The 56,104-nt window shown below is 68.3% G+C and carries 54 protein-coding genes (1 of these 54 only partly in view); 25 read left to right on the top strand and 29 right to left on the bottom strand.

The window, feature by feature from the left end; translation table 11 throughout:
* Nucleotides 1-147: 147 nt before the first annotated feature.
* Together CFB39_RS24920 and CFB39_RS24915 are read right to left on the bottom strand one after the other, a co-directional pair.
* Nucleotides 148-654, bottom strand: coding sequence for a cupin domain-containing protein (locus tag CFB39_RS24920; protein ID WP_089474834.1), 507 nt, complete (start codon nt 652-654; stop codon nt 148-150).
* Nucleotides 655-1,019: 365 nt separating this feature from the next.
* Complete coding sequence (locus tag CFB39_RS24915) at nt 1,020-1,490, bottom strand: universal stress protein (RefSeq protein ID WP_089427519.1); 471 nt, start codon at nt 1,488-1,490, stop codon at nt 1,020-1,022.
* A 323-nt stretch (nt 1,491-1,813) separates the two neighbouring features.
* Between CFB39_RS24915 and CFB39_RS24910 the strand changes: the two genes are divergently transcribed.
* Together CFB39_RS24910 and CFB39_RS24905 are read left to right on the top strand one after the other, a co-directional pair.
* The gene (locus CFB39_RS24910; RefSeq protein WP_089474833.1) at nt 1,814-3,922 is read left to right on the top strand and encodes a PAS domain-containing sensor histidine kinase; all 2,109 of its coding nucleotides are present in this window, start codon (nt 1,814-1,816) and stop codon (nt 3,920-3,922) included.
* On the top strand, nt 3,919-4,566 hold the full coding sequence (locus CFB39_RS24905; protein WP_006483707.1) for a response regulator transcription factor: 648 nt from the start codon (nt 3,919-3,921) through the stop codon (nt 4,564-4,566). Before CFB39_RS24910 ends, CFB39_RS24905 begins: the two co-directional genes overlap by 4 nt.
* 81 nt (nt 4,567-4,647) lie before the next feature.
* On the opposite strand, the gene CFB39_RS24900 is transcribed toward CFB39_RS24905, so the two are convergent.
* Nucleotides 4,648-5,052 (bottom strand): lysozyme inhibitor LprI family protein, encoded by a 405-nt coding sequence (locus CFB39_RS24900; protein WP_089432663.1) that lies wholly within the window; start codon nt 5,050-5,052, stop codon nt 4,648-4,650.
* Between the two features lie 348 nt (nt 5,053-5,400).
* On the opposite strand from CFB39_RS24900, the gene CFB39_RS24895 reads away from it, so the two are divergent.
* From CFB39_RS24895 to CFB39_RS24885, 3 genes are read left to right on the top strand one after another with little or no spacing between them, the layout of a single operon-like run.
* Complete coding sequence (locus tag CFB39_RS24895) at nt 5,401-6,003, top strand: DUF1326 domain-containing protein (protein WP_089474832.1); 603 nt, start codon at nt 5,401-5,403, stop codon at nt 6,001-6,003.
* Nucleotides 6,004-6,026: 23 nt separating this feature from the next.
* Entirely contained in the window at nt 6,027-6,815 is a 789-nt protein-coding gene (locus CFB39_RS24890) for a DUF2182 domain-containing protein (protein WP_089474831.1), read from the top strand.
* A gap of 8 nt (nt 6,816-6,823) precedes the next feature.
* A complete protein-coding gene (locus CFB39_RS24885) occupies nt 6,824-7,717 on the top strand; it encodes a DMT family transporter (RefSeq protein ID WP_089474830.1) in 894 nt (297 codons plus the stop codon).
* A 121-nt stretch (nt 7,718-7,838) separates the two neighbouring features.
* Here CFB39_RS24885 and CFB39_RS24880 read toward each other — a convergent pair whose 3' ends face one another.
* The 6 genes from CFB39_RS24880 to CFB39_RS24855 form a co-directional block, all read right to left on the bottom strand.
* Nucleotides 7,839-8,168 carry a DUF4148 domain-containing protein gene (locus CFB39_RS24880; RefSeq protein ID WP_069251539.1) on the bottom strand — a complete coding sequence of 110 codons (330 nt, stop codon included), beginning with the start codon at nt 8,166-8,168 and terminating at the stop codon, nt 7,839-7,841.
* Between the two features lie 223 nt (nt 8,169-8,391).
* Entirely contained in the window at nt 8,392-9,273 is an 882-nt protein-coding gene (locus tag CFB39_RS24875) for a PilZ domain-containing protein (RefSeq protein WP_089474829.1), read from the bottom strand.
* Between the two features lie 79 nt (nt 9,274-9,352).
* On the bottom strand, nt 9,353-11,959 hold the full coding sequence (locus CFB39_RS24870) for a penicillin-binding protein 1A (protein WP_089474828.1): 2,607 nt from the start codon (nt 11,957-11,959) through the stop codon (nt 9,353-9,355).
* Between the two features lie 175 nt (nt 11,960-12,134).
* Nucleotides 12,135-13,142, bottom strand: a complete 1,008-nt coding sequence (gene lhpH / locus CFB39_RS24865) for a trans-3-hydroxy-L-proline dehydratase (protein WP_089474827.1) — start codon at nt 13,140-13,142, stop codon at nt 12,135-12,137.
* A 65-nt stretch (nt 13,143-13,207) separates the two neighbouring features.
* Nucleotides 13,208-14,329 carry a branched-chain amino acid ABC transporter substrate-binding protein gene (locus tag CFB39_RS24860; protein WP_089427529.1) on the bottom strand — a complete coding sequence of 374 codons (1,122 nt, stop codon included), beginning with the start codon at nt 14,327-14,329 and terminating at the stop codon, nt 13,208-13,210.
* A gap of 121 nt (nt 14,330-14,450) precedes the next feature.
* Nucleotides 14,451-15,188, bottom strand: coding sequence for a FadR/GntR family transcriptional regulator (locus CFB39_RS24855; protein WP_089474826.1), 738 nt, complete (start codon nt 15,186-15,188; stop codon nt 14,451-14,453).
* A gap of 262 nt (nt 15,189-15,450) precedes the next feature.
* Here CFB39_RS24855 and lhpI point away from each other — a divergent pair, with 262 nt between their 5' ends.
* The 3 genes from lhpI to CFB39_RS24840 all read left to right on the top strand — a co-directional run bounded on the left by lhpI (nt 15,451) and on the right by CFB39_RS24840 (nt 17,755).
* Nucleotides 15,451-16,386 (top strand): bifunctional Delta(1)-pyrroline-2-carboxylate/Delta(1)-piperideine-2-carboxylate reductase, encoded by a 936-nt coding sequence (gene lhpI, locus CFB39_RS24850; protein WP_089474825.1) that lies wholly within the window; start codon nt 15,451-15,453, stop codon nt 16,384-16,386.
* 168 nt (nt 16,387-16,554) lie between these two features.
* The gene (locus CFB39_RS24845; RefSeq protein ID WP_089474824.1) at nt 16,555-16,959 is read left to right on the top strand and encodes a response regulator transcription factor; all 405 of its coding nucleotides are present in this window, start codon (nt 16,555-16,557) and stop codon (nt 16,957-16,959) included.
* Nucleotides 16,960-16,975: 16 nt separating this feature from the next.
* Nucleotides 16,976-17,755, top strand: coding sequence for a helix-turn-helix domain-containing protein (locus CFB39_RS24840; RefSeq protein ID WP_089427533.1), 780 nt, complete (start codon nt 16,976-16,978; stop codon nt 17,753-17,755).
* 45 nt (nt 17,756-17,800) lie between these two features.
* On the opposite strand, the gene CFB39_RS24835 is transcribed toward CFB39_RS24840, so the two are convergent.
* The 6 genes from CFB39_RS24835 to CFB39_RS24810 form a co-directional block, all read right to left on the bottom strand.
* Nucleotides 17,801-18,151, bottom strand: a complete 351-nt coding sequence (locus tag CFB39_RS24835; protein WP_089474823.1) for a metal ABC transporter ATPase — start codon at nt 18,149-18,151, stop codon at nt 17,801-17,803.
* Between the two features lie 155 nt (nt 18,152-18,306).
* A complete protein-coding gene (locus CFB39_RS24830; protein ID WP_039367346.1) occupies nt 18,307-18,546 on the bottom strand; it encodes a hypothetical protein in 240 nt (79 codons plus the stop codon).
* A 16-nt stretch (nt 18,547-18,562) separates the two neighbouring features.
* A complete protein-coding gene (locus tag CFB39_RS24825) occupies nt 18,563-18,853 on the bottom strand; it encodes a DUF1488 domain-containing protein (RefSeq protein WP_089427535.1) in 291 nt (96 codons plus the stop codon).
* A 138-nt stretch (nt 18,854-18,991) separates the two neighbouring features.
* Complete coding sequence (locus CFB39_RS24820) at nt 18,992-19,390, bottom strand: DUF488 domain-containing protein (RefSeq protein ID WP_089474822.1); 399 nt, start codon at nt 19,388-19,390, stop codon at nt 18,992-18,994.
* 162 nt (nt 19,391-19,552) lie between these two features.
* Nucleotides 19,553-20,755 (bottom strand): amino acid aminotransferase, encoded by a 1,203-nt coding sequence (locus CFB39_RS24815; RefSeq protein ID WP_089474821.1) that lies wholly within the window; start codon nt 20,753-20,755, stop codon nt 19,553-19,555.
* A gap of 46 nt (nt 20,756-20,801) precedes the next feature.
* Nucleotides 20,802-22,187, bottom strand: a complete 1,386-nt coding sequence (locus tag CFB39_RS24810) for an amino acid permease (RefSeq protein ID WP_069251526.1) — start codon at nt 22,185-22,187, stop codon at nt 20,802-20,804.
* 319 nt (nt 22,188-22,506) lie between these two features.
* Here CFB39_RS24810 and CFB39_RS24805 point away from each other — a divergent pair, with 319 nt between their 5' ends.
* On the top strand, nt 22,507-22,980 hold the full coding sequence (locus tag CFB39_RS24805) for an Lrp/AsnC family transcriptional regulator (RefSeq protein WP_039367332.1): 474 nt from the start codon (nt 22,507-22,509) through the stop codon (nt 22,978-22,980).
* A gap of 30 nt (nt 22,981-23,010) precedes the next feature.
* On the opposite strand, the gene CFB39_RS24800 is transcribed toward CFB39_RS24805, so the two are convergent.
* Nucleotides 23,011-23,922, bottom strand: coding sequence for an EamA family transporter (locus CFB39_RS24800; RefSeq protein ID WP_089474820.1), 912 nt, complete (start codon nt 23,920-23,922; stop codon nt 23,011-23,013).
* A 349-nt stretch (nt 23,923-24,271) separates the two neighbouring features.
* On the opposite strand from CFB39_RS24800, the gene CFB39_RS24795 reads away from it, so the two are divergent.
* Both CFB39_RS24795 and CFB39_RS24790 read left to right on the top strand, forming a co-directional pair.
* Complete coding sequence (locus CFB39_RS24795; protein ID WP_089474819.1) at nt 24,272-25,945, top strand: phospholipase C; 1,674 nt, start codon at nt 24,272-24,274, stop codon at nt 25,943-25,945.
* Between the two features lie 94 nt (nt 25,946-26,039).
* Nucleotides 26,040-27,461: a cytochrome-c peroxidase gene (locus CFB39_RS24790; RefSeq protein ID WP_089474818.1), complete on the top strand. Its 1,422-nt coding sequence runs from the start codon at nt 26,040-26,042 to the stop codon at nt 27,459-27,461.
* Between the two features lie 29 nt (nt 27,462-27,490).
* Here the strand turns inward: CFB39_RS24790 and CFB39_RS24785 are convergent, their stop codons facing one another.
* The 5 genes from CFB39_RS24785 to CFB39_RS24765 form a co-directional block, all read right to left on the bottom strand.
* Nucleotides 27,491-28,222, bottom strand: coding sequence for a class I SAM-dependent methyltransferase (locus CFB39_RS24785; protein WP_089474817.1), 732 nt, complete (start codon nt 28,220-28,222; stop codon nt 27,491-27,493).
* A gap of 79 nt (nt 28,223-28,301) precedes the next feature.
* Complete coding sequence (locus CFB39_RS24780) at nt 28,302-29,612, bottom strand: FAD-binding oxidoreductase (RefSeq protein ID WP_089474816.1); 1,311 nt, start codon at nt 29,610-29,612, stop codon at nt 28,302-28,304.
* Nucleotides 29,609-30,364 carry an amino acid ABC transporter ATP-binding protein gene (locus CFB39_RS24775; protein WP_089432649.1) on the bottom strand — a complete coding sequence of 252 codons (756 nt, stop codon included), beginning with the start codon at nt 30,362-30,364 and terminating at the stop codon, nt 29,609-29,611. The genes CFB39_RS24780 and CFB39_RS24775 overlap by 4 nt, the downstream gene beginning before the upstream one ends.
* Nucleotides 30,361-31,017 carry an amino acid ABC transporter permease gene (locus CFB39_RS24770; protein ID WP_046547751.1) on the bottom strand — a complete coding sequence of 219 codons (657 nt, stop codon included), beginning with the start codon at nt 31,015-31,017 and terminating at the stop codon, nt 30,361-30,363. Before CFB39_RS24770 ends, CFB39_RS24775 begins: the two co-directional genes overlap by 4 nt.
* Nucleotides 31,018-31,105: 88 nt before the next feature.
* On the bottom strand, nt 31,106-31,882 hold the full coding sequence (locus tag CFB39_RS24765) for an ABC transporter substrate-binding protein (RefSeq protein ID WP_089474815.1): 777 nt from the start codon (nt 31,880-31,882) through the stop codon (nt 31,106-31,108).
* 161 nt (nt 31,883-32,043) lie between these two features.
* Between CFB39_RS24765 and CFB39_RS24760 the strand changes: the two genes are divergently transcribed.
* The 5 genes from CFB39_RS24760 (at nt 32,044) to CFB39_RS24740 (ending at nt 37,217) form a co-directional block, all read left to right on the top strand.
* Nucleotides 32,044-32,835, top strand: a complete 792-nt coding sequence (locus CFB39_RS24760) for an IclR family transcriptional regulator (protein WP_089474814.1) — start codon at nt 32,044-32,046, stop codon at nt 32,833-32,835.
* Nucleotides 32,836-33,108: 273 nt separating this feature from the next.
* Entirely contained in the window at nt 33,109-33,819 is a 711-nt protein-coding gene (locus tag CFB39_RS24755; RefSeq protein ID WP_089474813.1) for a GntR family transcriptional regulator, read from the top strand.
* Nucleotides 33,820-33,891: 72 nt separating this feature from the next.
* On the top strand, nt 33,892-34,698 hold the full coding sequence (locus tag CFB39_RS24750; protein ID WP_089474812.1) for an SDR family oxidoreductase: 807 nt from the start codon (nt 33,892-33,894) through the stop codon (nt 34,696-34,698).
* 35 nt (nt 34,699-34,733) lie between these two features.
* Nucleotides 34,734-35,666, top strand: a complete 933-nt coding sequence (locus CFB39_RS24745; protein WP_089474811.1) for a 3-keto-5-aminohexanoate cleavage protein — start codon at nt 34,734-34,736, stop codon at nt 35,664-35,666.
* 222 nt (nt 35,667-35,888) lie between these two features.
* Nucleotides 35,889-37,217, top strand: coding sequence for an MFS transporter (locus tag CFB39_RS24740; protein ID WP_089474810.1), 1,329 nt, complete (start codon nt 35,889-35,891; stop codon nt 37,215-37,217).
* Nucleotides 37,218-37,282: 65 nt separating this feature from the next.
* On the opposite strand, the gene CFB39_RS24735 is transcribed toward CFB39_RS24740, so the two are convergent.
* Both CFB39_RS24735 and CFB39_RS24730 read right to left on the bottom strand, forming a co-directional pair.
* A complete protein-coding gene (locus tag CFB39_RS24735) occupies nt 37,283-38,605 on the bottom strand; it encodes a TIGR00366 family protein (protein WP_046547743.1) in 1,323 nt (440 codons plus the stop codon).
* A gap of 208 nt (nt 38,606-38,813) precedes the next feature.
* The gene (locus tag CFB39_RS24730) at nt 38,814-40,148 is read right to left on the bottom strand and encodes a chloride channel protein (protein WP_089475658.1); all 1,335 of its coding nucleotides are present in this window, start codon (nt 40,146-40,148) and stop codon (nt 38,814-38,816) included.
* 508 nt (nt 40,149-40,656) lie between these two features.
* Between CFB39_RS24730 and CFB39_RS24725 the strand changes: the two genes are divergently transcribed.
* Both CFB39_RS24725 and CFB39_RS24720 read left to right on the top strand, forming a co-directional pair.
* Entirely contained in the window at nt 40,657-41,799 is a 1,143-nt protein-coding gene (locus CFB39_RS24725; RefSeq protein WP_089474809.1) for a porin, read from the top strand.
* Nucleotides 41,800-42,015: 216 nt separating this feature from the next.
* The gene (locus CFB39_RS24720; protein WP_089432642.1) at nt 42,016-42,318 is read left to right on the top strand and encodes a DUF4148 domain-containing protein; all 303 of its coding nucleotides are present in this window, start codon (nt 42,016-42,018) and stop codon (nt 42,316-42,318) included.
* Between the two features lie 124 nt (nt 42,319-42,442).
* Here the strand turns inward: CFB39_RS24720 and CFB39_RS24715 are convergent, their stop codons facing one another.
* Entirely contained in the window at nt 42,443-43,390 is a 948-nt protein-coding gene (locus CFB39_RS24715) for a LysR family transcriptional regulator (protein ID WP_089427555.1), read from the bottom strand.
* A 200-nt stretch (nt 43,391-43,590) separates the two neighbouring features.
* Here CFB39_RS24715 and CFB39_RS24710 point away from each other — a divergent pair, with 200 nt between their 5' ends.
* Nucleotides 43,591-45,774, top strand: a complete 2,184-nt coding sequence (locus tag CFB39_RS24710) for an FUSC family protein (protein WP_089474808.1) — start codon at nt 43,591-43,593, stop codon at nt 45,772-45,774.
* 137 nt (nt 45,775-45,911) lie between these two features.
* A complete protein-coding gene (locus CFB39_RS24705) occupies nt 45,912-46,124 on the top strand; it encodes a hypothetical protein (protein WP_034191451.1) in 213 nt (70 codons plus the stop codon).
* A gap of 129 nt (nt 46,125-46,253) precedes the next feature.
* On the opposite strand, the gene CFB39_RS24700 is transcribed toward CFB39_RS24705, so the two are convergent.
* The gene (locus tag CFB39_RS24700; protein ID WP_089474807.1) at nt 46,254-47,363 is read right to left on the bottom strand and encodes a P1 family peptidase; all 1,110 of its coding nucleotides are present in this window, start codon (nt 47,361-47,363) and stop codon (nt 46,254-46,256) included.
* A gap of 72 nt (nt 47,364-47,435) precedes the next feature.
* Nucleotides 47,436-48,842: an APC family permease gene (locus CFB39_RS24695; RefSeq protein WP_089433307.1), complete on the bottom strand. Its 1,407-nt coding sequence runs from the start codon at nt 48,840-48,842 to the stop codon at nt 47,436-47,438.
* A 141-nt stretch (nt 48,843-48,983) separates the two neighbouring features.
* On the opposite strand from CFB39_RS24695, the gene CFB39_RS24690 reads away from it, so the two are divergent.
* Nucleotides 48,984-49,784, top strand: a complete 801-nt coding sequence (locus CFB39_RS24690) for a helix-turn-helix transcriptional regulator (protein ID WP_089432638.1) — start codon at nt 48,984-48,986, stop codon at nt 49,782-49,784.
* A 138-nt stretch (nt 49,785-49,922) separates the two neighbouring features.
* Nucleotides 49,923-50,306, top strand: a complete 384-nt coding sequence (locus CFB39_RS24685; protein WP_089474806.1) for a hypothetical protein — start codon at nt 49,923-49,925, stop codon at nt 50,304-50,306.
* Nucleotides 50,307-50,387: 81 nt separating this feature from the next.
* Here CFB39_RS24685 and CFB39_RS24680 read toward each other — a convergent pair whose 3' ends face one another.
* Nucleotides 50,388-50,699: a panthothenate synthetase gene (locus CFB39_RS24680; protein WP_089474805.1), complete on the bottom strand. Its 312-nt coding sequence runs from the start codon at nt 50,697-50,699 to the stop codon at nt 50,388-50,390.
* Nucleotides 50,700-50,907: 208 nt separating this feature from the next.
* Nucleotides 50,908-52,338, bottom strand: coding sequence for a cytochrome P450 (locus CFB39_RS24675; RefSeq protein WP_089475657.1), 1,431 nt, complete (start codon nt 52,336-52,338; stop codon nt 50,908-50,910).
* Nucleotides 52,339-52,425: 87 nt separating this feature from the next.
* Here CFB39_RS24675 and CFB39_RS24670 point away from each other — a divergent pair, with 87 nt between their 5' ends.
* Both CFB39_RS24670 and CFB39_RS24665 read left to right on the top strand, forming a co-directional pair.
* A complete protein-coding gene (locus tag CFB39_RS24670; protein WP_089474804.1) occupies nt 52,426-53,361 on the top strand; it encodes a helix-turn-helix domain-containing protein in 936 nt (311 codons plus the stop codon).
* A gap of 137 nt (nt 53,362-53,498) precedes the next feature.
* The gene (locus CFB39_RS24665; protein ID WP_089474803.1) at nt 53,499-54,332 is read left to right on the top strand and encodes a GntR family transcriptional regulator; all 834 of its coding nucleotides are present in this window, start codon (nt 53,499-53,501) and stop codon (nt 54,330-54,332) included.
* A 13-nt stretch (nt 54,333-54,345) separates the two neighbouring features.
* On the opposite strand, the gene CFB39_RS24660 is transcribed toward CFB39_RS24665, so the two are convergent.
* Nucleotides 54,346-55,590, bottom strand: a complete 1,245-nt coding sequence (locus CFB39_RS24660; protein ID WP_089474802.1) for a serine hydrolase — start codon at nt 55,588-55,590, stop codon at nt 54,346-54,348.
* Between the two features lie 295 nt (nt 55,591-55,885).
* Here CFB39_RS24660 and CFB39_RS24655 point away from each other — a divergent pair, with 295 nt between their 5' ends.
* Nucleotides 55,886-56,104, top strand: partial view of a LysR substrate-binding domain-containing protein gene (locus CFB39_RS24655; protein ID WP_089474801.1) — the start only. 666 nt of this gene lie beyond the right edge of the window; 219 of the gene's 885 nt are visible here — the first part of the coding sequence; the start codon lies at nt 55,886-55,888; its stop codon lies beyond the right edge, outside the window.

The raw sequence follows: 56,104 nt of genomic DNA, 5'->3' as shown, positions 1-56,104 counted from the left end.
TGCGACGAGGGCCGTCGGCACCGCTGGGCAACGGCCGCCGCGGCACGCCCGCGGCCGACCCGATGCATCACGGCATTCTAAACGGGTTTGGCCGCGACCGCGCGGAACACGCACCATCGGCACGGGCTTCGCGCCCTTCCGTGACAGTCACATGTCGGTGCGCTGGGCAAGCTGCCCGACGTGTTCCGCGTAGTCGGGAAACGCGGCGGCCAGCGCGGCCGCGTCGGCCAGTTCGAATTCCGCGAACTCGAAGCCCGGCGCCACCGTGCAGCCGACGAGCGCGACATGCTCCGGCAACGCGCAGCGCGCGCCGAACCAGCTCCCGGCCCGCACGACCGCCTGGAACACGGTGCCCGGATGCGTGAGCGGGTTGCCGAGGCGGTGGATCGTCAGCCCGTCGCGCTCGTCGAGCACCCACACTTCGATCGGGTCGCCCGCGTAGAAATGCCAGACTTCGTCGGAGCGGATCCGGTGCCACGACGAATACGCGCCGTCGCACAACAGGTAGTAGATCGCGGTCGACGCGGCGCGTGGCGCGCCGTCGGCCGGACGCACGACCGAATCGGCCGCACGGTAGGTTTCGCGGAAATAGCCGCCTTCGGGATGCGGCTGCAGGTCGAACTGGCGAATCAGGTCGGTAGCGGAGATCGGCATGGCGGATGACGTCGGTGAAGTAAGGAACCGGGCCCCCGGCGCACGGCCTCGCTTCGCTCATCGCGAACGCGGTCGCATAGCGCCGGATGCTGCTGCGTCGATCGCCGCGGCCATGCGCGCGGCGAACAAGCGGACACCGGTCGATGCTGCCAGAACTGCGTGTCGGGATGCAACCGCCGGCACGCGATTGCGCGCGTGGGGGACATCGGGCGTGCCGCCCTCGCGCGCCCGATGAGCAGCGACAGCCGCGCTCACACGCCGTGCGCCGGGCGTTTCCGTTTCATCACGCCGTCATCCGACGAATGCGCGAGACGGCCGCCCCCCGCGACCGCCCGTGCGTCGACGTCGGTGCATCGCCGCGTGTGTCACGCAGCCGCCGACGTGCCGGGCTCGCTGTGCCGCACCAGCAGCACGGGCCGGTCGGCCGCGCGCAGCAGCGATTCGGCGACGCTGCCGAGCAGCAGCCGGCGCAGGCCATGCCGCCCGCTCGTGCCCATCACGATCAGGTCGGCATCGGCTTCGGCCGCCGTGCGCATCAGCACGGTGGCGACATCCTCGCCGTACGCGTCGAGCGCGCGCACGGTGCCCGATACATGCTGCTGCGCGAGCACCGCCTTCGCATCGTCGAGCACCGGCGTCACGGCATCGGTCGCGGCCGCATCGCCGTCGCGCGCGGCAGCGAAGCCCGCATCGACGTCGACGAGCTGCGGCCGGTGCTCGACGACATACGCGCAGGTCACTTCGCCGCCGGACGCCGCCGCGATCCGGATCGCCTCGTTCAGCGCGAGACGCGCGCTCGGGCTGCCGTCGAGCCCGACGAAAATCCGCTTGTACATGGTCCGTCCCTCCGACCGGGCACGCAGCGCGCGTCGCGCGACGGCGGCCCGTTATCGCCACCCGGCCCGGTGCCGGGTGGTCTGCCGAACAGTCTGCCCCACGTGCCGACGCGCCCGTTGATGCGCGTCAAGCGCGGCCGGCGCGCCCGCTGCTTCACGCCGGTTGCCGCAATTTCTAGTGCCCCCATTACATAAAACGTGTAAATCGCGCACAATTTCATCTTGAAAATAGACGTTGCGTGCAGCCGGTGCGAGTTTTGCCCGGTTTTGCTGTGCCGCTCCCGGTGCCAGGGCGCGGCCCCTGACAACAGAATGCCAATCGAATGACCGCAAGTGGAACCCCGACGCGTGACGCCCGAGGGCCCACGCGCCTCCAGATCATGTTACGCCAGCCGCTCGCGGCTGGCGTCGTTGCACTGTGCGCCGGTGCCGTGCTGTCGCTCGGCGTCGCGCTGCTCGTGCGCGAGCAGTGGCAAGGTGCCGTCCATACGCGTTTCGAACGCCGCACGACGCATGTGACGGCCATGCTCCGCCACGAGCTGCAATCCGGCGCGGCCGTGCTCGAAGGCGCGCGCGGCGCGTTCAGCCTCGTCCCGGGCATGACGCCCGAACAATGGCGTCGGTATGCGGAGATGATCGACCTCGACAGCGGCCGCTCGCCGGTGCGCCAGATCGGCTATGCGCCGCTGCCGCCCGCGACGCGCACCGCCCTCGCCGGCGCGAAGCCGATGCCGGCCGGCACGCTCGCGACCGCCGCGCTCAGCGCACCGGCGTCGAATTCACCGGTCGTGCGCTTCGGCGCGTCCGATGCGGCGCCGCTCACGCGCGCGCTGCAGACCGGCGACGTCGCGCTCGGCGTCCACCCGGCCGACGACGACACGTCGCGCGACGCCCGCACCTTCACGCTGTTCCTGCCGGTTGCCGCGTCGCCGCGTGCGGCCGGCGCACCGCCCGGCCTGCGCGAAACCGGCGCCGACGGCGTGCTGTTCGCGGCGTTGAGCCCGCGGCGCCTGGTCGAGCGTGCGCTCGACGCGGAACGCGGGATCGACGTGTGGATCACCGCCGGCGGCGATCGGCGCGCGATCGTCAGCGTCGAGACGACGACCGACGAGGCGTCGGCATCGCCCGACCTGATGCGGCGCACCGACGAGCTGAATTTCGGCGGCACCGTGCTGACGCTCGCCTATTCCGCGGACGGCCGCCCGAGCGCCACCGGCGCGCAACGCGCGGCCGGCACCGTGCTCGCCGCGGGGCTGATCGCGTCGATCGCGTTCGCGGTGCTGATCCATGCGCTGCTGCGCGGCCGCACCGCCGCCGATCCGGGCGCGAGCAGCCGCGGCATCCTCAACGAGGCGCGGATGATGGGCATCATCCGTTCGTCGATGGAAGCGATCATCACGATCGACGAAAAACAGACGGTCGTGATCTTCAATCCGATGGCCGAGCAGGTGTTCGGCGTATCCGCGATGGAGGCGATCGGTGCGCCGCTGTCGCGCTTCATCCCCGAGCGGTTCCGCGCCGCGCACGCCAAGCACGTCGACCAGTTCGGCGTGACGGGCGTGTCCGAGCGGCAGATGGGCCGCCAGCGGGTGCTGTTCGGGCTACGCGCGAACGGCGAGGAATTCCCGATCGAGGCGTCGATCTCGCAGATCCGCGACGCGTCCGGCAAGCTCTACACGGTGATGCTGCGCGACATCACCGAGCGGCAGCGCGCCGAGAACGCGCTGAAGCAGTCGCGCGAGGAATTGCGCGAACTGTCCGCGAACCTGCAGAACGTGCGCGAGGAGGAAAAGACCCGCATCGCGCGCGAACTGCACGACGACCTCGGCCAGCAGCTCACCGCGCTGAAGATGGATCTGTCGGTGGTCGAACAGCAGCTGCGCGTGCCGGGTCGCACACACCCCGACGAAGACGTGCAGACGCACCTTCAGGGCATGCGGCGGCTGATCGACGCGACGGTCGCGTCGGTGCGGCGCATCGCGGCCGACCTGCGGCCCGTGATGCTCGACGATCTCGGCCTCGTGCCGGCGATCGAATGGCTCGCGAACGATTTCACGAACCGCTACGGAATCGATGTCGAACGGCACATCGAAACCGGCGGGCTCACGTTCACCAGCGCGGGCGCGACCACGTTGTTCCGGATCGTCCAGGAAGCGCTGACGAACGTCGCGCGCCACGCGGATGCGACGCGCGTCGCGCTGCGGCTCGACGTCGAGGAAGGCTTCTGCGTGTTGCGTGTCGCGGACAACGGCCGCGGCTCGGCGCCCGGCGGCCCGGCCCATGAAGACAAATCGTTCGGCCTGATCGGCATTCGCGAACGCGCCCACATGCTGGGCGGCAGCGTGACGATCGACACCGCGCTCGCGCGCGGTTTCTCGATCACCGTCGCGCTCCCGCTCAGTACCGTCCAACAGGAAACGCTCATCTCATGATCAAGGTGCTCATCGCCGACGACCATACGCTCGTACGCGACGGTCTGCGGCACATCCTCCAGAACGCCACCGGATTCGAGGTGGCCGGCGAAGCCTGCGACGGCCCGTCGACGATCGCGCTCGTGCGCGCCACGCCCGCGCAGGTGCTCGTGCTCGACCTGTCGATGCCGGGCCGCAACGGCGTCGAACTGATCAAGCAGATCAAGGACGAGAAGCCCGCGCTGCGCGTCCTCGTGCTGACCATGCATGCGGAGCAGCAATACGCGGTGCGCGCGTTCCGCGCCGGCGCGTCCGGGTATCTGACGAAGGAAAGCGCGAGCGCCGAGCTGGTCGGCGCAGTCACGAAGGTGGCGTCAGGCGGCGTCTACGTGAGCCTCGCGATGGCCGAGCAGTTCGCGCAGAGCCTGAACGAGCCGGCCGAGACGCTGCCGCACCAGCGGCTGTCCGACCGCGAATTCGACGTGTTCCGGCGGATCGCCGCCGGCCAGACGCTGACCGAGATCGCCAACGCGCTGTGCGTGAGCGCGAAGACGGTCAGCACGTACAAGACGCGGATCCTGGAAAAGATGCAGATGCCGCACGAAGCGGCGCTGGTGCGGTACGCGATGCGGCACAAGCTGCTCGACGAGACGGACGACGTGTAACGGACGACGTGTAACGGACGACGTCCGGCAGCGGCGGGATGGCAGGTGCCGCCGGCCGGGCGGCGCGCCCTGCTTACCCGCTTACTTCGCCGGCACGGGGCACGCGAGATCGCCTTCCTCGCACGACAGATAGCCCTTCAGCGTTTCGGTGCGCAATTTCGTCAGATCGTCGAGGCAGGTCGACACGACCATCGGATACACGCTGCCGCCCTCGGCGTTCGCGCTGGAGAAGTTGCATTCGGCATCGCGGTACGCGATCCACGCACGCTGCGCATTCACGAGTTTGTCGGCAAGCGGCCGCGCGTCGCGCAGGCGTGCGGTGACGGCCTGGTACGTCCGGTTCAGCTCCCCGTCGGTTTTCTTGTACGCGCGGTCGGCGCACGCCGTCATCGCCGCCTGATCCGTCGCGTCGGCACAATTCGCCTGCGCGTGGGCGAGGTTCGCCGCCAGCGCGAGCGAGCACAGCAGACCGGTCAAGACACGCATGGATGCTCCTTGTTGTTCGTTGAAGTCGTGGAACCCGGTGCCGGGCTTGACGCGCTGACGCGCATCGGCCCCCGTCTCTCGTGGCGACACCGATCGCGATGCTAGCGTACGCGCGCCGGCTTGTCAGCCGGTGTCGCGGCCTGCGACGGCTTGCATATCGCCCCTGCGCACCTACACTTGAAAATCGATACGCCGCTTCAGGCCCGCGCTATCGCATCCATCCCGTCTCCGCTTCCGCGCATTCCTCAGCGCATTTCGCGTTCGCATCGCCGAGCGGGGTGACGATTCGTCTGCCAGCCTCCTCCCCCCAGCCCAACGTGCCTTCGCCGTCGCCCCCTGGAGGGAATCATGAGTTATCACCTTGAAGGCCGTCTGCTCGAGGTCTGCAACTGTCGCGTACTCTGCCCGTGCTGGATCGGCGAGGACCCCGATTTCGGCGTCTGCGACACGATCGTCGCGTGGCACGTCGACAAGGGCACCGTCGACGGCGTCGACGTGGGCGGCAACACGATCGCCGCCGTGTGCCGCGTGCCCGGCAACATCCTGGAAGGTAACTGGACGGCTGCGATCTACGTCAGCGACACGGCGTCCGAAGCGCAGGAGCAGGCGCTCCTCAAGGTCTACACGGGCGAAGCCGGCGGCCCGATCGCCGAACTCGCGAAACTGATCGGCACGGTCGTGTCGATCGAACGCGCGCCCATCACGTTCAATGTCGAGGGGGCTCGCGGCACGCTGTCGATCGGCACCGACTACCACGCGGAACTCGAGCCCTACCTCGGCCCGAGCGGCGCGCAGACGACGCTGACCGACACCGTGTTCTCGACGGTGCCCGGCGCGCCGGTGTTCGTCGGCAAGGCGCCCGTCTACCGGTCGAAGAATGCGGCGATCGGCATCGACGTCGACCTGAAGAACCACAACGCGCTGCAGAGCACGTTCCGGTTCGACGCGTGACGCGCGATCGCACGCCAACGGTCATGGCTGCGTCGCTGCACCGGCGCCTGTTTCCGCTCGTGCTCGCGAGTCTCGTCGCGTTCGCCTGGCTCACCCTGTGGGCGTGGACGCGCAGTCCTTACGGGCGGTACCTCGACCACGGCGACGGTGCGTTGGCCGAACCGTTCAGCGCGCTTTGCCGTGCGCTGCCCGGTGGCGCACTGTGGCTGCCGGCCGCGTTCACCGCGGCCGGCTGGACGCTGATGATCCTCGCGATGATGCTGCCGACGACGCTGTCGCTGTTCGACGCGTTCGCCCGCGTCGTCGCGAGCCGACCCGACCAGACGCGCCTGCTCGCGCTCGTCGGCCTCGGCTACGTCGCCACGTGGAGCGGCTTCGGCCTCGTCGCGCATGGGCTGCACGGGCTGCTGCTGGCCGGTGTCGCGCGGGTGCCGGCGCTCGCGTGGCGCGGCTGGCTGATCGGCGCGGCCGTCTTCGCGCTCGCCGGCGCGTTCCAGTTCAGCGGACTGAAGACGCACTGCCTCGACCGGTGCCGCACGCCGTTCAGTTTCGTGATCAGCCGCTGGCGCGGCCGCACGCCGATGCGTCACGCGTTTGCATTGGGCGTCAGCCATGGGCTCTTCTGCGTCGGCTGCTGCTGGGCGCTGATGCTGCTGATGTTCGTCGTCGGCGCCGGCAGTCTCGGCTGGATGCTGGCGCTCGCCGCGTTGATGGCCCTCGAGAAGAACGCGTCGTGGGGGCAGGCGCTCACCGCGCCGCTCGGCGCCGCGTTGTTCGGCGCGGCCGTGCTGATCGTCGCTGGCCACGCGTGAGGCCCGCGATGCGACCGCCCGCCTCCGCCGTCGTGCCGCATGTCCGGCCGGGCGTGCGCGTCGTCGCGCTGACGGCGATCGCGATGCTCGCGTTCGCGTCGAATTCGCTGCTGTGCCGGCTCGCGCTGCAGGCCGGGCGGATCGACGCGGCCAGCTTCGGCAGCCTGCGCCTCGTATCGGGCGCGCTGATGCTCGCGATCGTCGCGCGTGCGTGGGCACGACGGCCCGCCCCGCCCGCCGACTGGCCGGCTGCGGTGATGCTGTTCGCATACGTCACGTGCTTCTCGTTTGCGTATCTGACCGTCAGCGCGGCCACCGGCGCGCTGATCCTGTTCGGCGCGGTGCAACTGACGATGTTCGCGGCGGGATGGCACGCCGGCGAACGGTTTGCCGCGACCGGCTGGGCCGGGTTCGGCGCGGCGCTCGGCGGGCTGGTCTATCTCGTGTCGCCCGGGCTCGCCGCGCCGACGCCGCACGGTGCCGCGCTGATGACGGCAGCCGGCATCGCATGGGGTGTCTATTCGATCCGTGGCCGCCGGCCCGTCGATCCGGTCGCGGCCACCGCGGGCAACTTCCTGCGCGCCGCGCCGCTGGCACTCGCGCTGAGCGTCGCGCTCGCCGCCCGCCTGCACGTCACGCCGGCCGGCCTCGCGCTCGCCGCGCTTTCCGGTGCGCTGACGTCGGGCCTCGGCTACGTGGTCTGGTATGCCGCGCTGCGGCACCTCACGGCGATGCGCGCCGCGGCGGTTCAGTTGTCCGTCCCGCCCATCGCCGCGTGCGGCGCCGTGCTGCTCCTGTCCGAACAGCCAACCTGGCGGCTCGCGCTCGCATCGGTCGCGATCCTCGGCGGCGTCGCGACCGTGCTCGCGACGCGGGCGCGGCGGGCGGGCAGCACGCGGTGATGCCCGTCAGGCGCGGCACCCCACTCATTCAAGCGGCCAAAATGCAAAACCCGCACACGGATACCGTGCACGGGTTTTGGATGAAACGGCAAACCGGGCGCCCCTGCGGGCGCTGCCTGGCTTAGTGGCCGAAGAACACCGACGAACGGTCGGTGGCGGCCGGCACGACCACGCGCTGGCCCGATTGCGACGCAGCGGCAGGGTTCGAACCGTAGCCCGTTGCATCAGCTTGCGCGCCGGTGTTCTGCGCGGCGGCGATCTTTGCCTGTGCGGCCTGGATGTTTTCCGGGTAGTTCATCCAGTCGTTCGGGTTGTAGCCGGCCTTTTCGAGCTGGACCAGCTCGGCGCGCACTTGCGCGCGCGTCAGCGGCTGCTGGTTCGATTGGGCGAAGGAGACGACCGGTGCGGCCACCAGGGCGGCCAGTGCAACTGCCTTGATCAGCGATTTCATGATGCGTTACCTCCAGAATTGTTTTGTCAGGCGCTTCGGACTCGGGGTCGTTGCGCGTGAGTAGAAGTCTAGGAGGCCACGCTATCAGGGTAAATACTTAAATCGCGAATTCACTGTTGACGGAAACCATACAATCGCCACGGAATACGCGGAATCATCAGATGATTATCGGCATTCACGCACTGAATACCGTGGCACGGCGCCCGGTGCGTCCAGCCCCGCATCAGCGCCGCCGGTCGGTATCCGACGACGCCATCAGCCGGTCGAACAGCAGCGCCTTGAGGCGGATCAGGTCGTCGGCACCGGTCTCGCCGAACGCCGCGTGATGCAGCGTCAGCGCGGGCGCGGCCGGGTCGGCATGGACGGCCCGCACCGTGCCGTCGAGCGCCAGCAGCTCGACCCGGTCGCCCGCCGCGTACGGAAGCTGCACGCGCAAGGGCTCGCCGGTTGCGGCGATCGGCCGGTCGACTGCTATCGACAGGCCGCTCAAGCTGATGTCGTGCACCATCCCGATGCCTTCCACCCCCTCCGACCCGCCCGTGCAACAGGCGGCGATCCGCACCGGCACGCGCGGCTCCGCGCGCGTGCGCAGCCGGTCGACGAAGCCGGGCGGCGACAGCACCAGGAACCGCGCGGCACCCGCCGCCTGCACCGACTCGACCGTCGCGCCGAACCGCGACACCGCGGCACGGCCGATCGCCACGGCCTCGATGTCGTCACCCCGCGCGAAGTCGAGCGCGGCCGCCGGCTGCGGCTCGACGAACAGCGCGCCCGACGCGGCGATGCCGATCAACCGGCAGCGCTGCAGCCCGCGGGTCGTGCCGACCCGGCGGCGGATGCCGATCGAAGCCCCCGCCGACAACCCCATCCGCGGTGCGTGAGGCACCGCGTCAGGCACGCGCGGCTCGGCCGCGGCTTCGGCGTCGTCGCGCCGTCGTACCGGCCGGAAATGGTCGAACAGGAAGGCATGCTGCGCGGCATCGCGCAGCGTCGTGCCGGCCGGCAGCAGCGCGGCGCCGTCGGCATCGTAGAGATCGAAGCCGAGCGGGACGCCGGCGGCGAGATCGTCGCGCGTGAGCGGGACGTAGTCGGTAGATAGCCTCATCGGGGAGGCGCGGAGCGACCGCGCGAGCTGTCATGACAACATGATTACGGCAGCATCGCGCGAGTTCTGAACGGCTCCGTTACTGCGACTGCGACTGCGACTGCGATGCGCCGGTCGCGTCGGGCGCGGCCGGTACCGGCGCCTGGGACGGTGCGGTCGAAGGGGCGGCCGCCGGTGCGGCGCCGAGGCCCGCACTGCCTCCGCCAGTCGCGCTCGCCCCCGCGGGCGGCTGCGCGGGTGGCGGCTGCGACGCGCCCGCCGACAGCGCGGCGGCCGACGCGGCCACTTCGGACGCCGGCACCCATTCCTCGACGATGCCCCCGGATGCCGCTTCGGGCGCCGAGGCAGCCGAGGCGGCCGAAGCCTCGTCGGTATCCGCCTCGGGCGCCGGCTCCACCCGCTGCGTCCTGACCGGTGCGGGCGCCTTCTTCGCGTCGGGCGGGAACCACGTATCGAACAGGTCCGTCGCGCGTTCGCGCAGCGACGCGAACCAGCCCGGCGACGGCTCGGTGTCGAATTTCGCCTTCGTATCGACGAGCCGGGCGCGCTGCGCACGCTGGAAGAAATCGCCGACGATCGGCAGCGCACTGTGCGCGCCCTGCCCCCAGTAGTCGCTGCGCAGCGTCACGCGGCCGTCGTCGAAACCGACCCACGCACCGGCGACGAGGCCGGGCTGCATCAGGATGAACCAGCCGTCCGCGTTGTCCTGCGTCGTGCCGGTCTTGCCGGCCACGTCGCCGCGGATCCCGAAGCGCGTGCGGATGCTGCCGCCCGTGCCGCGCGTCACGACGTCGCGCATCACGCTGAGCAGCGTCTTGTCGGTTTCGGCGTCGAGCGCGCGCTCGGGCGGCGCCGGCGCGTATTCGGCGAGCACGTCGCCCTGGCGGTTCTCGATGCGCGTCACCATCTGCGGCTCGACGTACAGCCCGCCGTTCGCGATCGTCGCGTACGACGCGACCATCTCCTTCAGCGTGACCGGGCTCGTGCCGAGCGCCAGCGACGGCACGCGTTCGAGCGGGCTTTCGCGCACGCCCATGTCGCGTGCGAGTCGGGCCACGGACGCCGGCCCGACCTTCTCCATCACCTGCGCGGTGATCCGGTTGCGCGACAGCGCGACCGCGTCGCGCAGCGTCATCGGCTTGCCGGTGGGCGGCACGTCGTCGTTCGGGCGCCAGATCTCGCCACCCTTCAACGGAATCTCGACCGGCTGGTCGATGAAGGTATCGTCCGGCTTCATCCCGTTCGCGAACGCGACGCCATAGACGAACGGCTTGAACGTCGAGCCCGGCTGGCGCCGCGCCTGCGCGACGTGGTCGAACGGCTCGCGGGTGAAGTCGCGGCTGCCGACCCACGCGCGGATCTGCCCGTCGCGCGGATCGATCGCGAGGAAGCCGGCCTGCACGTCGGTCTTCGCCTTGCACAGCGCGCGCATGAAAGCCCGGTCGGCCGCGAGCAGCTTCATCGCGGCCGCGTCGTCCTTGCCGGCGTCCTGCGCGGCCTTGTACTCGGGCGACTCGCGCATGAAGGTGCGGAACACCTCGTTGTCGGTGCCGCAGCCGTCGCGGCCGCTCCACGCGTTGTTCGCGATCCCCTGCAGCTGGTTGCCCTGCAGCGTGAGCGCCTGCGTCGCCATCTGCTGCAGCCGCGCGTCGATCGTCGTGCGCACGATCAGCCCGTCCGAGTAGATGTTGTAGTCGTTGCGGTCGGCCCACGCGATCAGCCATTTGCGCAGCTGCTGCGCGAAGTGCGGTGCCGGCCCCGGCGGCTCCTTCTGGCGCTCGAAGTCGATCCGCAGCGGCCGGCGCTGCAGCTGCGCGAACTGTGCGGGCGACAGCTTGCCGTACTTCACCATCTGGCCGAGCACCGTGTTGCGCCGCTGCAGCGCGCGCTCGGGGTTCAGCACCGGGTTGTAGTAACTGTTGCCCTTCAGCATCCCGACCAGCGTTGCGCTGTCGAGCACGTCGAGCTCGTTGGCCGACTTGTCGAAATAGGTGCGCGCGGCCATCTCGACGCCGTACGCGTTGTACAGGAACGGCACCGTGTTCAGGTAGGTCTCGAGGATCTGGTCCTTGCTGTAGACCGCCTCGATCTTCAGCGCGGTGATCGCCTCCTTCACCTTGCGCGTGAGCGTCGGCGCACGCCCGATCTCGTCCGGATACAGGTTGCGCGCGAGCTGCTGCGTGATCGTCGAGCCGCCCTGGCGGCTGCCCGAGAACGTGTGGAGCGCGGCCGACGCCGTGCGCTTCCAGTCGAGGCCGTGATGCTCGTAGAAGCGGTGATCCTCGGTCGCGATCAGCGCGTCGACCATGTGCGGCGAGATCTGCTTGAGCGGCACCCACTCGCGGTTCGACGGCTTGAATTCGGCCAGCAGCTTGCCGTCGGCGGATAGCACCTGCGCGGGCTGGTCGACGCGGGCCTTGCGGATGTCGCCGATGCCCGGCGTGAACGGGATGAGCACGACCACGTACACGACGAACAGCGCCGGCACGGCGGCGCCGGCGAGCAACACGCCGCGGCGCGTCGGGTGACGGACATGGTGCCACGCGGTGGCGGCGAGAGGCTTGACCCGCGCGACGGCGGCAGCCGCGACGGGTTGGGCGCGCGCGACCCATCTGGCACAGAAGGCACGCACTGACGACACGTTTCGGCGATTCACTCGGGTGGAGCTCGGCTGAAAAGGGTGCATCGTACCAAACTCGCGCGGGCCGCCGGACGGCGATGGCCTGGCGGCGACCTACCCGGCGCGCCTGCACGAGCCGTCCCCACGCAAAAAAGGCGCGCGCCCCGCAACGGGAACGACGCGCCAAGCCTGGTACGACAAACGGGTGGCCGCGCCGGGCGCGGTCGATCGGCGCGGCGACTCAGCGCACGAGAAAACCGTAGGTCAGCGGATCGCGCTCGTCGACGATCCAGTTCGCGAATCCGCAGACATGCGCGCTGCCTTCCACTTCCGGAATCACGGCCGGGATGTCGCCGACCGTCGTTTCGCGCAGCACGCGCCCCTTGAAGACCGTGCCGACGATCGATTCGTTGACGAGTGTGTCGCCGGCCGCGAGCAGCCCGCGCTGGTAGAGCTGCGCGACCCGGCCGCCGGTGCCGGAACCCGTCGGCGAACGGTCGACCTCGCGATCCGCGAACACGCAGCAGTTCGCCTGCGTCGAGCCCGGGTGGCGCGGCGCATTCGCGATGATCGTGCCGTAGATGTGGTTGATTTCCGGGATCTCCGGATGCACGACCGGGTACTTCGCGTTCGCGGCGGCCTTCACTTCCGCGCCGAAGCGGATCAGCCGTTCCACCGCCGCTTCGCGCACCGGCAGGTCGAACGGCGCGCCGTCGACGTAGAAATAGAACGCGCCGCCGTACGCGATGTCGCCGGTCACGGTGCCGAACGACGGCGTCTCGACCGACACGTCGCGCTGCCAGATGAACGACGGCACGTTGACGAAGCGCACCGGCCCCGCGTGCTCGCCGTCCCATTTGACGAACGCCTCGATGAAGCCGCACGGCGCGTCGATGCCGACCCGCGTTTCCGGCACCGTGCGCTGCACCCAGCCGAGTTCGACCGCCGCGGTCGACAGCGCGATCACGCCGTGCCCGCAATGGTCGCTGTAGCCCTCGTTGTGCACGAAGATCACGCCGAAATCCGCGTTCGGCGACACAGGCTCGGTCAGGTAGCCGCCGTACATGTCGGCGTGGCCGCGCGGTTCGAACATCAGCGCGCGACGGATCTCATCGGCGTTGTCCTTGAGCCACGCGCGGCGCTGGACGATCGTGTCGCCGGGCGCGCGCGGCAGCCCGCTCGTGACGATGCGGAACGCTTCGCCGCCGGTATGGACTTCGACGGTGGAAAGGGATCGGGAAATTTTCATGGGGGAATCGAAAGCGTTGAAACGAAGAACGGCGGCCGCGCCGCCGTCCGATGGCAGGCTGGCCGTTACTTCGCGTACGGTTCCGGCAGGCCGTTGCGGATCACGTAGACGGTGGTCGGCGCGCCCTTCAGGTCGCCGTTCGCGTCGAACGAATAGGTGCCCGCGACGCCCGTGTAGTTCGACTTCGCGAGCTGCGCGATCAGCTTCGCCTTGTCGGTGGTCGTGCCGGCCTTGACCATCGCGTCGGCAAGCAGCTTCATCCCGTCGTAGTAGTTCACGCCATAGACCTGCGTATCGGTGTGATACGTGTCGTGGTACTTCTTCAGGAATTCGCGCCCGGCCGCCGTCTTCTCGAGCGCGACGCCACCCTGCGCGCAGTAGACGATCGACGCCGCCTCGCCCGCGACCTTGCCCATGTCGGCCGAGCAGATGCCGTCGCCGCCGAGCAGCTTCGCGCGCAGGCCGCGCTGCTTCATCTGCTTGGCCATCGGCGCGCCCTGTGCCGCATAGCCGCCGAGGAAGATCACGTCGGGGTTGCTGGCCTTGATCTTGGTGAGAATGCCGAGGAAATCGGTGGCCGACGAACTCGTGAATTCCTGGTCGACGATCTTGATGCCGTTCGCCTTCGCGACATTCATGAACTGCTCGGCCACGCCCTGCCCGTATGCGGTGCGATCGTCGATCACGGCGGCGGTCTTCGCATTCAGCGTCTTCGCGGCGAAGGTCGCCATCGTGCCGCCGAGCTGCTCGTCGCTCGCGCCAATCCGGAAGATGTTCTTGAAGCCCTGCTTCGTCAGTGCCGGGTTCGACGCGACCGGCAGCATCGGCACGCCGGCGCTCGAGTACACGCGCGAGGCGGGAATCGCGACGCCCGAGTTGTACGGCCCGAGCACCGCGACGACGCCCTTGTCGACGAGGTTCTGCGCAACCTGCACGCCGGCCTTCGGGTCGGCCTGGTCGTCGTCGGAGACCAGTTTGAAGGTGACGGTCTTGCCGGCGACCTTGATGCCGGCCTTGTTGAGTTCGTCGACGGCCAGGCGCGCGCCGTTTTCATTGTCCTTGCCGTTCGCGGCCTGCGGGCCGGTCAGCGGCGCCGAATGGCCGATCGTGACGACTTCCTGCGCCTGCGCGGAAGTCAGCGCGCCGGCGGCGATGGCCACCGAGAGCGCGGTAACGAGGTGTCGCATGATGTCTCCTGATTGGTTTTGTGTGAAACCAATGTAGGATACGCGTGGTCACCATGCAAGCAATTTCAAAATAAGAACTGCGATTCTGGTCATTTTTCAGACCAGAACGAACCCGGCGCGGTCACTTCGGTGCGATGTCGCGCCGCACGCGGCGGATGTGCTGCTCGACATAGAACGCCGCCGCATCCGCGTCGCCGGACACGATCGCCTCGTAGATCAGCCGGTGTTCGGACACGTAGAGCCGGATCCGGCCCGCATCGTAGATGCCGTCGTCCTTCAGCCGCTTCCACAGCGGCTGGTCCATCGTCTTCGCGACTTCGTCCGCGATCTTCACCATCAGCGCGTCGCCGGTCATCAGCGCGAGTTGCCGGTGGAACAGCCGGTCGCTCTCGTTCCACAGCGCGCGCTGATGCGGATCGTCGACGTCGGTAATGGTTTCCATCTGGGCCAGATAGCGTTCGGCGCCCGGGTCGGCTCGGCCGTGCGCAGCCGCGACGCGCGCGATCGCGGGCTCCAGGATCAGCCGCACGTCGAGCGTCGACGTCGGGCTGAAATCGGGCTCGGACGCCCGGTGGCTGTCGCCGCGCTGCGCGAGCACGTCGAGCGGCGACGCGACGACGTAGGTGCCCGAATTGCGCTTCGTGAACACGAGCCCTTCGTTCTGCAGTGCGCCGAGCGCCTCGCGCACGGCCGGCCGGCCGACCTGGAACAGCCCCGCGAGCTCGCGCTCGGACGGCAGCCGCGACTCGGCGGCATAGCGCCCCGCGCGGATTTCGTCGCGGATCTTCTCGGCCACCTGCTCGTAGATCTGCAGCGGCCTGAAACCGCCTTCGAGTGTGTCGGGACGCGCGGACATCATCGTATGGCTCCTGCCCGCTCGCGGGCGTGAATCGGGAATGGGTTCGCACTATACCGGAGCGCGCCGGCATCGAGGCCATGGCGGCCCTTCTGGACAGATATTAGAACCAAAACCGGCGATGCGCTTTATTTTCTGGGTTGCGGGTGGGCCAGCAAGTGGTATAGATTCGATCCACACTGCCCTGTGTCACGGTATCCGGCAGCTCTTGGCGGGCGCGGCATGCGCCCGTCGTCCACGCTCACCGACGCATGCGACGTACACGATGACCGCTCTTTCCCCGATTCCCGTTTTCGACGCGGCCGACACGGCCGCGCTGCTCGACTACCCGGCGCTGCTCGCCACGCTCAGGCAGGCTGTCGCAGACTATGCGGCGGGCGAGATCGTCAGCCCCGAACGCCTGGTCGTGCCGCTGCAGGCGGGCGGCGTGATGCTGTCGATGCCGTCGAGCGCGCGCGACCTCGCGACCCACAAGCTCGTGAACGTGTGCCCGGGCAACGGCGCGCGCGGGCTGCCGACGATCCTCGGCCAGGTCACCGCCTACGACGCGACCACCGGCGAGATGCGCTTCGCGCTCGACGGCCCGACGGTCACCGGGCGCCGCACGGCGGCCATCACCGCGCTCGGCATCCAGGCGCTGCAGGGCGCCGCGCCGCGCGACATCCTGCTGATCGGCACCGGGAAACAGGCGGCCAATCACGCGGAAGCGCTCGCCGCGATCTTTCCCGAAGCGCGCCTTCACGTGCGCGGCACAAGCGCCGACAGCACAGCGGCATTCTGTGCCGCGCACCGCGCGCAGGCGCCGCGCCTCGTGCCGCTCGACGGCGACGCGATCCCCGATGCAATCGACGTGGTCGTCACGCTGACGACGAGCCGCACGCCCGTCTATCGCGAAGCCGCGCGCGAAGGCCGGCTCGTGGTCGGCGTCGGCGCGTTCACCGCGGACGCGGCCGAGATCGACGCGAACACGGTGCGCGCCAGCCGGCTGGTCGTCGACGATCCGGCCGGCGCGCGCCACGAAGCCGGCGACCTGATCGTCGCGCAGGTCGACTGGCAGCACGTCGCATCGCTCGCCGACGTGCTGGGCGGCGCATTCGACCGCAGCGGGCCGCTGCTGTTCAAGAGCGTCGGCTGTGCGGCGTGGGATCTCGCCGCGTGCCGCACGGCGCGCGATGCGCTGGCCGCGCGCCAGGCCGGCTGACCCGCCAACCTCCCCCTTCAGCCGCGCTCGCGGCATCGCCACCGCGGGGCCGCTCCGGCGATTTCCCGTACGCGTTGTAGGAATCGCCCTACAACGCGTCGCAGCGGCCTACATCAACTTCCAATTCGGCCGATTTCATTTTCGGCGGCGCAACACGATACTGCCGGCATGAATGCCAGCCAGTTACCCGCCGCGCTCCGGGTGTTTCTCGTCGATCACGCCGTCGCCGTCCGGCAGCGGATCGCGCTGCTCGTCGGCGCGATCCGCGGTGTCGCCGTCGTCGGCGAAGCGGAAGACGGCCAGGACGCGTGGACGCATATCCGCAGCAGCCAGGCGGACGTGGTGATCGTCGACCTGCGGCTGGCGGACGGCAGCGGCCTCGAGCTGATCGGGACGCTGTCGAAGGCCGCGCCGCGCGTCGTCACGATCGTGCTGACGAATCACTCGGCACCGGCATTCAGAGAGGCATGCGCGTTGGCCGGAGCCGACTACTTCTTCGACAAGACCGTCGAATTCGACGCCGCATGCCAGGTCATCGAATCCCTGGCGCACGCTCGCGTGCACCACCCCTGACGAGCCGGAGTGACTCATGTCCACAGCCACCCCCTGCGCCGCCGACGTATCCATCGCGCCTCGGCCGACGATTCCGCTTCGCGCGGTCACGCGCGCCGACGCCGCCAAGCATCCCGCCGCGCGCTGCTCGGTGTGCGCGATGCGCACGATGTGCCTGCCGCCGCACCTGACCGCAGCCGAATACGGCCGCCTCGACTCGATCATCTGCACGACCCGGCAGGTGCGCCAGGGCGACGCGCTGTTCCGCACCGACGATCCGTTCCAGAGCATCTATGCGGTGCGCGCGGGTTCGTTCAAGACGGTGATGATGCATCGCGACGGCCGCGAACACGTGACGGGCTTCCAGATTGCCGGTGAAACGCTCGGGATGGACGGCATCGGCGGCGGCCAGCATTGCTGCGACGCGATCGCGCTCGAGGACAGCGTCGTGTGCATCATCCCGTTCGGTGCGCTCGAAGCGGCGTGCCGCGAGATCAAGCCGATGCAGCACTTCCTCTACCAGATGCTGAGCAGCGAGATCGTCCGCGAATCGAGCCAGATGCTGCTGCTCGGCACGATGTCGGCCGAGCAACGCGTTGCGCATTTCCTGCTGAACCTGTCGTCGCGCTTCGAGGCGCGCGGCTATTCGGCGACGGAATTCAACCTGCGGATGACGCGCGAGGAAATCGGCTGCTATCTCGGGATGAAGCTCGAAACCGTGAGCCGGATGTTCTCGCGGTTCCATCGCGAAGCGCTGGTCGAAACGCGCGGCAAGCGCGTGCGCATCATCGACTCGCAAGCGCTCGCACGGGTCTGACAACCCGGAACCCAGGCTGCGCCTGACGGCACCGCGCGCGATGCATCATCGCACCGCGCCATCGGCCGCCGCGTTGCGCAGCCCCACCCTTGCACCGGCCGCCTGGCACGCGATCAGCGCCTGTTCGGCCTGCATGAACGCGCGGCGCAGCGCGTCGTCCAGGTTGCCGCCGACGCACGGCGGCAGCGGCCAGCGCGCCGTGTCGTGCATCACGAGGTCGAGTCGTACGTCGTACACGCGTGCGCCATCGGCGTCGGCGCTCGCTTCAATCGCGAGGTGACAACCGCCGATCAGCGTGCGAAACCGTTCGAGCCGCACCAGCTGCGCGCCGGCTTCGGCTTCTACCGCGGCGCTCCCCGTGAATCCCAGGCAGGCGATCTGCATGCCCACGCCCATGTCGTGTCTCCTGACGGGGCCGCCCGCTCGTCGACCGCCTTGCATGTGCCGCCCGCACCGAAAGGCGGCGGCACGTGTTGCCCGTGGCACGGCGCGATTTCTGCGATCGCTGCCCGGCCGATAGTCTGCCCGCGCCGTTGCCGGCGCGGGTCCGTTCATACGTTGAAGGTCTGCGACGTCTTCATCTCGATCCACGTCATGCCGGCCCGCAGCCCTTCGATCATCGCCTCGCGCTCGGTCGGATACGCATGGCTGTGCTCGAACGTATGATGAAAACGCGCGGCGCCGGTGCCGTGCTCGACCGACACGCGGCAGCGGAATTCGCCCGATTCGCACGGGCGCGTCTCGACTTCGACGGACCAGTCGCGTTCGTGAATGTTGCCCTGCAGTGTCATGCGTCCTCCTGCGGTATCAGTCTCCGAGCCGGAAGTGGCCGCTGTGCAGCAGCACCGGCCGGCCGCCGATTTCCTCGAGCATGCGTCGTGCCATCGCCTCGATCGCCGACCGATGCGCGTCGAATGCGGCCAGCAGGTCGCGTTCGAGCAGCGACGGCGCGCCGAAATGATCCTCCAGCGCCTCGGCCGTGACCGCGCACTGCACGCACCGTCCGTCGACCAGCGCCGAAAACGCCACGACCAGGTCGCGTGCGCAATATTCGGGTGGTTCCGGCGGGAAAACAATCTGCATCTGTCGGCCTGTCATCGTCGTGATGGCTCCATGACAAGAGCATAGTGGCGCGCGCGCCCGCACGCTTGACCCACGTCAACCGGTTCGCTGCACCGCACGATGACGGCGCGGCGGCGTGCCGGCGCGGCTGCGCGATGCCGCTACAAACGGCTGTCAGCCCGCGTCGGGCTCGATCGCCGCGCCGCGCTCCGCGAGCAGCTCGCGCAGCACGCTGCGGTGGCAATGGCGCTCGTCGTCGCAATAGCAGCCGATCGAAAACGCGGTGGTCGCCGACAGCGCCGCCAGCAGGTCGAGCACCTTCGGCGCATCGCCGTGCGCCATCTCCGCACGGAAGTGACGCCGGAACGCGTTCCATTCGGCCTCGGTTGCGGCGGCCTGCGCCTGGGCGACGAGTTCCGCGCTCGGCGACAGCGTCGGCAGCCATACATCATAGTAGTTGCGCGACGCGAATTCCGCCTTCGGCACGCCGCGCGGCGGCCGCCGCACCGTGCCGATCCGCAGGCCCTCGCCGGCCGCGCGCGGCGTGCCGAGCTGGATGATCCGGATGCCCATGTGCTTCCTTCCGAGTTGCGTGGGATGCCGTGATCGTACCGCCGTGCCTGCCCCCGCGTCAGCCGGGTGGCACACATTGCGGCCGCACAATGAAAAACCGGCTGCCCCCTTGCGGAGACAGCCGGTTCGGCCAGCCGCGTGGCGCGCCGGAGCGCGCCGCGCTCAGACGCCGCTCTTCAGCACCTTGCCGATGGCATCCGCGACGATGGCGACGTTCGAGTCGTTCAGGCCCGCGACGCACATCCGGCCCGAACGCAGGACGTACACGCCGTGCACTTCGCGCAGCGCGTCGACCTGCGATTCGGTCAGGCCCGTGTACGTGAACATCCCGCGCTGCTTCACGTAGCGCGTCAGTGCCTCGCCGCTGACGTGGTCGCGCAGGCCGTCATGGATCGACTGGCGCATCCGCGCGATGCGGCGGCACATCGCCGCCAGTTCCTCTTCCCACTGCTTGCGCAGCGCGGGCGTGCCGAGCACGGTTGCCACGACCTTCGCGCCGTAGGTTTGCGGGTTGCTGTAGTTCGAGCGCACCGCGCCGGCCAGCTGGCCGAGCACGCGGTCGGCCGCGGCGGCATCCTCGCAGACGACGCTCAGGCCGCCCACGCGCTCGCCGTACAGCGAGAAGTTCTTCGAGAACGAGTTCGCGACCAGCGCCGGCACGCCGCGGCGGGCCAGCTCGCGCACCGCGAACGCGTCCGCGTCGAGGCCCGCGCCGAAGCCCTGGTACGCCATGTCGACGAACGGCAGCAGCCCGCGCGCCTCGATCACGTCGATCAGCTTCTCCCACTGGCCTTCGTCGAGGTCGACACCGGTCGGGTTGTGGCAGCACGCGTGCAGCAGCACGATGCTGCGCGCCGGCAGCGCGTCGATCGCCGCGAGCATCGCGTCGAACTTCAGGCCGCCCGTCGCCTCGTCATAGTACGGATACGTGTTCACCGTGAAGCCGGCGCGCTCGAAGATGAAACGGTGGTTTTCCCAGCTCGGATCGCTGAGCCACACCTGCGATTCCGGGAAGTAGCGCTTCAGGAAATCGGCGCCGACCTTCAGTGCGCCGGAGCCGCCGAGCGTCTGCAGCGTCGCGATGCGGCCGGCCGCGCGGGCCGGGTGATCGGCGCCGAACACGAGCGCCTGCACGGCGTCGCGATACGCGGCCAGGCCGACCATCGGCAGGTACGGCTTCGCGCCGCTGTCGCGCTGCAGCGCGGTTTCGGCTTCGCGCACGGCGCCCATCACCGGAATCCGGCCTTCGGCGTCGAAGTAGATGCCGATGCTCAGGTTGACCTTCTGGTCGCGCGGATCTTTCTGGAAGTTCTCGTTGAGCGTGAGGATCGGGTCGCCCGGGTACGCGTCGATGTGTTCGAACATGGCTTGAGTCGGTCTCGTTTGGAAGAATGATCGGTCGTGGCCTGCGTCAGCGTGCGGATGCGCCGTCGTGCACCGCATAGCCTGCATTCTTCTGACGGAAGCGATACCCGACCGCGAGCACCGCGAGCCATACCGGGATCAGGTACACCGACAGGCGGAGATCCGGCGTCAGGTACATCACGACGAGAATGCCGGCCATGAAAGCCAGGCACAGGTAATTCGTGAAAGGATAGCCCAGACTGCGGAAGGAAGTCTCCTCCCCGGCTGCACGCTTGGCCTGGCGGAACTTCAGGTGGATCAGCGTGATCATCGCCCAGTTGATGATCAGCGCCGACACGACGAGGCCCATCAGCACCTCGAACGCCTTGCCCGGCATGAAGTAGTTGACCAGCACGCACACGCCGGTCGCGAGCGCCGACGCGCCGAGCGCGGCGAGCGGAATGCCGCGCTTGTTCACCGAGCACAGCACCTTCGGCGCGTTGCCCTGCTTCGCGAGGCCGAACAGCATCCGGCTGTTGCTGTACACGCCGCTGTTGTAGACCGACAGCGCGGCCGTCAGCACGACCACGTTCAGCACGTTGGCCACCAGGTTGCTGCTCAGCGCGTGGAAGATCAGCACGAACGGGCTGCCGCCGGTGACGACCTTTTCCCACGGGTACAGCGACAGCAGCACGGCGAGCGCGCCGATGTAGAAGATCAGGATGCGATAGATCACCTGGTTCGTCGCGCGCGGAATGCTGCGCTTCGGATCGTCGGCCTCGGCCGCGGTGATGCCGATCAGCTCCAGCCCGCCGAACGAGAACATGATCGCGGCCATCGACATCACGAGCCCCGACACGCCGTTCGGGAAGAAGCCGCCGTGCTGCCACAGGTTCCGGACACTCGCCTCCGGCCCCGCATGGCCGCTCGCGAGCAGCCAGCCGCCGAAGCCGATCATGCCGACGATCGCGGCCACCTTGATGATCGAGAACCAGAATTCCGTCTCGCCGTACGACTTCACGCTGGCCAGGTTGAGCAGGTTGATCGCGACGAAGAAGACCAGCGCCGACACCCAGGTCGGCACGCCCGGCCACCAGTACTGCACGTAGATCCCGACGGCCGACAGCTCGGCCATGCTGACGAGGATGTACAGCACCCAGTAGTTCCAGCCCGACAGGAAGCCGGTGAAGTGGCCGACGTACTTGTTGGCGAAGTAGCTGAACGAGCCGGCGACGGGCTCGTCGACGACCATCTCGCCGAGCTGGCGCATGATGAAGAACGCGACGATGCCGGCCACCGCGTAGCCGAGCAGCACCGACGGGCCGGCCATCTTGATCGTCTGCGCGATGCCGAGGAACAGCCCCGTGCCGAGCGCGCCGCCGAGCGCAATCAGCTGGATGTGCCGGTTCTTCAGCCCGCGCTTCAGGCCGTCGCTCTCGTTTCCAGAAACCATGTCTTCTCCACTCTGTCCGCCCCCGCCTGCAGCGGGGTGCGGCGCGCCTCGGTGTGCCGGGCGCTGTTTTGCTGTGCCGGGGCCGTTCGTGGAGCCGCCGGGTTGGGGACTGCAATCTTCGCGTGGCGGCGCCCGATTCGCGTCGGCGTGCCCGCCAGACCGGCCGCCGACCGTCGCCGCGCCCGCCTTGCTGCGTTCGCACACGAAAATCCGGCGTCAGTTTAGCGTCGCGACGGCGAAATCGGGTTTCGTAACCCGTTCATGCAAACCCTACATTATGAGATAAGATTGCATCCGGGAGACAGATGAGGAAACAAAAATGCATGAACCGGTTCTGGATCGCCTCGATCGCCACTTGCTCGCGATCCTGCAGGAGAACGGCCGCGCGTCGAACCTCGACCTGGCGAAGGCCGTCGGCCTGTCGCCCGCGCAGACGCTGCGCCGCCACCGGCGGCTGGAGGAAATCGGTGCGATCCGTCGCTACGAAACCCGGCTGTGCCCCGACACGCTCGGTTTCGGCGTGACCGCTTTCGTGCACGTGACGATGGAGCGCGGGCATATCCGCGACCTGTCGAAGTTCCAGAAACTGGTGTCCGATCTCGCGCAGATCCAGGAATGCTTCTCGGTGACGGGCGACATCGACTACGTGTTGAAGGTCGTCGCGCACGATCTGAAAGGCTTGTCGCGGTTCCTGCTCGAGACGCTGATGCGCATTCCCGGCGTGAGCGGCGTGCATTCGAGCGTGTGCCTCGACGAGATCAAGTGCACGAGTGCGATGCCGGTCGAGGCTTGATGGGGCGAGCCGCGCGCCAGGCCGGCCCCGTTATCTCACCGCTTCAAACGCACTGATCAGCAACGCCCCCGCCGCGATTACCGCGCAACCGGCCGCCCGGCGCGGCGTCAGCCGCTCGCCGAGATACACGCGCGCAATCAGCGCCGCGAACACCACGCTCGTTTCGCGCAGCGCCGACACCGGCCCCATCGGCGCGCGATCCATCGCCCAGATCACGATGCCGTATGCGAGCGCCGCGAACACGCCGCCGCACGCGGCCTTCGCCGTTTCGCCGACCTCCTGCGTCAGCCGCAGCGGCCCCGCCCGCAGCCGGTAGTACGCGGCCATCATCGCGCCCGTCAGCACGAACATCCACGCGGTATAGCCGACCGTGTTGCCGCTTTCCCGCACGCCGATCCCGTCGACCACGCTATAGGCCGCGATCGACACGCCGGTCGCGAACGCGGTCGGCAGCACCTGCATCATCCGGTGCGTGGCGCCTCGCCCGCGCTCCAGCCCGATCGCGAGGATGCCGGCGCAGATCAGCACGAGCCCTGCCTGCGCACCCAGGTTCAGCCGCTCGCCCGCGAATGCCGCCGCGCCGAGCGTGACGAGCAGCGGCGCGGTGCCGCGCGCGACCGGATACGCGACGCTCAGGTCGCCGTGCTCGTACGCGCGCACCAGCAGCAGCGTATAGACGACGTGCAGCACGGCCGACGCGACGACGCACGCCCAGCTCGCCGCCGCGATCGGCGCCGCGGCCGGCAGGAACAGCAGCGCGAACAGCCCGATCGCGATCTGCAGCACCGTGGCCGACCGGAGCCGGTCGCCGCTGCTGCGGACGAGCGCATTCCACGACGCGTGCAGGAACGCCGCACACAGGACCGCAAACAGAACGGGGATCGGCACGATGAATACTCGCTGACGGTCGGCCACGCGAAATCGTCGCCGCAGGGCGTTCATCGTAGGAATACGTCATCCGATTGTCAAAAAACGGGCGCCGCACCGCACCGTGCGCCGAGCCGTCGATGACGCCCTTTCGCCCGCCCCGCGCGGCATCCGCGGCAACCGGCCCACGCGCCGCGGGATGTGACACGAAGGTGGCATGCGGCCTGCCCCTTTCCGTTCACTTTCGCATCGCATTCCGCCGTAATGAAATCGATACCGCAGCGCAATCGCGACGAAACCACTCCGTCCCCATATCTTCATACGGGACTGTTCCAATGCGCGTGCTCGCTCAAGAGCTCCGCGCCGAACCGACACGGCGACGGGGCCGCTCTCCACCATCGAAGACCTTACCTGGAGTTTCCCGATGTTCCGTCAAGCCTTGCTCGTCACCGCCTGCGCAGCCGCGGCGCTGGCGCTGTTCGCCTGCGGCGGCAGCGACGATCCCACGTCGACGCCCGCCGTGTCGTCGCAGGATGCGCTGCAGACCGCCACGCCGATCAAGCACGTCGTCGTGATCTACGGAGAGAACATCTCGTTCGACCACTACTTCGGCACCTACCCGAACGCGACGAACCCGTCGGGCGAACCGGCGTTCACCGCCAAGTCCGGCACGCCGACGCCCAACGGCCTGACGGGCACGCTGCTCACCGCGAACCCGAACTTCACGAACACGGCAAACGGCACCGACGCGGCGAACCCGTTCCGCCTCGACCGCACGCAGGCCGCGACCGCCGACCAGAACCACGCGTACACGGCCGAGCAGCAGGCCGAGGACAACGGCCTCGCCGACCTGTTCCCGAAATACACCGGCAAGGGCTCGTCCGGCGGCGCCGGCGCGTTCGGCACGAAGGGCCAGGTGATGGGCTACTTCGACGGCAACACCGTGACCGCGCTGTGGAACTACGCGCAACGCTTCGCGATGAGCGACAACACGTTCACGACGGTCTACGGCCCGTCGACGCCGGGCGCGCTGAACGTCGTGTCGGGCCAGACCAACGGGATGCAGATCGTCAAGACGTCGAAGCAGCCGTCGACGCTCGCCGCCAGCTCGTACTACATCAATGACGGCCAGGGCGGCTTCACGATGATCAACGACGTCGACCCGGGCTTCGACGTGTGCTCGAGCACGACCGACCAGGCGATGATGACGGGCAAGAACATCGGCGACCTGCTGAACAGCGCGAAGATCACGTGGGGCGGCTTCATGGGCGGCTTCAACCTGTCGACGACGAACGGCAACGGCACCACGGGCTGCGCGCGCAGCACGGTCGCCACCGCCGTGAACGCCGCGACGGCCGACTACATCCCGCACCACAACTGGTTCCAGTACTACGCGTCGACCGCGAACCCGCAGCACACGCGCCCGAGCTCGGTCGCCGCGATCGGTTCGAGCCTCCAGACCGACGGCAAGACCGCCGAACCCGCGAACCACCAGTACGACACGGACGATTTCTTCGCCGCCGTGAAGGCCGGCAACTTCCCGTCGGTCAGCTACCTGAAGGCGCCGGCCGCGCAGGACGGGCACGCCGGCTATTCGGATCCGCTCGACGAGCAGGCGTTCGTGACGAAGGTCGTCAACTTCCTGCAACAGCAGCCGGACTGGCAGAACACGGCCGTGATCGTCACCTATGACGACTCGGACGGCTGGTACGACCACGTGTACACGGCGCCGACGCACGCGTCGTCGGACGCGGTCGACCAGGTCAACGGCAACGGCAAGTGCGGCACGGGCGGCACCACCGGCGTGAACGGCGCGACCGTGAACGGCCGTTGCGGCCCGGGCGTGCGCATTCCGCTCGTCGTGATCTCGCCGTACGCGAAGCAGAACTACGTCGACCACACGATGCTCGACCAGGCATCCGTCGTGCGCTTCATCGAGGACAACTGGCTCGGCGGCCAGCGCATCGGCGGCGGCTCGTTCGATGCGACGGCGGGCGACCTGCGCGCGTTGTTCGACTTCACGTCGAAGCCGAACACGACGCCGCTGTACCTCGACCCGACGCTCGGCACCGTATTGAGCTCGGCGCCGGCGATCTGACCGGTACGTCGTGACCGCATGGCCGGCGCAGCACGCGCCGGCCGTTTCCGTTTAACGCGCCGCTTCGTGCGGCGCCCGATTTCCGACCGACAGCATGACAGCCCGCCCCGCGTTCCCGTCTCCCGACACCACCGGCCCCCGCGCGTCGCGCACGCCGTCCCGCCTCCTGCGCCGCGCGGCGTTCGCGATCGGCGCCGCCGTGCTCGGCTACGGCGCGTTCGCGATCGCGTTCCCCGCGCAGGTGCCCGCGGCGATCGGCACCGTCGTCGCCGACTGGACCGGCGCGAACCCGCATCCGGTCGTGCTGCAGCGGCCCGCCGCGCAACCGCTGTCGGCGGTCGCGCAGCTCGGCCGCGCGCTGTTCGCCGATCCGTCGCTGTCCGCGTCGGGCAAGCAGTCGTGCGCGTCGTGCCACAGCCCGGATCATGCGTATGGCCCGCCGAATGCGCTCGACGTGCAGCCGGGCGGCCTCGCGATGACGCAGCAGGGCTATCGCCCGCCGCCGTCGCTGATGTACCTGTACCGTCAGCCGAACTTCAGCATCGGCCCCGATGCCGGTGAAAACGACGCCGCGCCGAGCGTCGCGCAGCAGGCCGCGTCGGCGGCCGGCGTCGTCAAGGCACAGAAGGTGGCCGGCACGTCGGCCGCGCCGCAACTCGTGCCGCAGGGCGGAATGTTCTGGGATGGCCGCGCCGATACGCTGCAGCAACAGGCGTTCGGTCCGCTGCTGAATCCGGTCGAGATGGCGAACGCGAGCGTCGACGACGTCGCGCGCAAGCTCAAGCAGTCGTCGCACCGCGCGCAGCTCGAGCAACTGTTCGGCCCGCGCGTGTTCGACAGCCCGCAGCTCGCGGTGTCGGAGGCGATGTTCGCGATCGCGCGCTATCAGGTGGAAGATCCGTCGTTCCATCCGTACAACAGCAAGTACGACCGCTGGCTCGAAGGCCGCGCGCGCCTCACGCAGGCCGAACTGCGCGGGCTGCGCCTGTTCAACGATCCGGACAAGGCGAATTGCGCGGGCTGCCACCTGTCGAAACCCGGCAAGGACGGGCTGCCGCCGATGTTCACCGATTACCAGTACGAGGCGCTCGGCGCGCCGCGCAACAAGGAACTGGCGCAGAACCGCAACCCGGCGTTCTACGATCTCGGCGTGTGCGGGCCGTTCCGCGACGACCTGAAGGACCAGACGCAGTATTGCGGGATGTTCCTGACGCCGACGCTGCGCAACGCGGCGACGCGCCACGTGTTCTTCCACAACGGCGTGTTCCACACGCTCGACCAGGTGATGGCGTTCTACAACGAGCGCAGCATCTCGCCGCGGAAGTTCTATTCGCGCGGCGCGGACGGCAAGGTCGACGAGTACGACGACATCCCGCCGAAGTATCGCGCGAACGTCGACGTGACCGATGCGCCGTTCGATCGCAAGCCGGGCGACAAGCCCGCGATGACGGCGCAGGACATCAAGGATATCGAAGCGTTCCTGGGTACGCTGAACGACGAGCCGGTGCGGCATTGAGTGCGGGATGACCGCCGCGCCGCGTCGTGTCAGCAGCGCGCGCGGATGCAGAGGAAGGCCGGGGCCAGCGACAGCTCCGCATGGAGCCGCTCCGATGCTACCTTCATCTCCGGCAGCGGCATAGGCTCGACGAACCGGTCGAGCCGCCAGCCGCTGTCGGCCACGGCGTTCAGGATGTCGGCGAGCGGCCGCCGCCACGCTTCGACATAGGGTTTCGGCTCACCGAAACCCGACCAGTGGAAGCCGAAGCGGGACGTATCGAAATAGGTGCCCTCGCCGCGCGTGCGTTCGTCCATCCAGTCTCGCATCGGATGCGCCATCGAAAACACGAGCGTGGCGCCCGGCCGCGCGACCCGCCTGAATTCGCGCAGCGTCGGCGCAAGGTCGCGCACGTAGTCGAACGCGAGCGAACAGACGATCTTGTCGAACGCCGCGTCGGGCAACCAGGCGAGCGGCCCCTCCAGATCGCCCTCCACGAGGTCGACCGCGAGGCCCTCGCAGCGTGTTCTCGCCAGCGCGACCATCTCCGGCGTGACGTCGAACGCATGCACCGTCGCGCCCTGGCGTGCGAGGTGTTCGCTGCAGATGCCGGGCCCGCAGCCGGCATCGAGCACCGCCAGGCCGTCGACGTCGCCCAGCAGCGCCATCGTCGCCGGACGTTCGTAGAGCGCGTTGTGCGCCTTCGTCGGCGCGATGTCGGCGTAGCGTTGCGCGAAGCTCGCGTATGCCTGGCGGCCGGGACGTTCGTTCGGATCGGTCATGCGGACTCCGTCGATGGAAACTGGGGGAGCCGATTCTGCCTGATCCGCCGGCGGGTGGCGACTCGGCGTCTCGCCTGCGTCACGACAGGCTGTCGAGCAGCCGATACCAGGCCACGCCGGCCGCGATATAGAAGCGCTGCAGCCCGTGAAACGGAATGGGCCGGATCGGCGTGCGCCGGAACGGCAGCGGCAATTGCGCATCGCCCGACAGGTGCGCGGCCAGATGCTTGCCGAGCGTCGTCGCCATCGCGATGCCGCGCCCGTTGTAGCCGAGCGCGATCGTCACGCCCGGCGCGGGCTCGTGCACGTGCGGCATGAAATCCGCGGTGATCGCGACGCGCCCGGCCCAGCGGTACTCGAACCGGACCCCCTTCAGTTGCGGATACAGCAGCGTCGTCGCACGCTCGAGATGGCGCCAGTCGCTCGTCGCACGCGGTTCCGCGAACGGGCCGCGGCCGCCCATCAGCAGGCGTCCCGCGGCATCGCGCCGGAAGTACAGCAGCAGGCGCCGTGCATCCGATGCGACCTCGCCGCCGGCGAGGATGTCGCGACCGAGTTCCGGCGCGAGCGGTTGCGTCGCGACGATGAAGCTGTTCGCGGCGATCACCGACTGGCGCAAGCCCGGCCACAGCCCGTCCGTATACCCGTTGGTCGCGATCACGACGCGGTCCGCCGATAGCGTCGCGCCGCCGGCCGTCGCGACCTGCCAGCGGCCGTCGGCACGCGTCAGCCCGACGGCGCGCGTCAGCCCGTGCACGACCGCCCCGCTCGCCTGCGCGGCACGCACGAGGCCGCGCGTATAGCTGAGCGGCTGCACGCTGCCCGCGCGACGATCGATCCAGCCGCCCGCATACGCATGCGTGCCGAGCCGGCGCGCGACCTCGTCGCGACCGAGCAGTTCGACCGGTGCGCCGCGCGCGGCCCACTGCCGCGCACGCCGGGCGACCGTGTCGAGCATCGCGGCAGTCGGCGCCGGCTGGATCCAGCCGTGGCGTCGCGCATCGCAGTCGATCGCGTGCCGCGCGATCAGGTCGAATACCGTGTCGGCCGCACCGCCGACCACGGCGGCTAGCTGCTCGCCGGCTTCGTCGCCGAACCGGCGGACCAATTCGTCGGGGTCGTATTTCAGGCCGGGGATCACTTGCCCGCCGTTGCGGCCGGACGCGCCCCAGCCCGGCTGCGCGCCGTCGATCACGCGCACGTTCACGCCGCGTTCGGCCAGGTGAAGCGCGGTCGATAGGCCCGTAAAGCCGGCGCCGACGATCGCCACGTCGCACGACGCGCAAGCGTCGAGCGCGGGTGTATCGGGTGCCGGCGCGGCGGTCGCCGCCCACAGCGAATCCGGCCACTGGGCGTCGGGCCATCCGGGTGCCGCGTTCCTTGCACTCATGTTCGATCCGGGTTGGCGGCGTCGTCCGACGCCAGCAGTCGACGCAGGAATTCCTGCGTGCGGGGATGCTTCGGCTGCGTGAGCACGTCGCGCGCGGATCCGCTTTCGCAGATGGTGCCGTCGTGCAGGAAACACACGCGATCGGCCACCTCGCGCGCGAATGCCATTTCGTGCGTGACGACCACCATGGTCATGCCGTCGCGCGCGAGGCCGCGCATCACGCCGAGCACTTCGCCGACGAGTTCGGGGTCGAGCGCCGACGTCGGTTCGTCGAACAGGATCGCCTGCGGCTCCATCGCGAGCGCGCGTGCGATCGCGACGCGCTGCTGCTGCCCGCCCGACAGCTCGGACGGATACGCATTCATCCGGTGCGCGAGCCCGACCTTGTCGAGCAGCGCGCGGGCCTGCTCGCGCGCTTGCGCGGCCGGCGTGCGGCGCACGTGGACCGGCCCTTCCATCACGTTCTCGAGCGCCGTGCGATGCGAGAACAGGTTGAAGCGCTGGAACACCATGCCGACCCGCATCCGCAGCTCGTGGATCCGTTTCGAATGCGCGTCGACCGTCACGCCGTCGATTGTGATCGATCCTTCGTCGTACGTCTCGAAGCCGTTGATACAGCGCAGCACGGTCGACTTGCCCGAGCCGGACGGCCCGATCAGGCACACGACCTCACCTTGCTGCACGTCGAGGCTGACGCCCTTCAGCACCGCGTGTTGCTGAAAGCGCTTGTGTATCGCATCGATCCGGATCATGCGCTTCTCCTCAGCGAGAGTCGCTTGCCGAGCCGGTTCACGCCGAACATCAGCGGCAGGCCGAGCGCGAGATACAGCAACGCGACGAGCGTATAGACGCTCATGTTCTGGAACGTCGACGACGCGATCAGCTGGCCGGCGCGCGTGATCTCCGCGACCGTGATCGTCGACGCGACCGATGAATCCTTCAGCAGCATCACCAGTGTGTTGCCGTAAGGCGGCAGCGCGATGCGGAACGCCTGCGGCAGCACCACGCGCCGCATGATCATCGGCCCGCGCATGCCGATCGCGTGCGCGGCTTCGATCTGGCCACGGTCGATCGCCTCGATGCCCGCGCGGAAGTTTTCCGCCTGGTAGGCCGAATACGCGATGCCGAGACCGAGCACCCCGGCCTGGAACGCCGATAGCTGGATGCCGAGATCGGGCAACACGAAGTACATGTAGAACAGCTGCACGATGATCGGCAGGCCGCGAATCACGTTGACGACCGTGCTCCCGACCGTCGACACGGCACGGTTGGGCGACACCTTCAGCAACGCGAGGATCAGCCCGAGCACCGAGCTGAGCACGAACGCGCATGCCGTGATCTCGATCGTGACCACCGCCCCCTTCAGCAGGATCGGCAGGAAATCGATCGCGTTCTGAAAAAACATGAGGTCTCCTATGCGACGGCCCTGCGGCACGTCGCAGTGGGTGCCCGCGATGCGCGGGCGATAGCGCTCGGGAATCCCGGGCGCGCGCTCAGCTCATGTGCCACTTCTGCAGGATCTGCTGCAGCGTGCCGTCGCCCTTCATTTTCCGGATCGCGCCGTTGAGTTGCTCGAGCGTCGCCGTGTCGCCCTTGCGCACGATGAAGCAGACCTGCCCCTTCACGACGCTCTGGTATTCGGGCACGAGCCGGACCTGGCGGTTGACGCCGTGTTCGATCTGATACGCGACGATCGGCTGGTCGGCGAAGCCGGCCTTGATGCGGCCAAGCGCGACGTCGCGCATGATGTCGGCGATCGAATCGTAGGTGCGGACTTCCTTGAAGATGCCCTTCTTGTTGAGTGCGTCGACGAACGCCGTACCGACCTGCGCGCCGACCACCTGCCCCTTGAAGTCGTCCATCGACGTGTAGCGGCCCGGGTCGTCCGCCTTCACGATCAGGCCTTCGCCGAACGTATAGACCGTGTCCGAGAAGTCGACGACCTGCTGGCGCGCCGGCGTTTTCAGCATCGCGGCCGAGATGATGTCGATCTTCTGCGTGGTGAGCGACGGGATCAGCGCCGAGAACACGGTCTGCTGCACGTCGACGCGAAACCCGGCCGACTTCCCGGCCGCGGTGATCGCATCGACCATCATCCCCTGGATCGAATTGCTCTTGACGTCGAGAAACGTGAACGGCACGCCGGTGGCCGTCGCGCCGACCTTCAGCGTGGGCTCGGCCGCACCGGCGCCGGCCGATGCCGTGGAGAAAGCGATGCAGGTGGCGAAACCGGCGGCCAGTGCGCCGAACCGCTTGATGAACGAAACCATGATGTCTCCTTCTCGAATACTTCGGTGCGCCGGCCGGTCGCGGATCGACACTGCGACGATGACCCGATCTTAAAACGAATCAAAAATATCGCAAAAAGATTTTTGAGTATCGATATGCGATACGCTATGATGCGATATCGAATCGATTCGGCCCCTTGCCCATGGAAACGTCGCCCGATCAGTCAAACGACCTGCTGTTCAACCAGTCGCTGGAGAAAGGGCTGAACGTGTTGCGCGCGTTCAGCGCGAAGCGGCGCACGATGACGCTGGCGGAAGTGGCCGATGCGGCCGGCATGACGAAGAGCTCGGCGCAGCGGATGGTCTATACGCTCGAGAAGCTCGGTTACATCCGCAAGCATCCGGTTACGCGGCGCTACCAGCTCACGCCGCACGTGATGCGGATCGGCTTCAACTATCTCGCGGCCGATACGCTGATCGACGTGGCCAATCCGTTCCTGTCCGAACTCACGAACCTGACCGGCGAAACCACCAACCTCACCGAGCCGGACGAGGACGAGATGGTGTACGTCGCGCGTTTCGTGTCGACGAAGTTCGTGCCGATCCACATGCCGATCGGCAGCCGCATCCCGATGTATTGCACCGGTTCCGGCCGTGCATTCCTGAGCGCGCTGCCGCCCGCCGACGCGCGCGCGCGTCTCGACGGCATGGCGCGTCCGCTGCACACGCCGCGCACGGTCACGGCGCTCGACGAACTCGTCGCGCTGCTCGACAGCGCGCGGCTCGAAGGCTATGCCACCAACCAGGAGGAGCTGTTCATCGGCGACATGTCGATTGCCGCGCCCGTGCTCGGCAGCCAGGGGCAGCCGGTGGCCGCCGTGCACGTGGTGGCGCCGACGAGCCGCTGGACCTTCGACGACGCGCGCCGCAAGCTCGCGCCGGCCGTGATCGACTGCGCACGCGGCATCAGCAATTCGATCCGGACGCTCGAGTAGCACTTGCCACATGGCAGACGCCGCGTGCGCCCTGTCGCAGCACGTCGGGTTGCACGACGCGCGAGTGCCGCTGCCAATATCCTTGCCCGCGCCGGACGCCTGCTCGTACGCGGTAGCCGGGCCCGTCCTGCCACCGGCCTGGCAGCCGCTTCACACCTCCTCCTCCGCGTTTTCCCCGATCCCGTTCGACTTGACTCGATGCCTTCGATCGTCAACACTTCGCACATTGCAAGTGTGATCACACATCACAGATCAAACCTCGGAGAACCCGTCTTGGCGCCTCGTATCGTCACGCCCGCACTGAAAGCCGTTGAACAGGAAACGATGGCCGACAAGGTCTACCAGCAACTGCGCGAAGCGCTGATGAGCGGCCGTTTCGCGCCCGGCCAGGCATTGAGCCTGCGCAGCGTCGCCGAGGCGGTCGGCTCGTCGACGATGCCCGTGCGCGCCGCACTCACCCGGCTGCACGCCGAGCGCGCGCTGGTCGACGGCCCGAATCGCGCGCTCGTCGTGCCGCCGATGACGCTCGACATGCTCGACGAGTTGCGCGACGTGCGTATCGCACTCGAAGGCTGCATCGCCGAACGCGCGTGCGGACGCATGAGCGACGCGCAGGTCGCGGCCGTGCGCAAGACCTGCGAGACGATGCAGGCGCACGCCGAGGCAGGCCGCTCGCGCGCTTACCTGCAAAGCAATTTCGCGTTCCACAGCGCGATCTACGCGCACGGCGCAAGCGAAAGCACGCTCGCGATCGTCGAGAACCTGTGGATGCGCGTCGGCCCCTTCCTCAACATGGTCGCGCTCGACATCCCGCACATGCGGCGCTCGATGGATGCGCACCGCGCCATCGTCGATGCGCTCGAACGGCGCGACGGCGCAGGCGTGCGCGCAGGCATCGCGCTCGACATCGGCGGCGCGGCACACGATCTCGCCGAGACGCTGCGGGCGGAACAGACCCCGCGGACCGTGAACGCGAAGCCGTAGCGGCCACCTGCCGCGGGCGCCCGGTCGCGAGCGTCCGCGATCCGACTACATCAACGATGGAGACAACCCGGCATGACAGCTTCCGACCTGCTGAAACCCTATGACGGCCTGCGCGTCCTCGTGACGGGCGGCGCATCGGGCATCGGTCTTGAAATCGCGGACGCGTTCGCCGAATGCGGCGCGCACGTACATGTATGCGACGCGTCGCAAGCCGCGATTGCAGCGCTCGCCGACCGGCCGCCGCGCGCCGGAGCCGGCGCGATCAGTGCGACGCTGGCCGACGTCTCCGATCCGGCCGCCGTCGAACGCGTGTTCGCCGACGTATCGGCCACGCTCGGCGGCCTCGACGTGCTCGTCAACAATGCCGGCATCGCCGGTCCGACCGGCGGCATCGACGAAATCGACCCGGTGCAGTGGGAACAAACCGTCGCGATCAACCTGACCGCGCAATTCCAGTTCGCGCGCCACGCGGTGCCGCTGCTGCGCAACGCGAAGCACGGCGGCGCGATCATCGCGCTGTCGTCGGTCGCAGGCCGGCTCGGTTACGCGTTCCGCACGCCGTATGCGGCAACCAAATGGGCCGTGGTCGGCCTCGTGAAGAGCCTCGCGATCGAACTCGGCCCGCTCGGCATTCGCGTGAACGCCATTCAACCCGGCATCGTGCGCGGCCCGCGGATGCGCCGCGTGATCCAGGCACGGGCGCAGCAGCTCGGCATCGGTTACGACGAAATGGAGACGCGCTATCTCGAGAAGATCTCGCTGCGGCGCATGACCGACCCGGCCGAGATCGCCGCGACCGCGCTGTTCCTGTGCTCGCCGGGCGGGCACGGGATCACGGGCCAAGCGATCTCCGTCTGCGGCAACGTCGAAGTGCTCTGACGCACCCTGCATCGTTCACCGAAAGGAATCCATCCATGGCCAACGCTCGCAAAGTCATCATCACCTGTGCGCCGACCGGCGCGATCCATACGCCGTCGATGTCGCCGTACCTGCCCGTCACGCCGCACGAGATCGAAACCGCCGCCGTCGCGGCCGCCGAGGCCGGCGCAGCGATCCTGCATCTCCACGCACGCAATCCGTCCGACGGCAAGCCGACCCAGGATCCGGCCGTGTTCGCCGAATTCCTGCCGCGCATCAAGGCGCAAACCGACGCGGTGATCAACCTCACGTCGGGCGGCAGCCCGCACATGACGGTCGACGAACGCCTCCAGCCCGCCCTGCATTTCCAGCCCGAAGTCGCATCGCTGAACATGGGCTCGATGAACTTCGGGCTGTACCCGATGCTCGAGCGCTTTCGCGAGCTGAAGCATCCGTGGGAACGCGAACATCTCGAGAAGAGCCGCGACCTCGTGTTCAAGAACACGTTCGCCGATATCGAAACGATCCTCACGCGCTGTGGGGCGAACGGCACGCGCTTCGAATTCGAGTGCTACGACATTTCGCACCTGTACAACCTTGCGCATTTTGTCGACCGCGGGCTCGCGAAGCCGCCGTTCTTCGTGCAAAGCGTGTTCGGCCTGCTCGGCGGGATCGGTGCACACCCGGAAGACCTGATGCACATGCGCCGCACGGCCGACCGCCTGTTCGGCGGCGATTACGTGTGGTCGATCCTCGGCGCCGGCCGCAACCAGATTCCGCTCGCGACGATCGGCGCGGCCCAGGGCGCGAACGTGCGCGTCGGGCTCGAGGATTCGCTGTGGATCGCGCCGGGCACGCTCGCGGAATCGAGCGCCGCGCAGGTCCTGAAAATGCGGCAGGTGCTCGAGGGCCTGTCGCTCGAGATCGCGACTCCGGCCGAGGCGCGCGCGATGCTCGCGCTCAAGGGCGGCGACGCGGTGAATTTCTGATCGCCGGGTAGCGCCCCAACACCAGAATCCGCAAGCGCAGTGACAAGGCGCCGGCCCGAGCCGGCCGGCGCCAGGACGCCCATCATCGCCCCGCTCCGTTCGAGCGCTGCCGGCGCGGCTCCGTCGTCTGCCCATCCGCTGCATGCATCGCAGCGGCATCTGCCGAACGCGGCGCACCGTGCTTGCCGTGCGCGCCGGTTCGCCCTTACCGGAGTCGTCCGCATGTCCACTCATCACGCCCAGGCCCTGTCTTCCGCCGCCGGCGACGCGAGCGCGTCGCTGAACCGGCTGCTGTTCCGCAAACTCCTGCCGCTGCTGATCGCCGCGTATGTGATCAGCTTCCTCGACCGCACCAACATCGCGTTCGCCAAACATTCGATGGGGGTCGATCTCGGCATTTCATCGGCCGCGTACGGACTCGGCGCGGGGCTGTTCTTCCTGACCTATGCGCTCTTCGAAATTCCGAGCAACCTGATCATGCATCGCGTCGGCGCGCGCTTCTGGATCACGCGGATCATGATCACGTGGGGCGCACTGTCGGTCGCCATGGCATTCGTCAGCGGCGAGACGTCGTTCTACGTGATGCGCCTGCTGCTCGGGGCCGCCGAAGCCGGCCTGTTTCCCGGCGTGATGCTGTACCTGACGTACTGGTTCGGCCGCGAGGAGCGTGCGCGCGCAACCGGCTATTTCCTGCTGGGCGTGTGCATCGCAAACATCGTCGGCGGGCCGCTGGCCGGCGCGCTGATCGAACTCGACGGCACGCTCGGCTTCCACGGCTGGCAATGGCTGTTCGTCGTCGAAGGCATTCCGGCGATCCTGCTCGCATTCGTCGTGTGGACACGGCTGCCGGATCGTCCGAGCACCGCGCCGTGGCTCTCCCCGGAAACCGGGCGCGCACTCGAACGCACGCTGGCCGCCGAGCAGGATGCGGGCGCCGGCGCGCACGGCGGCCATGCGTTCGGCGCCGCGCTGCGCGATCCGCAGATCTGGCTCGCGATCTTCGTGTACTTCTGCCACCAGTTGACCATCTACACGGTGATTTTCTTCCTGCCGGGCATCATCGGCGCATCGGGACGCTTCTCGCCGTTCGCGGTCGGGTTGTTGACCGCGCTGCCCTGGCTCGCCGCCGCCTGTGGCGCCGCCACGCTGCCGCGCTTTGCGCGCGAGTCGCGGCATTCGCGCCGGATGCTGTGTGCGGGGCTGGTCGTGATGGCGGCCGGGATGGTCGGCGCCGCGCATGCGTCGCCTGCCGCGGGGCTCCTGTGCGTGTGCGTGGCCGCATTCATGTTCTTCGTCGTTCAGTCGATCGTCTTCACGTTTCCCGCGTCGCGGCTCGCCGGTAACGCACTGGCCGGCGGACTCGGACTGGTGAATACGTGCGGGTTGCTCGGCGGCTTCGTCGGACCGACCGTCGTCGGTGCGATCGAACAGGCCACCGGCAATGCGAAGAACGGGTTGACGCTGCTGGCGGCCGCGCTCGTCATCGCGGCGTTCGCCAGCCTCGCGTTGCGGCACGGGCACGAGCGGCCGGACGCGCGGTCGCACGGCTGACGGCAGGCCGGATTCGGGATCGCGAGAGGCGGACGTGTACGCCGCCCGTCTCTCGCGTCGCCCCGTCAGAACAGATACATCCCCGCGACGAACACGACGCCCGAGAACAGCAGCGTCGTCACGCAATACCCCATGATGTCGCGCACGCCGAGCCCGGCGATCGCCAGCGCGGGCAGCGCCCAGAACGGCTGCGCCATGTTGGTCCAGGCCTCGCCGTACGCAATCGCCATCGCGGCCTTGCCGAGATCGGCGCCGAGCGCCTGGGCCGCCGGCATCACGAACGGGCCCTGCACGACCCAGTGGCCGCCGCCGGACGGCACCGCGAAATTGATCACGGCCGAGCTCAGGAACGCGAGCAGCGGGAACGTGTGCACGTTCGCGATATCGACGAACCACTTCGTGATCACGCCCGCGAGCCCCGAGTGATCCATCAGCGCCTGGATGCCTGCGTAGAACGGGAACTGAATCATGATCCCCGATGCGCCGCGCGCCGCGCCGGCCACTGCGCGCGCATAGGCCATCGGCGTACGGTGCAGCAGGATGCCGGCTGCGAGGAACGCGAGGTTCACGGTGTCGATATCGAGCGCGAAGCCCTTCTGCACGAATTTCAGCACGAGGAACGCCGCGCACAGCGCCGCGACGAGGACCGACAGCAAGCGGCTTTCCTCCAGCCGTTCGGCGAACGTCGCGTCGGGCCCGAGCTGGCGCTCGACGCTCGGCGGTTCGGCCAGCAGCGCCGGATCGACGCTGACGACGTCACCCGGCTTCGGCATCATCATGCGCGCGAGGAACGGCAGCATCACGATCAGGCCGATCGTGATGAACGCGTTGTAGCCGGTGAAGATCGTCTCCGACACGGGAATCAGCCCGATCGTTTTCTCCATCGGATTGCCCTTCGTGGCCGCGACGAGCGGGACCGAGCCCGACAAGCCGCCGTGCCAGCTCAGGAAGCCCATGTAGGCGGACGCAACGAGCAGCCGGTAATCGCTGCCGGCGACACGGCGCGCCACTTCGCGTGCGAGCATCGCGCCGAGCACGAGGCCGAAGCCCCAGTTGATCGCGCACGCGAGCGCGCCGACGAACGCGACGAGCATCACGCCCTGCCCCGGCGTGCGCGCGGTGCTCGCAAGCGCCACGAGCATGCGCTTCACGGGCGGCGAACTCGCGAGTGCGTGACCGGTGACGAGGATCATCACCATTTGCATCGAGAACGCGAGCAGGTTCCAGAAACCCGAACCCCACATCGTCGTGAGCTGCACGGGCGTGTTCGGCGTGAGGCCGAACGCGAGCGCGAACGTGACGATCGTCAGCAGGATCGCGAAAATCAACGGGTCGGGCAACACGCGGTGGACCACCTGCGTGAAGAATTGGGAAATGCGCTGTATCAACTTGAGCTCCTCGTTTCCTGATAGGGACGTCCGCGCGTGTCGTTGTTGGTGGAGGCGCGGAAACGCGCGGATTCTTGCACAGAACCGGCGGACGCGCTTTGGAGCACGCGGCTGCGATCGCGTGCTGGCGCGGATGGAGAAACAGGGAGAAAAACGACGACCGGCGGTGCAATCGGCACCGCCGGTGGAAAGGACCGACGCGTGTGCGTTAGCGAACGGCCGTCGCAGGCGTGCTCACGGCTGCAACCGGATTCGCCCGCCGCTCCGCCAGCCGCTGCGCGAACCGGTACGCAACGAGCGAGCCGGCCACCGCAAGCAGCATCGGCACGAGGCTGTCGTGGTTCGCGCGCGTGAATTCGAGCAGCAGCACGACCGCCGTGATCGGCATCTGCATCGACGCGGCGAGAAACGCGGTCGCGCCGATCAATGCGCATCCGCCGATCAACGCGCCCGGCCATACAAGGCTCCACAGCCCGCCGAGCACGACGCCGAGCAACGCGCCGTTCGCGAGGCCCGGCGTCAGCAGGCCGCCTTCCGCACCCGCCCGCAGGCTGCCGGCCTCGATCAGTACTTTCAGCACGAGCAGCACAGCGGCGAAACCAATCGTCAACGTGCCGTCGAAGCCCAGCGACGCCGGGCCCTTGCCGTTGCCGAGCAAGGGCGGAAACCCCATCGCGAGCACGCCGATCATCGCGAAGTTGATCAGTGCGAGCACCGGCAACCGCCCGTCTTTCGGCGCGTTTGCCCGGGCACGTGTGGTGAGCCGCACGAAGCCGTACGCGGCGAAGCCGAACAGCGGACCGCAGACGATCGACCACGCCACCAGCGGCGTGCTCAGCACGAACGGCGGCACCGTGTACTGGTGTTCGTTGCCGAGGCCGATCCACGCAACGGCTGCCGCAATCGCCGACGTCGCGACCGCCACGACCAGTGCACGCAGTTCGAACGTGCCGAGCAGCACTTCGAGCACGAAGATCGCGCCGCCGAGCGGCACGTTATAGACGGCAGCGAGCCCCGCACCGGCACCGCACGCGACCATCAGCCGGCAGTCGTCGGGCGTGAGCCCCGCCGCATGCGCAAGCCGCCCGGCGAGCAGCGAACCGATCTCGCGCGGCGCGACTTCGCGGCCGAGCGGCGAGCCGAGCGCGACGGTGACGATCTGCAGCAGCGCGTGAACCGTCGTGCTGACGACCGGCATCCGCGGATCGGCTGCACGCACTGCGCGGCGAATGCTGACGAGCGGCCGGCCATACCGGTACAACGCCCACCAGCCGCCGCCGGCGACGATCCCGCAGACGACCAGCACCGCGAGACGGCGCAGCGGATCGGCGCCGGTCACGCCGGTGAGGAAGCTCTCGGTGCCGATCACGTGCGCGACGCTGTAGCCGTACGCAACATGCTGGATCGCATGCAGCAGCAGTGCGAGCAGCATGCCGCCGAGGCCCGCGCCGACGCCGGTCAGGATCGTGACGACGGCTACGCGCGCGAACGGGCTGGCGGCCGGCGAGGAGGATGCGGGGGCGGACGAGAGGTCGGGGCGCATGGTGTCGGCGAATGGAATCGAAAAGACGGCGCGCAACATGCACGCCGCCGTCAGGACCGCATCGTAGGCCGGCGCCCCATCATGAGACAAACGTATTTTTCGAATCGACTGATGCATTTTGTGAATGCATGACGTCGGACGGGCCAGGATCGCCCGCCGCCTGCGACAAGTCCGCGTCAACGCGGATACGCGTATGACGCCCTTCGTCGACGTGAACGCCCCATACTCCGCGCGGCGGTCACGCCGGTCACGCCGATCAACCGCCGTCCCGCGCCCCGCCCATGTTGCAACCACGCGACAGCCGGCCACGGAGGAGCGGATGCCACCCGCACACGATCACGCAAAAACCGCCGGCGTCACGCGCGCGCGGCACATCGTGTCAGTTTTGTGAAGGACTCTTGCGGGATCCGGAAAGGTCCGCTCGCCGCCCCGGCGGCCTTGCGCGCGCGATGCGCCCCTACACTTGCGCCGAACTTTCGTTCCCAGTCCCACACGCAGGAGCCCTGACTTGAAAAAAACCCTCATCGCCGGCGCATGCACCGCCGCCCTGTTCGCCCCGCTCGCTCACGCACAGAGTTCGGTCACGCTGTACGGCCTGATCGACGCCGGCATCGTCTACACCAACAACGCGAACGGCGCGTCGCTGTGGCGCCTGAACAGCGGCACCGTCAACGGCAGCCGCGTCGGGTTTCGCGGCACCGAGGATCTCGGCGGCGGCCTGAAGGCGCTGTTCGTGCTCGAGAACGGCTTCAACGTGAACAACGGCGGGCTCGGGCAGGACGGCAAGCTGTTCGGCCGCCACGCGTACGTCGGCCTGAGCCAGAACGGCTTTGGCACGCTGACGCTCGGCCGCCAGTACGACACGATGGTCGACTTCGTCGCGCCGCTGTCGGCCACGGCCGGCGACCTCGGCGACGCGAGCTTCGCGCATCCGTTCGACAACGACAACCTGAACCACTCGCTGCGCATCAACAACGCGGTCAAGTACACGAGCGAGACCTATGCGGGCTTCAAGGTCGGCGCAATGTATGCGTTCTCCAACGCGACGAACTTCGGCGCGAACCGCGCGTACAGCGTCGCGGCGAGCTACACGAACGGCCCGTTGAAGCTGGCCGGCGCGTACCTGCAGATGAACGGCACGAAGGGCTCGACGAGCGCGAGCCCCGGCGCGACCGATGCGGCCGAAGCGAAGAGCCTGAACCAGGGCGGCTGGTCGATCGGCTCGGACCGCATGCGTTCGTACGGCGGCGGCATCAGCTACGGGTTCGGCCCGGCCACCGTCGGCTTCGTCTATACGCGTTCGCAGTACGACAACACGGGTTCGTTCGGCTCGACCGGCCAGGTCGCGTTCAACAACTACGACGTGAACGTGCGCTATGCGGTGACGCCGGCCGTCAGCCTCGGCGCGGCCTACGTGTACACGGACGCGAGCGTGTCGAACCCCGACAGCAAGCACGGCACCGATCCGAAATGGCACCAGGTCGACCTGCAGGCCGTCTACAAGCTGTCGCGCCGCACGGACGTCTACGCGGAAGCGATGTACCAGCACGCAGCGGGCCGCGGCTACCAGGCGTTCATCAACGGCTCGGGCGGCGCATCGAGCACGGCGAACCAGATCGTCGGCACGATCGGCATGCGCACGCGCTTCTGACCGGTGCGATGCGTCGTCGCCCGCCGGCCACGAACCTGCGTTCGCACGCGGGTTCGCCGGCCGCGGGCGGCCTCCATCAATGTTGTGCCATCTGGAAGGCAGCCTGCCTGGAATCGGGGTTTTTGCGCGCGCGGGCGCTGCGTAGACTGCCTGCAAAGGTCGCGGTCACGCATCGCGCGTCGAACCGGCCGCCCACCCCGTACCCAGGAGAACCTCGTGAAATCGCTCGTCGTTACCGCCGCCGCTGCCGTCCTGCTCGCTGCACCGGCCCTGTCTTTCGCCCAGTCGGCCCAGTCGCCCGTCACGCGCGCGCAAGTGCTGCAGGAGCTGATCGATCTCGAGTCGGTCGGCTACAACCCGGCGCGCGGCGAAGTCAACAACTATCCGGACGACATCATGGCGGCGCAGGAACGACTTCACGAAAAGCGTCTCGCGGAACAGAAGGCCGCGCAGGCCGCCTACGGCCACGCCGGCGCACCGACGACGGAATCGGGCGCGGCGGCCAAGCCCGCGCTGTAACGGCATGACGAAGCGCCGCGCCCGCATGAACGATGTCATGCAGGCGCGGCGCGGTTGCGTTCGCTTGATTGGCTTGAAGAGAAGACGCCGGCAGCGTGGCAATGCGCCGGTACGCGCCCGCCGCTCAGGCGGCCTGCGGTTCGCGATCGATCGCGTTCAGCATTTCGACGTCGCGCGCGATCATCCCCGGCACCTGGGCCCGCAGCATCTCGACCCAGGTCCGCACCTTCGCATCGACGAAGCGGCGCGACGGATACAGCGCGTACACGTTCATCTTCTGCAGGATATGCGCGGGCAACACGCGGACGAGCGTGCCGTCGCGCAGCGCGTCGATCGCCGAGTACAGCGGCAGCATGCCGATCCCGATGCCGTCGCGGATCGCGAGGGCAAGCGATTCGGCCGTATTGGTCTGCACCGGCCCCGCGACGTGGATCTGCTCGACACCTTCCGGCCCTTCGAGCACCCATTCGTGCGTCGGGAACGCCGGCGTGCACAGCGTCAGGCATGCGTGCGCAGCGAGATCCTGCGGACGTACCGGTGCGCCGTGGCGTTTCACATAGTCGGGCGACGCGCACAGGATGCTGAAGGTCGAGCCGAGCAGGTGCGACACGAGTTCCGAATCGGGCAGCGACGACGCGGTCACGACGGCCATGTCGCTTGTGCCGTCGAACAGGTCGGGCATGCGCTGCGACAGCGACAGTTCGATCGACACGTCCGGGAACTGCGCGTGATAGCGCGTCAGCGCGGGCAATACATAGTGATGACCGACGCTCGCGAAGCTGTGCATGCGCAGCACGCCGGCCGGCCGTTCGTGTGCGCAGCTCGCCTCTTCTTCCGCGCGGTCGACGTCGGCGAGGATCTGGCGGCAGCGCCGCAGATAGCTTTCGCCGGCCGACGTGAGCGCGAGACGGCGCGTCGAACGATTCATCAGACGGGTGCGCAGGCGCGCCTCGAGCTCCGACACCGCGCGCGACATCGCGCCCGTCGTCGAATTCAGCGATTGCGCGGCAGCGGTGAAACTGCCCGTCTCGACGACGCGCGAAAACACCCGCATGTTTTGTAGGGTATCCATTCCTGTGAGCAACCTGTAGCGGAGCCGCTATTTTCCTCCACGGGATGCGACAGATTGTTACTCCGGCTGCAACTATCGTTTCCCCGAAGCTGCGTTAATGCGCGGGCGCCGCCCTCCTACAATCGGCGCCTCAACAGTCGAACGGACCCGTTCGGACGTGCCAGGCACCTCGCCCGGCCCCGTACCGGCCCCCTCTTTTCATGAAGCCACAACCTGCGATCGAGCGTCCTTCCATCGAACCGGCACGATGGAGGACCTGGCTCGATCCACTCGGCGACGCGGCGCGCGACTGGGCCGCGAGCGACGGGCTGATCTGGCTGCACCTCGCGAAAACCGTGTTCGCGGCACTTCTCGCGATGGGCATCGCGATGCGCCTGGAGATGTCGCAGCCGCGCACGGCGATGACGACCGTGTTCGTGCTGATGCAGCCGCTGTCGGGGATGGTGTTCGCGAAGAGCTTCTACCGCGTGCTCGGCACGGCGGCCGGCCTCGTCGCCGCGCTCGCGCTCGGCGGGCTGTTCGCGCAGCAGCCCGAGCTGTACATGGCCGGCATCACGCTGTGGATCGGCACCTGCATCGCGCTCGCGGTGCGCAACCGCCACTTCCGCTGGTACGGCTTCGTGCTCGCCGGCTACACGGCCGCGCTGATCGGCCTGCCGTCCGTGATGACCCCGCAGACGCTGTTCCAGTCCGCGCTCACGCGCGCCGCGGAAGTCGCGCTCGGCATCGCGTGCTCGGGCGCGGTCAGCGCGCTGATCCTGCCGCTCAGCTCCGCGAAGGCATTGATGCGTTCACTGGGCACCCGTCATGCGACGTTCGCGGCGTTCACGGCCGGCGCACTCGCCGGCGACGTCGCGCGCGGCGATTTCGAGCGGCGCTTCGCCGATTTCGTCGACGACATCGTCGGCTTCGAGGCCAACCGCGCGTTCGCATCGTTCGAGGATCCGCACATTCGCGCGCGCAGCCGCCGCCTCGCGCGGCTGAACAGCGAGTTCATGAATGCGTGCACGCGGCTGCATGCGCTGCACCAGCTCGTCAAGCGATTGCGCGCCAATGGCTCCGACGCGGTGCTCGATGCGCTGGCGCCGCACGTCGATGCGCTTGCGCAACGCTTCGCCGCGCTGCGCGACGAGCGGCAGCGCGGCATCGCGCCGGCCACCGGCGCACTGCTCGAACTGCGTCGCTTCCACAGCGCGTTGCCGAAAGCCGCGCGCGCGTCGCGGCGAACCATCGAGGAGCATGCGGCCGGCGGCCTGCTCGACTTCGATACCGCGATCGAGCTGCTGTACCGCTTCATCGGCGAATATCTCGGCTACGCCGACACCTATGCATCGCTCGACCAGGACGATCACGCGTTCGAGCGCTCGGTCACGCACTACGCGGTGAAGACCAATTCGTTCTTCGTCGGGTTCGCGTTCCTGCGCACGATCGTCGCCGTCGGCGCGATGAGTGCGTTCTGGCTCGCATCTGAATGGCCGAGCGGCCCGCTCGCCGTGATCGCCACCGCGATCTCGTGCGCGCTCAGCTCGACGTCACCGCGCGCGCCGAAGTTCGTCGCGCAGATGAGCGTCGGCGCGGCGTTCGCGACCGCCGTCGGCTACGTGTTCCTGTGCTACGTGTATCCGAACATCGAAGGGTTCCCGCTGCTGTGCGCCGCGCTCGCGCCGGTGCTCGGCCTCGGCGCGTTTCTCGCGATGCGGCCGGGCTTGTCCGGCTACGGGATCGGCTTCGCGGTGTTCTTCTGCCTTCTCGCGGGGCCCGACAACGTGATCGCCTATACACCCGAGGTGCTGATCAACAACGGGCTGGCGATCGTCGTCGCGATGCTCGCATGCTCGCTCGTGTTCGCGGTCGTGTTTCCTACCCACATGCCGTGGCTCACGGGCCGCATCGCGCACGACCTGCGCCGCCAGGTCACGCTGGCGTGCGAAGGGCCGACGGAGCGCCTCGCGCAGCGCTTCCAGTCGAGCACGCACGACCTGATGGCGCAACTGCGCACGCTGCTCGTGCGGCGCACGCGACAGCATCGCGACGCGCTGCGCTGGATGCTGTCGACGCTCGAGGTCGGCCACGCGGTGATCGACCTGCGCGACGAACTGAACGCGTTCTGTGAATCGAAACCGCCGCAAACACTGCGCTGGACCGGCTCGATCGACGCGGTGCTGCACGAGTTGCCGCGCTTCTTCGACGACCCGACGCCCGGCCACCACGCGCGCACGCTGAAATCGGTGAACCTGGCGATCCGCGCGGCGCAGCACACGCTGCAGGCGTGGTATGCGGTGCCCAACGAGCGGCACCGGATGCAGCGCATCGTCGGCTGCCTGCACTTCATGCGCAGCGCGCTGCTGGACAAGGATGCGCCATTCAACCGGCACCGCCATTGACGATCGGTGCGCGCGCAACGGGATCCTTGTTCCGGATGGAAATAAGCTCTACAGCCGCGGTGATTAATCTTTAAGCAGTGCGAGCCTATAGTTTCCTCACTGCCAGCGAGACTGGCACCCACCCAGGAGAAACCAAAATGAAGCCGCTGCACCTCGCCCTCGTTGCCCTGTCGCTCACCGCTGCTGTTGCTCACGCACAGCCGGCACCGGCAGACGCCGCACCGCAACAGGCGAACCGCGCCGAAGCCGTGAAGGCCGCCGGCCGCGTCGATCGTTCGCAATCGAAGCAGGAAGACCCGAACGCGTGTGTCGGCCCCGTCAGCTTCTGCAACATCTACTTCGGCAGCTGAGCATGACGCCGCGTCGTCACGGCCAGGCCCGCACCGCCCGCGTTGCATCCATGGGCGAGCGGCGGCCCGGCCGCTCGCCGCATCGCCGCTCCCCTGCGCGCCGCTTCGATTGAAGCGGTGCATGCCGTTTCAGGCGCCGCGCCCCGGCCGCCAGCCCACCTCGCGCAACGCATCCAGCAAGCGCGCCTGCCCCAGCCCTTCGACCCGCGCCCCGCGCGACTCGACGTCGCCGCCCGCGACGAGCGCATTCACGATCGCTTCCTCCACCGCTTCCGCCGCCGCCACGAACAGCGCGGAAATATGGTCGTTGTTGACCATCTTCACGCCGGTGGTCGGCGCGCCCTTGCTGCCGTAGTTCGCCGCCGGCAGGCCGTTGTTGCCCGTGGCGAACGCCAGGAAGATGTCGCCGCTCGAATCCTCCGTACCGCCGCCGACGCGCGCCAGCCCGACGCTCGCGCGCTGGGCGAGACGCGTGCACTGGTGCGGCAGCAGCGGCGCGTCGGTCGCGATCGTCACGACGATCGAGCCCATCCCGGCCTCGCCCTGCGCGTCGGGCGCGCGGAACGGCGAAGGCACGTGCCGCAGCACTTCGCCGACCGGATAACCGGCCACGCGCAGCATCTCGCGCACGCCGTAGTTCGCCTGCACGAGCGCGCCGACGGTCCAGCCGCCCAACTCGGCCGCGAGCACGCGCGACGCGGTGCCGATGCCGCCCTTGAACTCGTGGCAGATCATCCCCGTGCCGCCGCCCACGCCGCCTTCGGCAACCGGCCCCGACTGCGCGGCGGCCAGCGCGCGCTGCACATGCGCGGCGCTCACGTGCTGCCCCCAGATGTCGTTCAGCAGCCCGTCGTAGGTTTCCATCACGACCGGCATGCACCAGTACACGCGGCCCGCCGCCGCTTCGCGCTCGTTCGCGACGAGCGCATCGCGCACTGCGCCAACGCTGTGCGTGTTCGTATAGGCGATCGGCGTGGTCAGCAGGCCGGCCTCGCGGATCCATTCGAGCCCCGTCGCGTCGCCGTTGCCGTTCAGCACGTGCACACCCGCGAAGCACGGCGAATCGTGCGCGGCGCCCGCGCGCGGCTCGATGACGGTGACGCCGGTGCGGATCGACGCGTCGCCGTTCTCGACGTTCAGCGTGCAATGTCCGACCCGCACGCCCGGAACGTCCGTGATCGCGTTGAAGCGGCCCGGCGTGCCGAGCCCGATGCGGATGCCGAGATCCCTCGTGCGCATGATGCAATTCCTCCCGTCTTTCAATGGTTCGGTGTTTCGATGTTTCGGTACGGCAAGCTTTCGATCCCGCGCTCAGAGCGTGCGGAAAGCTTCGCTGTGGCGCGCCCAGACCACATACATCACGAGCGCGGCGACCAGCAGCCCCGCGATGATGATCAGGTCGGTCGGTTTCGTGGCCGTTGCGAGCGTGGTGTAGAGCGTATACGCGGCGCCGGCTACCGCGACGAGCGGCGTCACGGGCCACAACGGCATCCGGTAATGATGCTCGACGTCACGGCGCACGAAGCGGCTCGCGAGCGCGGCCAGCCCGACGACCAGATAGATCAGCAGCAGCAGGTCGACCGTGAACGCGGTCAGTTCGTCGAGGCTCGACACGAACACGAGCCCCGCCGACGGCACCGCGAGCGCGATGGTGGCGAGCCAAGGCGATTCGAAGCGCGGATGGATCGTCGAGAAGGCGCGGTTGCAGGTGCGCGACCAGAGCGCATGCCGGCCGCTGCTGTACAGCAGCCGGCCCATCGTGATCACGATCGCGATGATCGCGTTGAACACCGACAGGAAGATTCCGCCGCTGACCACGCGCGACACGGCCGGATTGCTCAGCGAACGCACGACATAGCCGATCGGGTCGGCGCTCTTCGTCAGCTCGGTCAGCGAAGGCGCACCGAGCACGATCGCGGTGAGCGGAATGAGTTCGACGACGAGGATCACGAGCAGCGAGTAGATCACCGCCTTCGCGACATTGCGGTTGCCGCCACGCAGGTCTTCCGCGAGATAGGCGGCCGAGCCGAAGCCGTTGTAGCAGAAGATCGCCGTGCCGATCGCCGGGACGATCGCGGCCAGCGTCGCCGGCACGAGCGCGTTGCCGCTCGCGACGACCGGCGCGATCAGCGCGTCGGCGCCGCGATGCGGCGAACCGAAGCCGAGGCCCGCGATCAGCATCAGCACGCCGATCTCGACGACGAGAAACGCGCCCGTGATCCACGCGTTCGTCTTGATGTTCAGCATGCCGAGCAGGTAGCTGAGCAGCACGATCGTCAGCGCGACCGACTGGTTGCTGAAATGCGTGCCGAGCGCGTTGTTCAGGTAGGGCGCGGCGCCGCTCGCGAGCACGGCGGGGATGAACACGCTGACGGACAGCACCGTGATGAAGGTCAGGTAGCCGGGCAGCGTGCCGAACACGCGCTTGGCCATCACGTACTCGCCGCCCGCGCTGCGGTGCGCGGCACTCAGCTCCGCATAGCAGAGCGCGAACGCCAGCGCGAGCACGCCGCCGAGCAGGAACGACAGCACGGCGCCGCTGCCGGCCTGCTGGATCGCGAACGGCGCGATCACGAAGATCGAACTCGCGGGCGTCACGCCCGATACGGTGATCATCACCGCATCGCGCACGCTGAGCGTCTGCGACAGCGCGCGCGGCGCGTCTTCCGTTGCAGGCGCCGCTTGCAGCGTGCCCGTCGATTCCGACATCATCGCCATTTCGTTCTCCTGTGCTTGGGCCAATCCTTTGCCACTTTTTTTTGAACGCCCATACTCGGGCCCGATTGATTGCGTGGCAGTCTAGGAAGCCAATTTCAGGACCGCTATTCCCCCTTCGTGTTACGCCCTTCCGGTGGTGGTATGGATCGTCTCTTTTCCGAAATCGCGATGCACCAGGCGCTCGGCCGCGCAATCGATCATCTCGGCCAGCCGCGCTTCTGGCGGTTCCTGGTGCTGCTGCTCAATGAAATGGTGCCGTTCGACAACGCGCTCGCGACCGCGATCGGCCGCGACGGCGTGCCGCTCGTACTCGACGAATACGACACGGGCGGCACCGACGCCGCATCGCCCGTGCCGCTCTACCTGAACGGCGTGTATCTGCTCGACCCGTTCCTGCAGGCCGCGCACGACGGGCTCGCCGACGGCTGCTACCGGCTCGAGGAAGTCGCGCCCGACCTGTTCCGGCAGAGCGAATATTTCCTGAGCTACTTCCGCGACGCGGTCGGCGACGACGAGATCCAGATCCTCGTGCGGCCGAACGCCGACATGCTGCTGTCGCTGTCGCTCGGTGCGGGCACGCGGTTCGACGTCGAGCCGCTCGGCAAGCTGACGGCCGCGATGCCGTGGGTGCTCGCGGCGATCCGGCAGCACTGGCGGCTGGTGGGCGACGCGGCGCGCGCGACGCCCGACGCCGATCTCGGCGCGCGGGTCGAGCAGGCGCTTGCCCGCTTCGGTGCGGGCGTGCTGACCGATCGCGAGATGTCGATCGCGAGAATGGTGCTGCGCGGCAATTCGTCGAAGGCGATCGCCGAGCGGCTCGCGATATCCCCCGAAACGGTGAAGGTGCACCGGCGGCATTTGTACGCGAAGCTCGGGATTTCATCACAGCCCGAGCTGTTTTCGCGCTTCATCCAGGCGCTGGGGGAAGACGCGGCCGGATGACTGCATCGGTGCCGACGGATGGCAACCGGCGTGGAATCGGGCACACTCCGTGAAGCGCCGCAAGCCGCGGTCATCCGGTAACGCCGATGCGGATGCGCCGTCGACAACAGGATTGCCCGACAACAGGAGCCCCGATTCATGTCGCTCATTCCGATCATCGGACTTGGCTGGCTGCTGCTGTGTGCGATCAGTGCCGTATCGATCGTGCTCATCCCGCCGGTGGTACTGGTCGCTTGCCTGATGGGCAAGAACGTCTGGTCGCTCCTGACCCGCGGCCGGCTGCAGTTCGCGTTCCTCGCCTACCTGGGCTCCGCGCCGGTGCCGGCCGTCTTCACGTTCCTGCTGGAAGCCGGCGCCTCGGCCGGGAGTCACGGCGGCGTGGCGTCCGACAGCCTGCGCCAATGGAACGAACAGTTCTTTTTCGTGTTCGTCGCTGCCGCGGCACTGAGCGGCCTGCTGTTGCTGGTGCGGCCGAAAGACAGGCAAACAGCGAACGCCGAACCGTCGCAGCCTGCGCGATAGCCGGCACGCGAACGACGGCGCGCCAAGCCGCCTGCACGGGTCTCGAGCAGGGGCATCGTCATGCGCTGATTCCCGCTACGTCTACGTCGACTTCCACTTCGCGCCGATCTGCGCGAGCCCGGCGTGCTTGAGATCGTCCGGCAACATCACCACGCGGAACTCGCAATCCGCATTCAGCATCAGGAACCACGGCTCCGCGAGCGCCGGGATCTGCGACGGATCGTTCAGGTCGACGATCACGACCGCCCCGCGCCCGCCGTTCTGCTCCGTGAAATACACGGCCTCGGGCTTGACCGCTTCGAGTATTCGCCCGATCACGTCGCCGACGCTGCCGTCGCGCACCAGCGTGTTGAACGGCTCGTGAGGGATTCGTATGTTGAGAAGCATGCGCATGACCATCCTCCTTGGGCTGCGCCCGGCCTGGGCCCTTCAAGCATAGGTGCTGCGCGATGCCGCGGCAGTGGCGCCGAACGCAGCGCCCGGCACGCGTTTACGTTTCGACGATTCGATTTCGTTGCGTGTCGCGTATCAGCCAGCCTGCCGTCGCGTTCGATATCTGTCGTCGACTCAGCGGCACGCTCGCCCGGCCGCGCCGTCCGCATCACGCGGAACGCCCATCCGCCGCCGGCGCGATCGCGAGATGCAGCGGCCGGTCCGGCCGCAGCGTCACGTTCAGCACCGGCCGCGGCGGCTTCATGCCGGGCGGCGCCGACAATGCATAGCGCTGCAGGATCATCGCCGCGACGACCGTCATTTCCGTCATCGCCAGATGCTGCCCGAGACACACGCGCGGACCCGTGCCGAACGGCATGTAGGTGCCGCGCGGTGCGGCCGCCGCGTCGTCGGCAAAACGCTCGGGGCGAAACACGTCGGGCGCGTCGAACCATCTCGCATCGCGCTGCATGAGCTGCAGCGGCAGCATGAACAGCGTCCGCGCGGGAAACTGCCACGGCCCCAGCACGATCGGTCGCGACGCGCGGCGGCTGATCAGGATCGGCGCGGACGGATACAGGCGCAGCGTTTCCTCGAGCGTGTGCGTCAGGTAGCGTAACGACGCTCGCGTCTCGGCGGACGGTGCACAACCGCCCAGCACGCGTGACACTTCATCGCGCGCGGCGGCCTGCGCCGCCGGATTCGTCGCCATGCACCACGCCCACCAGGTCAGTGCGCCGGCGGTCGTCTCGTGGCCGGCGAGGAACGCGGTCATGCATTCGTCGTGCACGGCCTGCAGCGGCCATCGCCGCGCGTCGTCCCGATGCAGCCGCAACAGGCGCGACAGCAGATCGTCGGGCCACGCGTGCGTCGGCAGGTCGAGACGCGCATGCAGTTGCCGGTCGATCAGCCCGTTCAGCACGGCCATCGCCCGCGCCTTGCCGCGCTTCCACGGCACCCAGTCCGGCGTGCTCGCGGGCCAGTAAAAATCGGCGTTGGCCGCCGCGCTCACCGCGCGCACGGCTTCCTCGGCCGCGCGTGCATCGTCGCCGATCGCGTCGGAGAACATCGTGCGCATGATCACGTCCATCGCCAGCGACGTCAGTGCGCTTTCGATCGGCCAGTCCGGATCGCGCGCGGGCCACTGCGCGAGCGCATGTCCGGCCGTCGCCGCGATCGACGGCACGAACGTCTGCACCGCCTTCGGCATGAAATTCGGCTGCAACGCCTGCCGCTTGTCGCGCCACGCGTCGCCTTCTGCGATCAGCACGCTATGGCCGTGGACCTGCGCAAACACGCGGACGGCACGCTCCCAGCGCCCGAGCGCATCGTGATGCGTGACCAGCAGTTCGCGCACGAGCGCGGGATCGGTCACGACCACCGCATGCTCTGGCCACATTCGCAAGTGCATGACATCACCGTATTCGCGCCGCCAGCCGGCCAGCGTGCCGAGCAGGTCGCGCGACATCGCGCGCAACAGACCCCAACCCGTCAGGCCGGCACGCGGCCCCGGCGGCCATACGCCGGGCGGGTGAAGCACGGGCGCCGCAGCAGCAGCGCCCGTATGGAATGGACATGAGGATGTGGATCGCGTGTTCATGGGCCGGATTGTCCGCACCGACATGGCGGCGGTCTTGAACGCAAACGACATCGACACGCGTCGGGCCGCTCCCTATACTCCAGCGTCATGTTCTCCGACCCGTCATCGATCCCGCTGTCGTGCCCCGATCCGCTGGCCCGCGCCCCTCGCGTGCCGGGCGACGGGCGGGCGCCGCATGGACGGCTGTACCCGGCGCCGGCTGCCCTGCAGGGCGCGGTGGTCGCGATCGTGTTGCACGATACGCGCGGGATCGCATTGAGCGACGCGCAGCGGCTCTCGCATTTTCCGGCCACGCCGCTCGTGTGCGTGTCGTGGTATCGGGATCTCGACGTGGGCTTCGTCGAAAACACGGCCGACGGGCCCCGGTGGCGCCCCTTCGGTGCCGCCGTGACGCTGTCGGGCAGCCATTCGGCCCCTACCGTGGCCTGGGCGCCGACGGGCGGACGGATCGGCATGATCTGCTTCACCGCCGATGCGGCGCGGGCGCTGTTCGGCATCGCGCTGGCGGACATCCACGATCGCGTGCTCGACGCCCATGCGTGCCTCGGCCACGACTGGCATCCGCTGCTCGACGCGCTGGCCGGCGCGGACCGCGATGCCGATGCGCTGGCGGCGATCGAACGTCATCTTGCACCGCGCTGGCAGGCGTTACGGCCTGCGACGCCGCTTTCGTCGTTACGCAATGCGGGACGCAGTTGGGTCGAGCGCCTTGCGCTGCAGGCGCGCGAATGGCGGGATACCCACAGCCCGCGGCAGGTCGAGCGGCGGATCAAGACCTACAGCGGCCGATCGCTGCGCGAATGGCAAACGCTCGTCAGGACGGAAAGCGCGTTCTTCGCGGCGCGCGACCGGTACGAAGCCGGCGCCGCGTTCAACTGGGCCACGCTGGCGCTGGACGAAGGGTTCGCCGACCAGGCGCACCTGAGCCGCGAGGTCAAGCGCATCACGGGGTTCTCGCCGAGCGAATTCACGCAACGCTTCATCGACGACGAATCGTTCTGGATGTACCGGCTGTGGGTGTGACGATCGGCGGCGCACCGGCATGGACGCCTGCCCGAGCACAGACATTCCAAGAGTAGAATGTTAGGCGTTTATCTGAGCCACGCCCGTCGCGCCACGCTCTGCCATCCCGCCGCCCGCATCATTCCAGGAGCCCGTGATTGAACCCGTCGTCGTCGCCCCCCGAGCGCAAAGGGGTCGCCCTTTATGCGCGGATTGCCAGCCTGCTGCGTGGACGCATCCATCAGGGCGAATGGAAGCGCGGCGACCAGTTGCCGCCGATTCCCGAGCTGTGCGCGTTCTATCAAGCGGGCACGATCACCGTGCGCCAGGCGCTGGCCGAGCTGAGCGCCGAAGGGCTCGTGAGCAGCGCCCGCGGCCGTGGCACGTTCGTCACAGCCGATGTCGTCTCGCCGGCGGATAACCCGGCGCTGCGCGCCGCGATCAACGATCCGCTGCAGCTTGCGCCCGGCCAGACGCTGCGCGTGCTGCTGCGCGAAGCTGTGACCGCACTGCCCGCCGCATTGCAGACGGGCCAGCCGATGCGCGCCGCCTACATGCGGATCCGCACGCTTCAACTGCACGACGGCACGCCTTACGGCATGATGGACAGCTTCGTCGCACGCGAAACCTACGACCGGTTTCCGAAAGGCAGCGACGCGCGGCACAAGGTCGGCTATCTCGTTCGTCAATACAACCGCCTTCCGCTCGCGAAGGCCCGCCAGGAAATCACGGCCGCGTATGCGGACCAGGAGACGGCCGACCTGCTCGCGTCGGACGGCGCCGACTGCAGCATGGCCGACATGCTGATCCGCATGCGCCGCTGGTGGACCGACGGCGGCGGCTGCATCGTCCACGCGGGGCTCTATCTCTACCGCGCCGACCGCTTCGTGCTCGATATCACGCACGATCTCGACGGCGACGATCGCAGTGCCGACCTGATCCCGTCGCCCCGCTCAGGCGCCCGGAAAAGCGCGCGCAAGCCGGCGGCCTGACGCGCTCACCGCGTCACGCCGGCGCACCGCCATCGTCGTCGCCCATCGCACCGTAGACCCAATGCCGCAGATCGCGGCGGATCCGGTACGTCGTCGACGGCAGCAGTTGCGTCATGAACACGACGATCAGGTCCTCGGCCGGATCGATCCAGAAGGCGGTGCTGGCGCCGCCGCCCCAGAAGTAATCGCCGACGCTGCCCGGCTGCATCGTCGCGGCCACGTCCTGTGTCACCGCGAAGCCGAGCCCAAAACCGAGCCCCGGGTAGACAGCCTCGCTGAACGTGGAACGCGACATCCGGTCGAGCGTCTGGCCGCCCGGCAGATGGTTGATCGTCATCAGCTCGACGGTTTTCGGGCTCAGGATCCGGTGCCCGTCGATCGACCCGCGGTTCAGCAGCATCCGGCAGAAGCGCAGGTAATCGCCGGCCGTCGACACGAGCCCGCTGCCGCCCGATGCCAGCGCAGGCGGCCGGAGAAACGCGCTGGCCGCCGGGTCGTCCTGCAACACGAGGCCGCCATCGGCGCCCGGGCGATAGCACGCGCACAGACGCTCAGCCTGCTCGTCCGGCACGAAGAAGCCGGTGTCGGGCATGCCGATCGGGTCGAACAGCACTTGTTTCAGGTAGTCGGCAAACGGCTGCCCGGAAATCGTCTCGACGAGATAGCCGACCACGTGCGTCGCGACCGAATAATTCCATTCGTTGCCCGGCGAGTAGTCGAGCGGCAGCCTGGCCAGGTCCGCGATCATGCCGTCGAGTCCGCCCGGGTTGCCCGGTTCGCCGAGCGCGAGTTCCCGGTACGCGGCATCGACGTTCGTGCGGGCCTGGAAGAAATACGACAACCCGGCCGTATGGCGCAGCAGATCCACCATCAGCATCTCGCGTGCGACGGGCCGGGTCTGGAACCCGCCGAGGCTTCGTGCGCCGGCCACGGCAACGCCCAGATCCTTCCAGGCCGGAATCACGCTCGATACGGGATCGTCCAGCGCGACCAGCCCCTGTTCGACCAGCGTCATGAACGCAACGCTCGTGATCGGCTTGGTCATCGAATAGATGCGGAAAATCGCGTCCTCGCGCATCGGCTTCGCCCGCTCGATATCCATCGATCCAACGACGTTCACGTGCGCCAGCTCGCCACAACGATGAATCATCGTCACTGCCCCCGGCAAGCGCCCGGATGCCACGTACCGTTCGTTCAGCCGCGTGTCGAGCGCCATCAGCCGCTGCGACGACAAACCCGGATGTGCCACCTTCGTCATGCCCCTGCTCCTCTTTCCACTTCGGTCTCGACACGCCGGCGCCCGCGCCACCACGCTTCTGACAGGACGCTCATCCGGCTAAAACATTCTAAAGATAGAACTATATCATTTTAAAGAATGCTCGAACCACCGCGACTCATCGGCGACACCCCGCGCGCCCCATGCAGGCCGGTTGCCCGATTCGAGACGCCCGGGCATGATGTCGCGAACCCCGGCGGCGGCCCTGCAAACCGTTACCCGCAACGCGCCGCCAATCGCGCCGGCCGGGGCCGCCTCTGCCCACCTCCGTCCGCTCATGTCATTACGCGCATTCAGAACGCTGGTCGCCATCGCCCGATACCGTACATTCGCGCGCGCCGGCGAAGCCATCGGCCTCACGCAATCGGCGGTGAGCCTGCAGATCAAGACGCTCGAAAGCGAATACAACGTGCAGTTGTTCGATCGCTCGCGCCGGCAGCCGGTGCTCACCGAGGCCGGCAACATCCTGCTGGCCCAGGCCGAGCAGGTGCTCGCG

This window comes from Burkholderia sp. AU6039 (genome assembly GCF_002223365.1).
Lineage (GTDB): Bacteria > Pseudomonadota > Gammaproteobacteria > Burkholderiales > Burkholderiaceae > Burkholderia.
Note: the sequence above shows the minus strand (reverse complement) of the source record. Positions and strands in the feature narration are given on the sequence as shown.

Coding starts and splice junctions, on each gene's coding strand:
- CFB39_RS24820 (WP_089474822.1), bottom strand. CDS start 19,390: ATGGGCATCCGGATCATCCAGCTCGGCACGCCGCGCGCGGCCGGCGAG.
- CFB39_RS24800 (WP_089474820.1), bottom strand. CDS start 23,922: ATGAACGCCCTGCGGCGACGATTTCGCGTGGCCGACCGTCAGCGAGTA.
- CFB39_RS24840 (WP_089427533.1), top strand. CDS start 16,976: ATGTCCACAGCCACCCCCTGCGCCGCCGACGTATCCATCGCGCCTCGG.
- CFB39_RS24675 (WP_089475657.1), bottom strand. CDS start 52,338: ATGAACACGCGATCCACATCCTCATGTCCATTCCATACGGGCGCTGCT.
- CFB39_RS24900 (WP_089432663.1), bottom strand. CDS start 5,052: ATGCGTGTCTTGACCGGTCTGCTGTGCTCGCTCGCGCTGGCGGCGAAC.
- CFB39_RS24905 (WP_006483707.1), top strand. CDS start 3,919: ATGATCAAGGTGCTCATCGCCGACGACCATACGCTCGTACGCGACGGT.
- CFB39_RS24705 (WP_034191451.1), top strand. CDS start 45,912: ATGAAGCCGCTGCACCTCGCCCTCGTTGCCCTGTCGCTCACCGCTGCT.
- CFB39_RS24920 (WP_089474834.1), bottom strand. CDS start 654: ATGCCGATCTCCGCTACCGACCTGATTCGCCAGTTCGACCTGCAGCCG.
- CFB39_RS24680 (WP_089474805.1), bottom strand. CDS start 50,699: ATGCGCATGCTTCTCAACATACGAATCCCTCACGAGCCGTTCAACACG.
- CFB39_RS24765 (WP_089474815.1), bottom strand. CDS start 31,882: ATGGTTTCGTTCATCAAGCGGTTCGGCGCACTGGCCGCCGGTTTCGCC.
- CFB39_RS24915 (WP_089427519.1), bottom strand. CDS start 1,490: ATGTACAAGCGGATTTTCGTCGGGCTCGACGGCAGCCCGAGCGCGCGT.
- CFB39_RS24740 (WP_089474810.1), top strand. CDS start 35,889: ATGTCCACTCATCACGCCCAGGCCCTGTCTTCCGCCGCCGGCGACGCG.
- CFB39_RS24880 (WP_069251539.1), bottom strand. CDS start 8,168: ATGAAATCGCTGATCAAGGCAGTTGCACTGGCCGCCCTGGTGGCCGCA.
- lhpH (WP_089474827.1), bottom strand. CDS start 13,142: ATGAAAATTTCCCGATCCCTTTCCACCGTCGAAGTCCATACCGGCGGC.
- CFB39_RS24830 (WP_039367346.1), bottom strand. CDS start 18,546: ATGACACTGCAGGGCAACATTCACGAACGCGACTGGTCCGTCGAAGTC.
- CFB39_RS24785 (WP_089474817.1), bottom strand. CDS start 28,222: ATGACCGATCCGAACGAACGTCCCGGCCGCCAGGCATACGCGAGCTTC.
- CFB39_RS24780 (WP_089474816.1), bottom strand. CDS start 29,612: ATGAGTGCAAGGAACGCGGCACCCGGATGGCCCGACGCCCAGTGGCCG.
- CFB39_RS24910 (WP_089474833.1), top strand. CDS start 1,814: ATGACCGCAAGTGGAACCCCGACGCGTGACGCCCGAGGGCCCACGCGC.
- CFB39_RS24825 (WP_089427535.1), bottom strand. CDS start 18,853: ATGACAGGCCGACAGATGCAGATTGTTTTCCCGCCGGAACCACCCGAA.
- CFB39_RS24770 (WP_046547751.1), bottom strand. CDS start 31,017: ATGTTTTTTCAGAACGCGATCGATTTCCTGCCGATCCTGCTGAAGGGG.
- CFB39_RS24775 (WP_089432649.1), bottom strand. CDS start 30,364: ATGATCCGGATCGATGCGATACACAAGCGCTTTCAGCAACACGCGGTG.
- CFB39_RS24835 (WP_089474823.1), bottom strand. CDS start 18,151: ATGGGCGTGGGCATGCAGATCGCCTGCCTGGGATTCACGGGGAGCGCC.
- CFB39_RS24845 (WP_089474824.1), top strand. CDS start 16,555: ATGAATGCCAGCCAGTTACCCGCCGCGCTCCGGGTGTTTCTCGTCGAT.
- CFB39_RS24660 (WP_089474802.1), bottom strand. CDS start 55,590: ATGACGAAGGTGGCACATCCGGGTTTGTCGTCGCAGCGGCTGATGGCG.
- CFB39_RS24715 (WP_089427555.1), bottom strand. CDS start 43,390: ATGGATACCCTACAAAACATGCGGGTGTTTTCGCGCGTCGTCGAGACG.
- CFB39_RS24760 (WP_089474814.1), top strand. CDS start 32,044: ATGGAAACGTCGCCCGATCAGTCAAACGACCTGCTGTTCAACCAGTCG.
- CFB39_RS24710 (WP_089474808.1), top strand. CDS start 43,591: ATGAAGCCACAACCTGCGATCGAGCGTCCTTCCATCGAACCGGCACGA.
- CFB39_RS24895 (WP_089474832.1), top strand. CDS start 5,401: ATGAGTTATCACCTTGAAGGCCGTCTGCTCGAGGTCTGCAACTGTCGC.
- CFB39_RS24885 (WP_089474830.1), top strand. CDS start 6,824: ATGCGACCGCCCGCCTCCGCCGTCGTGCCGCATGTCCGGCCGGGCGTG.
- CFB39_RS24875 (WP_089474829.1), bottom strand. CDS start 9,273: ATGAGGCTATCTACCGACTACGTCCCGCTCACGCGCGACGATCTCGCC.
- CFB39_RS24870 (WP_089474828.1), bottom strand. CDS start 11,959: ATGCACCCTTTTCAGCCGAGCTCCACCCGAGTGAATCGCCGAAACGTG.
- CFB39_RS24745 (WP_089474811.1), top strand. CDS start 34,734: ATGGCCAACGCTCGCAAAGTCATCATCACCTGTGCGCCGACCGGCGCG.
- CFB39_RS24690 (WP_089432638.1), top strand. CDS start 48,984: ATGGATCGTCTCTTTTCCGAAATCGCGATGCACCAGGCGCTCGGCCGC.
- lhpI (WP_089474825.1), top strand. CDS start 15,451: ATGACCGCTCTTTCCCCGATTCCCGTTTTCGACGCGGCCGACACGGCC.
- CFB39_RS24890 (WP_089474831.1), top strand. CDS start 6,027: ATGGCTGCGTCGCTGCACCGGCGCCTGTTTCCGCTCGTGCTCGCGAGT.
- CFB39_RS24855 (WP_089474826.1), bottom strand. CDS start 15,188: ATGATGTCCGCGCGTCCCGACACACTCGAAGGCGGTTTCAGGCCGCTG.
- CFB39_RS24805 (WP_039367332.1), top strand. CDS start 22,507: ATGCATGAACCGGTTCTGGATCGCCTCGATCGCCACTTGCTCGCGATC.
- CFB39_RS24695 (WP_089433307.1), bottom strand. CDS start 48,842: ATGGCGATGATGTCGGAATCGACGGGCACGCTGCAAGCGGCGCCTGCA.
- CFB39_RS24810 (WP_069251526.1), bottom strand. CDS start 22,187: ATGGTTTCTGGAAACGAGAGCGACGGCCTGAAGCGCGGGCTGAAGAAC.
- CFB39_RS24790 (WP_089474818.1), top strand. CDS start 26,040: ATGACAGCCCGCCCCGCGTTCCCGTCTCCCGACACCACCGGCCCCCGC.
- CFB39_RS24795 (WP_089474819.1), top strand. CDS start 24,272: ATGTTCCGTCAAGCCTTGCTCGTCACCGCCTGCGCAGCCGCGGCGCTG.
- CFB39_RS24730 (WP_089475658.1), bottom strand. CDS start 40,148: ATGCGCCCCGACCTCTCGTCCGCCCCCGCATCCTCCTCGCCGGCCGCC.
- CFB39_RS24815 (WP_089474821.1), bottom strand. CDS start 20,755: ATGTTCGAACACATCGACGCGTACCCGGGCGACCCGATCCTCACGCTC.
- CFB39_RS24670 (WP_089474804.1), top strand. CDS start 52,426: ATGTTCTCCGACCCGTCATCGATCCCGCTGTCGTGCCCCGATCCGCTG.
- CFB39_RS24700 (WP_089474807.1), bottom strand. CDS start 47,363: ATGCGCACGAGGGATCTCGGCATCCGCATCGGGCTCGGCACGCCGGGC.
- CFB39_RS24685 (WP_089474806.1), top strand. CDS start 49,923: ATGTCGCTCATTCCGATCATCGGACTTGGCTGGCTGCTGCTGTGTGCG.
- CFB39_RS24750 (WP_089474812.1), top strand. CDS start 33,892: ATGACAGCTTCCGACCTGCTGAAACCCTATGACGGCCTGCGCGTCCTC.
- CFB39_RS24860 (WP_089427529.1), bottom strand. CDS start 14,329: ATGCGACACCTCGTTACCGCGCTCTCGGTGGCCATCGCCGCCGGCGCG.